The sequence below is a fragment of the Bacillus cereus group sp. BfR-BA-01316 genome (genome assembly GCF_022664195.1).
Lineage (GTDB): Bacteria > Bacillota > Bacilli > Bacillales > Bacillaceae_G > Bacillus_A.
In genome coordinates this window covers 173,015-229,310 of sequence record NZ_JAKUGX010000003.1, presented here as the reverse complement: position 1 = coordinate 229,310, position 56,296 = coordinate 173,015, and the positions used below count along the sequence as shown (strand labels likewise).

Here is a 56,296-nt window from a genome sequence, read left to right as displayed (position 1 = left end):
ATTATTATAAAAAAAGAATATCACCACTGCAACGATAAATAAAATAGTAGATGCTAAACTAAAATATAATTTCGTTCTAATCCCCATTTGGCTTCACTCCTCTATCATTTTACAGTACATAGTAACTCTTCATTTTTCATCTCTATTATGTACTCTCGTAAAACATATTCTTTCCCGCCATGTTTTTCATACCAATCATGTATTCTTTTAACATGCATTTTATCATTTCTAATTTCCGTTTCAATTTCTTCATAATCTTCATAACTATCATATTCCCATATTGCAAATACTTCAGTCGTACCATCATTATTACCTTTCATCCAGCGCCCTATTAAACGAGAACCGTACTTTAATTGATTTGGTAAATTTGTATCATTGAAATGATTATTAAATATTTCAATGAATTCATTTTTCACTATATAGTATTTCCTTCTGTAAAACATACTTCTTCACCTCTTTTATGAAAAGTACCATTCACCCTACCCATTACAACCGTATTGTAATACTTACCGTCCGACAGCATCTTATCATTTTTCAGAACGCCTTCTACTTCGAAGCCTAATCTTTTATAAAGCTGAATTGCTTTTGCATTTGTTTCTAACACTTGTAACGCTATCTTTTTCACTTCATTTGCATCAGCCCAATTGATAGATTCTTGCAAAAGATTTTTGCCAATCCCATATCCCCAAAACTCTTTTAAAATACAAACGCCAAACTCTACTTTATGAGACAATCTCTTTAAATCAGATCCTTCACATCTTAAAAATCCAACGATACGGTTATGAACTTCCGCAACTAAAAAGATATTTCTCGTCTTTTCACTATCCGTTTTTATTATTTGCTGAAATCCTTTCGTATCTATAAATCCCTCACCTTCTTCTCTATCCATATTTTCAGTTTCTCCATCGATTTGTACTCTTATTTTCGATAGCTGCTCTGCATCATGCTTGGCTGCAGATCTAATCGTATACTCTAGTCCTTTTATACAAAACTCTTTCCCTTTTATAATCATAGTAAACTCCTTTTGTTATTCAGTAGATTGGGCAATCACTATTTTTTTACCTTGATTCTCAAACTCTTGAATTATTTCTTTATGAGCTTCTCCATCTGTAATGATAAGATTAATTTCATTAAGAGACTCTCCTTTTATAAAACACTCGACACCAAGTTTATTATGGGATGCTAAACAAATATTTCTTCGAGCAATTTTGCTTACTGCTTTTCCGAAATAAGCAACTTCTGGTGTTGCAGTACTTATACCATATAATGAAACGCCACCACCTGTAGAAAAATAAAGATCAATAGTAAAACTACTAATCGATTCCGAGGCAAGTGTATCCGTCATATTTCCTGATGGTTTCACCTTGCCACCAATTAAGTACGTATCAATGTTCTCATATTCCCGTAACTTACTAGCTATTTCTATAGAATTCGTAATAACTGTAAATGATGTTTTAGGTAAATATTTTAACATTGCATAATGAATTGAAGCCCCACCAATAAAAACAGAATCTCCTTCTTGTATATAAGATGTAGCAACTTTAGCAATTGATTCTTCGTATATTGAACTATCACTATAACGCTTAAATGGTTCAGCAGCTAAGTTTCTCACTCGCGTAAGTTCAATTGCTCCCCCATGTGTCCTTTTTAACAAACCATCCTTCTCCATAATAGAAAAATCTCTTCTTATAGAATCGATAGACATATCAAATATTTCTGCAAGATCTTTTGCGATTACTCTTCCGTCTTTTTTAAGTAGCTCTAAAATTTTCTCTCTACGCTCTTCTGTGAACATGTTCTCACCACCGTTATTGAAGATTCAGAAATTTAATCCTTCTCATTCAATTATATGCATGTTTTTTCTGTTTTACAATATTTTCAATTCTTATTCTTCCAGCTTTATGCAAGTTTTTTCTTCTTTCTATTTAATTAATTTCAATACCAAATACATGCATATTTGCATATTCCACAAAAAGACTTCCATTTATTTTCCTGTTTATGTAAAATTATTCCTATGTTTTACTTTTTAATATAGAAAGGAATTACTATGAAATCTTTAATTAAAGTAACATGTACAGCATTAATATTTACAGGAATAATGGCAGGATGTAATGGTAGTACTACACCAAAACAAGAGAAGAGCGCTCTCGAAAAGAATGCAATGCACTATGGGGAAATAGTTAAAAACGAATACTATAGAGCAACAGTTGAAAATGCAAAATTCGAAAAAATAGACAAAGAGTGGCGTCTTACAGCTCGCGTTACAATTAATAATGCTCGTGTTGACGGACAAACCATAGATCTTTCAGAAATAAAATATTTCATAAAAGATGAAAAAACTGGTGAAAAATACGAAGGTGAATTTATACAAAATGAGAGCGCTGAAAAGGTTCCATCTGAGTTCTCTTTAACTACTGACGTTTTATTTGAAATGAAAACTTCACCTAAAGATTTAAATAATATGTATTTGTATATAGATAGTAAAGTTGCTCCATTAACAAATACATATTGGAAGCTTGATAATTTAGTATCTAAATAAAAATACCAGTCTTAAATGACTGGTATTTTTACATTCAAGCATTCAACTTTCACCAACATTTACACTGATTTTCTAATAACAACTTGAATAACATGAGCTAAACCAGTATGTCCTTTCCCTTCAATTCGCTCTTGTTCTCCATTAAAGAAATGAATTACCTCATGTTCTTCACACCAAGTAAGAATATCAATTGGATCATACAGCATATCAATATCTTTTGGCCCGCCAGTACCATAATTTAATTGCTGTTTCGAGTAAACTTCAATCATTATTAACCCACCAGGCTTTATCGTATGAATCATTTTATTTAATATCATTCTTTGATTATCAGTATGAAAATGTCCAAATACCATAATTGCCGCATCGAATTCATTAGCTGGTAAACTATCAGCTAATGAATTTACCTTTTTTGTATGCACTTTTACGTTATGCTTCGCGGCTAATTTTTTTGTTTTTTCTAATCCACCTTCCGAATAATCAATAGCTGTTACTTCGTGTCCTTGTCTTGCTAGAAAAATAGCATTTCTACCTTCTCCCTCTGCGAAAGCTATTACTTTATTGTGATTTACCAAACGAAATGCTTGTTCTTGAATAAATATATTAGGTTCTTCCCCATAAAAATATTCATCCGATTTAAATCGATCATCCCAAAAATTATTCATCTTCTTCTCCTCCTTCTAAATTCTAGTTAGAACCGCTCATCTGTAATATCGCTATTAATTGCTATCGCTGATTTATTTCCCTGTGATGCAGCAATACTTAATGAAGATGGCCCTTGAGTAATTGTTTCTCCTGCTAAGTAAATATTCTTTTCTGAAGTACGACCAAAATCATCTATTACAAAAGTTTCATTACTTTGCAGTTCACAACCAAGTTGTTCTATAAATCGATTTGGCCTAAAGAAAGAAGGTACTATAAATCCTCCAGATCTTTCGATATGCAAAACTGAACGAAACTCTACTTGGTTTAAATAACCTTCTTCACCATGTAGTGCATGAATAGGCTCTGTAATAACTCTTATATTTTTATTACACAGTTCATCCATAATAGGCTTACTTAACTCATTACCATTTGTTGCGATTACTAAATCTGTAGACCAGTTATAAACTAATTTTGTCATATGCAACGTATAATCTTCGTTTTCAGAAATAATAATGAGAGGTTGATCTTTTAATTCCCATCCATCACAATACGGACAACTAAATAAACTTTTTCCATAGAATTCCCGTACATCAGGGATGGATGGGAATTCTTCCTGTATACCCGTTGCTAATAAAACTCTTTCAGCTACATATTTTGTATGATCCGATGTCACAATCTCAAATAAACCAGTAGATTTCTTCGTTATCGTTGAAACTGTTTTTTTATAATAATGAACCGATGGATACTTCTTCAAATCGTTTAACCCTAATTCCTTAAACTCTTCTGGTTTAATACCATCACGTGTAATAAATCCGTGAGACTTTCGTGTTACACGATTCCTATTCGTTCTATTATCAAATAACGCTATTTGTTTACGAGCTCTCCCTAAAACTAAACTTGCATTAATTCCTGCTGGACCAGCACCTATAACAGCACAATCAATAAATTTCATAAATAAAAACCCTCCAATAATTAACATTTATATTAAAGATATTAAAGAGTGTTATTATCTTTAATATTATTAAAAAATAAAAGCGGATCAAAAATCCACCGTTATTTTCTTCGTAAGATCTGCTATTTTTTGATTTCTTAGCTCTTCTTCCATTTTCCCCTCTGCTTCAAGCATTACTTCATTTATTACACATCCAGGTTCATGATGCAAACAACATTCAAATAATGATGTTTTCCCTTCAATAGCATGTATAATATCTAAAAAAGAGATATCTTCCCAATTACTGCTAAGTGAATAACCACCTTTAGGTCCTGAGGATGAATGAATCATGCCTTCCTTAGTCAACTTTGTTAATATTTTTGACAAGTACGTAGGTGAAACTTTTTGCATTTCTGCTAATTGATGAACACTAACGAGTTTATTTGGTGTAGCCTTTGCAAGAAAAAGCATTGTATGAAGAGCATAATTTGTAGCTTTAGAATATTTCATATTGTAGACTCCTATTGTAGACTTCGTGTATCTACAATAACTTTATTTTTTTATCGTGTCAAACATTTGTAATGCACCAAGGGTTATCCCTTTTCGATTTGTACATCCTCTGCACAAATTATCACCTCTTTAAATGGACAATCAAATAAAACACCCAATTCAAAACCATCTTCAGTAAGCTCTATTTCATGATAAAGCCACCAAGCACCTTCTAAATTTTCCGGCATAAAACATTTCGTCACACCTGTAAAAGTTACTTGAAGTTTATCGAAATCACTAAAAGTGCCACTGCAATCTAATGTTATAGATAAAATATCTTCTAATTTTCTCTCTACAGTTAAAATTTCACTATCATGTAGTGATGCCTCATGTAACTGAACGACATTTGACGGAAGCGTTTTCTTGATGGAATTAAAATGTTCTAAGTATGATTGATCTAATTGAGCCATTCTTTTCTCATAATCTGCTGTCCACTCTATCAAAAGTTTCTTTAATTCATTAGGTGGATATTCTGAATCAATAGTGTTGTTATGGATTTAGTGTATTAGGAAGAAAATTTAATAAATCTTCTTTCCATTATTCTATTGAACCTATGTAATTCACAAATCCTGGAACTTGCATTTCTTTATACCAATCTTTTGTGAAATATTTCAAAAACATCTCTCCTAAAATATATTTATATCCAGAAAAAGTAATTAATCTATTTATTATATCATTCTAATAACTGTTTTTTCTAAAAAGAAAATGTAAAACTGTTAATATTCTGTTTATTGTTTCTAAAACTTCAGAATATTTACAAAAATATAAAACTAGATTACATTTTACTTGTACAAGATTTTCCTGTACAAAAATCTAAACAAAAAGGGATGGTTATATGTTGAAGAAATTAGTAGCAGGGACATTAGTAGCAGGTTTTGCATTAACTGGAGGATTAGGAGTAGTAAGTGCTGCAGAAAAAGATAATACAATTAAATCATTTGATTATTTAAAAGTTGATGAAAAGAATGTTAATTCATTTACAAAATTAAGCGATCAATCAAAAAAAGACATCCAAATTACTATGGTACTACCTAAGCAAAATGAAAATGGAGATTGGTTAGCTTATGGCTTTACTAGCAGAGAAACATTGAATGCTTTTATTGAAAAGGATAAAAAGGCACTTAAAAATCAAATTAACCCTTTAGGTAGTGGTGCTGGTAGTACCGATTTTTATGAGCATCAAAATAAAGGTGGACAGTATATTTATTGGAGCAGCGGCTTTAAAAACCTACCTTCTAGCTGGAACGACAGAATTTCTTCTGTAAGTACAGCTTCACCTTCTGCAAGTTATTCAACAACGCTATGGGAACATTCTTCAACTCAAGGATATGGAAAAGGTGTCTCCTTTAGACACTCTGATTGGTATGGTCAAACTGCTAATTTAGCTGCGGATTGGAACGATATAACTTCAGCAATTGAAATCAAATAGTAACAGGGCATTTCAATTGAATAGGTGGAACTATATTTTTATATAGTTTCACACAAATTGCTACTTAAATATTATTAGATAGTAGAAAGACCAGTCATTTTAGACTGGTCTTTCTACCTTCAAGCGTGCATAGCATGTCCTACCGCCTGAAGTAGTGCTTCATGAATCGCTTCAGATAAAGTGGGATGCGCTGCAATATAATCTCTCATTATATCAGCCGTTACTTCTGTATGAATCATCACCGTTCCTTGTCCGATTAGTTCGGTTGCACGAGGACCGATAATAGAGATCCCTACAATTTCTTGATATTTAGGCTCCACAATGACTTTTACTTTACCCGTTTGTTCTCCTAAAATAAGAGCTTTTCCGTTTGCAGTAAATGCGAATTCTCCGATGAGGATGTCACCATATTGCTCTCTAGCTCCTTTTTCGGTTAAGCCAACACTTGCAATTTCAGGAGCTGTATATATACAACGAGGTACAGCGTGATAATTTACTTTAACACCTTCTCCACTTGCATGCAGTGCTGCTGTCACTCCTTCATGAAAAGCTACGTGAGCAAGCTGAATCCCGCCAATAACATCACCCGCTGCGTAAATATGCGATATATTGGTTTGCATATGTTCATTTACAGTAATTCCTTTATTTGAAAACTGGATTCCAGCCTTCTCTAAACATAATCCTTGTACTCGTGGTTTTCTGCCAACAGAGACAAGAACATACTCAGGAGATACCTCGTAAATACTATCATTATATTCAAACGACGCTCGTTTTTTATGATTATTTAATCCTTTTAAAGCTGCTCCTGTGAAAATTTCTACGCCGTCTTTTTCTAGTTTCTCTCTTAAAATGCTTGCAATATCTTCATCTTCACCAGGTAGTAATTGCGGTGCCATTTCAACAATCGTTACTTTCGTTCCAAAACGACTATATATACTTGCAAACTCACAGCCTATTACACCACCGCCAACGATAAGTAATGAAGCTGGTATGTTTTCAAGAGACATTGCATGACTACTATTTAATATCCATTTTCCATCGAAAGGTGCGAATGGCAGCTCAGTCGGTCCTGATCCCGATGCGATAATGAATTGATTACCATCAACTACTTCTTCTTCCTTATTACCTTGCACAACTTGTAAACGATGATCCGTTACAAATTTTGCTTTTCCCTTTAAAACTTTAATTTTATTTTTCTTCATTAAATAATGTATACCTTGTACGAGCTGTGTAACAATTTGTGATTTTCTCGTCTGTATTTGTTTCCAATCAATTGATACATTCTGCTTATCTACTAATACTCCAAAACGATTCGCATAATTAATAATATCGTATACTTCAGCACTTTCTAACAATGATTTCGTAGGCATACACCCAACATTTAAACACGTTCCACCAAGATCTGCTTCATCAATAAGAACGACTTCTTTACCATTTTGAGCAGCGGTTATCGCCGCTACATAACCAGCTGGGCCGCCTCCAATTACAACTAATTTACTCATTTTCTCACCTTCTCTTTATAAAAGAATTGTTACAGGCTCTTCTAAATACTGTTTAATTGTGCGTAAAAACGCAGCTGCTGGTGCACCGTCTAATACACGATGATCGAATGTTAAACTTAAAGGTAACATACTTCCTTTTTGTAATTCTTCTCCTTTATATATCGGAACATGCTCAATTGCCCCTACACCTAAAATACCAGTCTCAGGTGTATTTAATACCGGTGTGAAGTACTCAATTCCAAAACTTCCTAAATTACTAATTGTAAATGTCGTTCCTTGCATATCATCACTACTTAAACTACCTTCTCTTGCCTTTTGCGCAGCTTTCTTAATTTCTTTAGATAACTCTACTAAAGATAAATTATTTGCAAAGCGAATAGCTGGAACGACTAACCCATTCTCTAACGCTACTGCCATTCCTAAATGAACATGCTCAAATTGATGAATTGTATCATTTATATAAGCACTGTTCATTTCTTTATGCTCACGAAGTGCTAATACAACAGCGCGTGCGACGAAATCTGTAATTGTTAATTTATTTTCATAGCGTCTTTGCACAACTTCAGCCATATTTTTATGTAAAGCAACTAATTCTGTAACATCTACTTTCATTGTTAATGTTAATTGCGCGCTATTTTGTAAACTTGTATGCATGCGAGTTGCGATCGCTTTACGCATACCAGTAATAGGAATTGCTTTACTTTCTTCTTTTCCGTTTACTTCTGGAATAGCTACTTTTTCTTCAAGTGATTGTAATACATCTATCTTCGTAATTCTTCCTCCAGGACCTGTTCCTATTAATGTAGCAATATCAAGTTTTTCAGCTTTCGCAATTTTTTTCGCTACTGGAGAAATTTTTATTCTTTGTTTCGTTCCTTCTTTCGCATACGGTTCTGGATGCTGTACATTTTGAAGAGCTACTTCTTTAGGTACAGATTCCTCTATACTATCTACAGCTCCATGCGCTACTACTTTTTCATTCGGTTTACCTATATAGCAAATAATAGTACCAGGCGGAACTCCCTCATCTTCGCTTACAGCTATATCCAGTACAGTACCATCAGCTGGTGCTTCTATTTCTGTTTCAATTTTTTCTGAGTTAATACTAGCGATTAATTCACCTTTCGCTACATTATCACCCGCCTTAATATTCCAACTCGTAATAATACCTTCTTTCATCGCCATTCCTAACTTCGGCATTACAACTTCAACAGCCATTTTTCTCTCTCCCTTCTCATCGTTTCATCACACATTTAATAACGAACGATCTCCAATCATTTCCGATACAGTTTCAATCACTTTTTCTGGTGTTGGTAAATATAATTTTTCAAGTGGTGGTGAGAACGGAACTGGTGTATGTGGCGCTGTAATTCGTTTAATAGGCGCATCTAATAAATCAAAATCTTTATCCGCTACAATCGCTGCGATGTCAGTCGCAATGCTACATCTTGGATTCGCTTCGTCAATTACGATAAGGCGATTTGTTTTTTCAACAGATGCTAAAATTGTATCTTCATCAAGTCGTGATAAAGAAAGCGGATCAATAACTTCTACTTCAAGTCCTTTTTTTGCTAATTGCTCAGCAGCAGCGAGCGCTGTATGAACTTGCTTTCCAATTGCGACAATTGTTACATCAGATCCTTCTCGTTTTATATCCGCTTTTCCTAATGGAATTGTATAATATCCTTCTGGCACTTCGCCTTTCATATTGTAAAGCGTTTTATCTTCAAAGAAGATTACTGGATCATCATCTTCAATTGCCGCTAATAATAAACCTTTTGCATCATACGGAGTGGACGGAACGACAACTTTAATACCTGGAATGCTCGTAAATAACGCGTATAAACTTTGAGAATGCTGAGCTGCTGCGCTAAATCCAGCACCATGCATCGTACGAATTGTAACTGGTACTTTTGCTTTCCCACCAAACATGTAACGGAATTTTGCACCTTGGTTTAAAACTTGATCAAGACAACTACCAATAAAATCATTAAACATTAATTCAGCTATCGGACGTAATCCAGTTGCCGCCGCTGCCATCGCAGCTCCCATATAACCAGCTTCAGAAATTGGTGTATCTAAAATACGATTTCGGCCAAATTCTTGCACAAGCCCTTTCGTAACACCAAGAACACCGCCCCACGCTTCATCATCTTGCAAATGATCAACTTGCGCACCACCCGCAACATCTTCACCTATTAAAATGACGTTTTCATCACGGCGCATTGATAATTTCATCGCTTCATTTATTGCAGTTGACATACTTACTGTTCTAGTCATTGTTTTTCACCCTCCTCTTATTTGTAAGACACGTATACATCTTTTAATAATTCTTCATCTTCCGGATATGGACTATTTTCACTAAATTCAATTGATTGTTGCACCGCTTCATCTACTGCTTTTTCCATATCAACAAGCTCAGATTCAGTTAATAAACCTTCATGAATTAAATGTTTGCGAAAATGAATAATCGCATCTTTTTCATTTAAATGTTCTTCTTTCTCTTCCGTAGTTTTATATGTTTGTGCTTCCCCTTCAAAATGACCGTAATTACGATATGTCATACATTCAATAATTGTTGGGCCACCGCCATTACGTGCGCGTTCCACTGCTTCTTCTGCTGCTTTATATACGGCTAGAAGATCTTTCCCATCTACTTGAACACCTGGAATGCTATAAGCTTTCGCGCGATCTGCAATAGAATTACAGCTTGATGCATATTCGAATGTTGTCGCTTCGCCATAACCATTATTTTCTGCAATGAAAATAACTGGTAACTTCCAAATCGCCGCTAAGTTAACTCCTTCATGAAATGTTCCTTCATTATTCGCTCCATCACCGAAGAAGCAAACACTCACATCTTTTGTTCTTTTATATTTAGCTGTTAATGCTGAACCACAAGCAAGTGGAAAACCACCGCCTACAATCCCATTCACACCAAGCATTCCTTTATCTAAATCGGCAATATGCATTGACCCGCCTTTACCTTTACATAACCCAGTCGCTTTCCCGAAAAGTTCAGCCATCATACCATTTAAATCACAACCTTTTGCGATACAATGCCCATGACCTCTATGTGTACTTGTAATGCTGTCGCTATCTGTTAAGTGGGCACATACACCAACTGCTACCGCTTCTTCTCCAGCATATAAATGAACGAAACCTGGCAGAGCGCCTTGCGCGAACAATTCATGCACCTTGTCTTCAAACTTACGAATCTCCAACATTTTTTCGTACATCCAACGAGCTTGTTCTTTCGTAATTTCATTCCCTTTACTTTCAGTTGTTTTTAACATGTCCAGCCCTCCTATTTTCTTGTTCGTCTATTATATTGCAAGTACCGTGCCACATATTAATCCTTGATTTAATAGGTTTTCTCTTCCTTTTAAAAGCAAAAAAGTGGACAAAATGAGACAGTTGTCTCGTTTTGTCCACTTTTGTTCACCCTATTAGAGAATCATTACATTATTCACTATCAAAACTTTTCTGTAATTTCCGGATGTAAATAATTTGACCAATATGATACGCATTATGAGTTGTTACATTAGCTAACACTTCCCACCACTTCGCACTTACAGGAAATCCAATTACATCACTTTCAACCTTATCTTCATCGATGAGTTTTTGCCATTGTAACAGTTTCTCTAATAGTTTTTCTCTTAACTCATCAAAGGTTTGATTATCTGACAACATAAAACTTTTGTTATTATCACCAATAGCGGGTACGGCATTAACATTCGATTCTTTGTATCTAGTTTGCCACGTTGAGTTCCAATACAGTAAATGTTGTACAATTTCAGCTATACTATTACTCTCTTCATTCGGTTTCCAGAAGGCTTCTCTCTCTGATAAATCCTTAACTGCATCTGAAAATGGCATATACCAACTGGGATCATTTGCATTCGCTAATAACTGATCTGCTAATACATCTTTCACATGGGCCATTTTTCTTCCCTCATTTCATTAGCTTATATAATACTTACTTCTCTATATACGCTGAGTCCACACAATTCCCTTTTTTAAAACCATTTTCATACTTATGCAAATAAAGAATCCGAAAGCACTTTACCCATAAATAATCTCATAGAATATAGAAATAATACAAATTTCTATCCAAACGAATATATGTATAGAAACTACACGTATGATTAATAGATTTTCTTCCTATAACTCGTTATGATAAAAGAAAAAGAAAGCGAGCGAACAATGAATAAAAAAATTGCAATTATTACAGGGGCATCAAGTGGATTCGGACTATTAACTACACTTGAACTCGCAAAAAAGGACTATTTAGTCATTGCTACAATGCGAAATCTTGAAAAACAAGTAGACTTAATATCTCAAGCTACTAAACTCAACTTACAACAATATATACAAGTACAACAATTAGATGTAACAGATCAAAATTCTATACATAACTTCCAATTATTTTTAAAAGAAATAAACAGAGTAGACCTACTTATAAATAATGCAGGATATGCAAATGGGGGCTTTATAGAAGAAATCCCAATAGAGGAATACCGTAAACAATTTGAAACAAATCTTTTTGGAGCTATATCAATCACTCAACTTGTCTTACCATATATGAGAAAACAGAAAAGCGGAAAAATCATTAATATAAGCAGCATTAGCGGCCAAGTTGGATTTCCTGGTCTATCTCCTTATGTTTCTTCAAAATATGCATTAGAAGGCTGGAGTGAATCCCTTCGCTTAGAAGTAAAACCTTTCGGAATAGACGTTGCATTACTTGAACCTGGTTCTTATAGCACGAACATATGGGAAGTTGGTAAACAACTAGCTGAAAACCAATCTGATACAACCTCTCCTTACAAAGAGTATATGGAAAAAATACAAAAACATATTAATAACGGCAGCGAAACATTTGGTAATCCGATAGATGTCGCTAATAAAATAGTTGAAATTGCGGAAGCAAAGCGTACTACTTTACGATATCCAATTGGAAAAGGTGTAAAATTTATGATCTTTGCGAAGAAACTCCTTCCTTGGAGATTGTGGGAGTATCTTGTTTTGAGGAGTTTTAAGAAGATGTAACTTTCTTTAAATAGTATTTACGAAGGAGACGTTAATCAAATGCTAGGTTTACCTCATGGTAAAGTTTTTTTAGTTCCTTGGACCGGAGAATGGAAATTTGAATTTTTAAAAGAGAAGCAATTAATCGAGGAACAAATTGGCGAATACATAATGGCAATACACCATATCGGAAGTACATCCATTCCACATTTAAGCGCAAAGCCTATTATTGATATTGCAATCGAATTAAATGACTTTGCAAATGGTATAGAATGTATTGAAAAGCTAGAACAATTAAATTATGAATATAGAAAAGATGTATTACCCGAAAGGTATTATTTCAATAGAGGTGAGCCAAGAACTCATCAAATTCATATGTATGAACAAGGGAATAAATATTTAATGGAACAATTAAAATTCAGAGATTACTTAAGAGACAATAAAACTTCTCGTATGCAGTATGAACAGTTAAAGATTCAACTTTCAAAAGTTAATCCTAATGATAAACATAAGTATGCAGAAGATAAAACAAATTTCATTAAATCCATATTGACTAAAATCAATGATTAAATTACGAGAGTCAAACTTCATACACATGATAAGCAACCATTTACACATAGATAAATGGTTGCTTATCAATTAGTTATCGCATTAATCGTACCATCGATACCTATTATTATAAGTGATTGCTCTTCACATTTTTCATGAATCCATTCTAAAATCACGTTTAAATCCAACCTAATCCATCCCCTTATACTTCTTACATCAATAATTATATCGTTATGCAGCAGGTGGAACGAAGTAAAATAGCATCGAAGTCATCAAAATAAATGCAAATAATCCAATTATCGAAAATATATATTCTTTCGATTCTCTATCATACTTCCATTCCATCCATGTCCTTAAGATCCACGTAACCCCTAAATAAGTGAAAATGATAAACCAAATATTAGTGCTTTCGAATTTAAAGATGTAAATAAAACTAGTTATTAAATAAACAAAAAGCAGTCCTATTTCCAATTTTTCATGTAAGCTATTTACATATTTATTATATCCCCAAAAACCTCTCTTTGACATATTCAATTTTTTTCTTAAAAACTTATCAAAAAAATAGACAGCTATACAAAAACCAAAAATTATAATCCAAAACGTATAGGTTCTCATTTCCATTCCTCCTATTACTTCATTGAATTATTTAAAATAAAGTGGACGATATTACAGTTGTTCTCTTCTAAATAACTTACAATCCCTTCAGGGTATGTAGGTTTCTCCTTTAATTCCTCTATACTTTTCCATATTAAAATAATATTCTCATGTTCTTTATGCTTTATTTCATTTATAACCATCTCTTCAACAGTTCCCCAATGTATCAATGTACAGTAATGACCTTTTTCGTTGTTCTACTCAAAAATGTGCTCATTTACAATTGCTAACTCTTGAACATCAACCTTCAAATCGTATTCTTCCATTAACTCTCGAATTATTGCTTCTTTTGACGTTTCACCAAATTCAATAGATCCACCTGGAAAACGATAAAATGATTCGTTCTCGTCACATTGTACTAGTACTTTAGAATGATCTTCATTTAAAATCATTGCTTCTGCACGTAATCGAGGGCTTTTCATTTCTTCTCTCCCTTTAATTGCTCATTATATGACATTGCCATAGGGCTGTAATTAATACGTATTAAATAAGAAAATATAAAATCAGCCCTGTTATCATTAACGATGCAGCCCCACCTAAGGACATCAAGAACTCCCTCGATTCCCTGTCATATTTCCATTCCATATATGCATCAAAACTATATAACGTAATTAAAAACAGAAAAGGTAGACAGCCCATGTATAGGGGGTTTGAAAGAGAAGAACATATAATAATAAACACTATATAAGAAAAAATAATAATTCTGTTTCCCCATTTATGAGACTTGTTCACATATTTATTATTCCATCCTTTTTGTTTCGGTATATTCAGCTTTTTTCTCACTATATTTTCTAAAACAGCTAAGAATAAGATCCATAAAACTAATACAATGACTTTCACATGAAACAGAGAGGTATCCTCCTTTACTTAATCGTTTGGATTTTCTCCGGCTGATCACTAGGATACGTAGCATTTCCTTTATTTTCAACATCCCAACTAATAATTGTCGCACTATCACGTCCCAACTGATGATGCACGTGTTCTAAAACATTGTGAATATTTTCTTTAAGTGTTTTATCATTTCTATTCATAGCATTATACAAATTTACAGGTGTTTCATATCGTCGTTCTCCACATTCCAATACACCATCTGTTACCATTACAATTCGATTGTTACCAGTACGTAATTCACGAATCCCTGATGAATAGCAAGGTACAGGTAAATCAAATGTATTTACATTACCAATCCATTCGTAAAAATGACGTTGATTTAATGTATTTTGCCCTAATTTATGTAACTCTTCATGAAATACATAAACTAGACAATCTCCAATAGATAGCCACCATATGTAATTTTCTTTTCTTACACATATTAAGCAAGCTGTTTCACCTTTTACTCTTTTGCACTTTTCTTTAAATGAGGAGGATTGAAAAATTGTAAGTATATGATTTTCAACAGATCGAAATACTGTTTCAATCGGTTCATTCATAATTACTTTTATATTTTCATATTCTTTGTCGATTGTATGTACTACTAAATCAACACTTTCTGCACTATTATGTCCGTCTAATATAACGGCGAATTCCCAATCACCATTTGACCAAACTAATGCACCGTCTTCATTCTTTTTCGCCCCAGCACTCATATTCCCGCCGTATTTACCAAGTACAATGTCACCATATTGCTTAACTGAGATTTCCCCTAAACACATTTCCGTATTTCCAACCCATGAATATTGTGTATTATTTGTTGTATGCATACTCATTTACCATATACTCTCGTATTCTTTCGCATAGTTTTTTTATTTCCTCCGCGTCACCATATGGTGCGCCAGTCCAATTTGCTACTTCAGTTGGTGACCAAAACTCTTTTGGTGTATTCGGGTAACGCGGTATGATGTGCATATGCATATGTGGTACACCGTTTCCTGAAATAAAGGTGTAAATATGTTCTGCATCTTCGCTTTCTTTTAGCGCTTTACTTACTCTACTTGATATAAGTCCGAATGCTTTTGCCTCATCTTCATTTAATTCAGCAAGACCAGGTACATGTCTCTTTATATCAATCATTATGTAGCCAAGGTAAGTTTCTTCCTTCTCCCAATGGACATGTCCAACGTATATGAGAGCATCTTCATAAATAGCACCGCCTGGAACTATAATGTTTCCTTTATGTTTTTCGCAAATGAAGCAGTTTTTTTCTGCTTGATTGTTTATGGACATATTTATCACCATCCTTTTCATATATAATATCATAAAAAAAGGAAAAACAGGTTTTATATTCCGAAAATTCACTCACTTAACTTTACAATTCTCCCCTTAAAATCATATATACGATTCCATCAAATTTCATACTTAAAATTTACAACTCATTACTTCTTCAAAACTGTAATCCCGATACCAATTACTATTCCAATCGCAATTCCGATTACTAAATTATCAACAAATAAACCAGGAACTACACCGATTACAATGCCTATAGCGACACCGATTGCCATTGCGTCATTTCTTTTTTTATTATTAGCCAAAATAGCATCTCCTCTCATAATTTCTCCCCATATAATATCCATTTACATGAACGTTGCTGTCTCCTAATATATTTCCTATTCCGCTTAAAAATTTCAAAAAATGTACTTTATTACTTTTCCATTTCACCTACATAATCCTCTTCGTTTGAAGGAATTTTCAAGTCACCATTACATATACATAGGCATTTACTATAAGAAAAATCAGTAATTTATTGAAGGAGGAACGATTCAAATGTATCCTCATTGGAATCCAAATATAAATCAACAATATGCTTACTCCCCCCATCCAGTAAGAAATACATTGCATCATGATTCTCAATATATGATGCATCGCATCGCAAGCCTTGAAAGCCAATTAGCTAAGTTAATCTGCTTAATCGAAGAAAACAATCATTTAATAAAATCAATGGAACAACAGCAAAATCAAGTTTGTGCACCAGCTGGCGATTCTGTTATTGTCCGTATGTGATCTTTTCAAACAAAAAAACACACTTTGTATAATAAAGTGTGTTTTCTTTTTATCTTCTTTTTTGATGAAATCCTTGTGTAATGCGGTCTAATATAATCGCAATGACAACAATGGCTAGTCCCGCTTCAAATCCCATTCCAATATTTACTTGTGTAACAGAACGGTAAACATCAACTCCAAGTCCTGGTGCTCCTACGAGTGATGCTGTTACAACCATTGATAACGAAAGCATAATACTTTGGTTCACTCCAGCCATGATCGTTCCGGTTGCGAGTGGTAATTGTACTTTAAATAGTTTTTGTGATGCTGTGGATCCAAATGCATTCGCTGCTTCAATTAAATCTTCTGGAACTTGTCTAATCCCTAGGTCTGTAAAGCGAATTGTCGGCGGCATTGCAAAAATAACGGAAGCAATAATACCAGGAACAACGCCTACACCAAAAAATGTAATGGCTGGTATTAAATAAACGAAGGCCGGCATTGTTTGCATAAAATCTAATGTCGGTTTTAAAAATTTTGAGAAACGCTCATTTTGAGATGCTAAAATACCAATTGGAATTCCGACAATAATTGAAATAATAACGGACGTAAGTACGAGTGCTAATGTTTGCATCGTTTGTGCCCAGTAGTTAATATTTAAAATAAATAATAATCCGATGAGCGTAAAAATGACTAAAGATAATTTCCTCGTTGTGTACCAAATGAGGAAACATAGGATAATAATCATCAATATGGCTGGTATTATTGTTAAAAAATTAGTGAGTAAATCAACGAATCCACCGATAATATATGAGAATCCTCGGAACAGCCCTTCAAAGTGCTCATATAAACTTGCAACAAATGAATCAACCCATTCGCCTAATGGAATACGCGGAATATTATTCATCGTCCTTCACCTCTTCCTCAATGTTTCCTGCAAGAGCTTGAATGACACTTTCACGTTTAATAATTCCTCTTAGCCTTTTCTTCTCATCAATTACGGGTAACGGATATTTCATCTCCGCCATTTTTGCATACGTTTCCTCAAGTAAAGTATCTAAATAAACGTGCGGAATATCGTTAAGTAATAAATCAGCAATTGGCCACTGCTTTTGTACCGCCTTGCTCGCATCGTCTGCTGTTAATATACCTAAGAACTCATACTTTTTGTTTACAACATATACTGTAGAAACACCCGCATTCCTCATAATTTGAAGTGCTACACGCGGTCCACGGTCAATTAATAAAGTCTCCGGTCGTTTTAATATAGATTCCGCCGTAATTACTTTTCCTAAATTCACATCCGCAACGAACTTCTCTACAAATTCATTGGCAGGACTCATCATAATTTCTTCCGGCGTTCCAATTTGAACGATTTCTCCATCTTTCATTAATGCGATACGATCTCCAATTCGAAGCGCTTCATCTAAATCGTGTGTAATAAATATAATTGTTTTTTCCATTTTATCTTGTAGCTCTAACAATTCATCTTGCATTTCTTTTCGAATTAGTGGATCTAATGCACTAAATGACTCGTCCATTAGTAATACATCTGGATTATTCGTTAGTGCCCTTGCGATTCCAACACGCTGCTGCATACCACCACTAAGTTGACTTGGGTAATTATCTTTATGATGATCGAGTCCTACTAACTTCAACGATTCTAACGCCTTATTTTCTCGTTCCTCTACTGGAACTCCTTGGATTTCTAACCCGTACGCAACGTTTTGTATCACTGTACGGTGCGGAAATAAAGCAAACTTCTGAAAAACCATACTCATTTTCGTCCTTCTTACTCTTCGCAATTCTTCTTTTCCCATCGTTGCGATGTCTTCACCATCTATGTATATATGCCCTGCTGTCGGTTTAATTAATTGATTTAGCATTCGAACTAACGTAGATTTTCCACTACCGGATAAACCCATAATGACAAAAATCTCTCCCGTATATACTTCAAACGTCGCCTTTTTCACCCCAACGTTCATTCCTGTTTCTTTTAATATTTCAGATTTACTTTTTCCTTCCTTTAATAAAGCAACTGCCCTTTGAGGGTGTTTCCCAAATACTTTTGTTACGTTTTCAACACGCACCTTTGTATTATCCATGTCACTACTCCTTTTCTACCCATCTATTCATATAGTGTTGCGATTTTACAAAGAAATATTACATAAAAATTACATTCATAAGCTTTCTTTAAAATTCTCATTTCCGTTCATAATAAGAATGCTTACTTATACATTTATTTAAAAAGGCAAACGTTACTTAGGAGGTTTTCGATGCGAAAGAAAATATGGCTTATATGCCTTGCATTATTTATTACTATGATTTTCACTTCATGTAATGCAACAAATGCAAATTCGAAAGGAAAAATTAAACTTGGTGTAACAAGTTGGAAAGAAAATATCGCAACCGCAAATATGTGGAAAGTTTTATTAGAAGAAAAAGGCTATAAAGTTGAACTCATGTATTTAGAAAAAGCTGCGATATGGACTGGCGTCGCCCGTGGTGATGTTGATGCTAATTTAGAAGTATGGCTGCCTGTTACTGATAAACCGCTAAATAATCGTTATAAAGATGACATTGTCTTAAAATCAAAATGGTATGAAGGCACTGGTCTTGGTTTGGTCGTCCCTTCTTATATGAAAAACATAAACAGCATAGAAGATTTAAACGCACATAAAGATGAGCTAGATAATAAAATTGTTGGGATTGAACCGGGTAGTAGCCTTATGAATTTAACGGATAAAGCAATGAAGGCATATGATATAAAATTAAAACTTGTCCAATCTTCAGAAGCTGCAATGATGAGCGAATTAAAAAAGGCATATACGAAAAAGAAACCAATCGCTGTTACGCTTTGGAACCCACATTGGGGCTTTTCAGAATTTGACTTAAAATATTTAGAAGACCCTAAGAAAGTATATGGTGAAAAAGATGACATTTATTACTCCGTTCGCAAAGGTTTCGAAAAAGATCATCCGGATATTGTGAAATACTTTGATCAATGGAAAATGAACGATGAACAACTAGGTACTTTAATGGTCATGCTAAATAAAACGAAAGATCCGGAAGAAGCTGCTCGAAAATGGATAAAAAAGAATCAATCGTTAGTCGATGAATGGGTAAAAGATTAAAAAAGTAGGCTAGAGAATAAAATATAATCTCTAGCCTACTTTATGTTATTTTTTCGTAACGACATCATCTACAATTCCATATTCCTTCGCCTCTTCTGCCGTCATAAAATAATCTCTTTCTGTATCATGTGCTACTCTTTCAATTGGTTGGCCTGTTTTATCTGCAATCATTTTATTAATATCATGCTTTAACTTTAATATTCTTTTTGCTGTTATTTCGATTTCAGTTGCCTGCCCTTGCGCACCACCAAGCGGCTGATGAATCATAATTTCACTGTTTGGCAACGCAAATCGTTTTCCTTTTGCACCTGATAAGAGTAACAATGCACCAAATGATGCTGCAAATCCCATACAAAGTGTTTGCACATCTGGCTTAATAAGATTCATCGTATCTAATATTGCAAAACCTGCTGTCGTTGATCCGCCTGGGCTATTGATGTATAAATATATGTCTTTCTCTGCATCTTCCGCTTCTAAAAATAATAATTGTGCTACTACACTGCTCGCAATTTGATCATTAATTTCTGAGCCAATAATAATAATGCGGTCTTTTAATAACCTCGAATATATATCATAAGAACGCTCTCCTAATTTCGTTTGTTCTACGACGTATGGAATTGTATTCATGTTTAATCCCTCCAATAATTGTTATGCCGCGCAAAGCATACAACTGTAGGAAGAAGGGCTTTTCGCACTGAATAATAAGACTGGCTGTTTAGTTGGTAACTTAGTAAAATCTATTGTTGGAAGAAGCTTAGTTAACAATTCCGGCCTTTCTTCACGAATAGACGTTACTACAATTTCAATATCATCTGTGTATTCGACTATCTCAGTCCCTTCTTCACTAACAGTTTTCAGCCTATTTCTACTCCTAAATAAAGAAGCTTTCACTGCTCCTTCTGATACAGAACATACTTTAGCGATATCAGCGATACTATATTGAAAAACATCCTTTAATAATAAAATTGCGGATTGTTGTACATTTAATGAAGATACTACTTTCCCTACCATTTCATGCAAATCTGCAATTTTTTCATGCGGTTCTTCAAATGTACTTTGCTCTTCCATTTTCTCTTGAACTGATTTTACCTTCACTTGATCTAGCCAACGGTTTCTAGCTATTTTATAGAGAAGCGTTCTACAAATTTCTTTATTACTATATTTTTGAAGAACTTTACACACTGTTTCTTGGGCGAGATCTTCGCCATCCCATTTGTTTTTCGTTAAAAATGTACAATATCTTTTTAACTCCGCATAATTCTCAATTAAAAAATTTATATTTGAATGATTCATATCGATATGATTCTTTAAAATCCGAGTTACTTTTGTGCACAAAATAACCACTCCTTTTCAGCGCTTACTTAATAAACGATTGAATAAATAAAAAAGTTACGGGGCTAATAAAAAAATAATGTTTATGTTCAAGAATTCGCGGTCATAAATATGTTATGTACAATTTTACGTGAGGAGGAACAAATTTGCCAAAATTAACAATTGAAGGTACTGGAACTTTTGATGTAAAGGAAGGTACAAAGTTAGTATTAGCAATTGAAGATAACGGTGTACACATACTTCATCGTTGCGGCGGGAAAGCTCGTTGCACAACTTGTAGAGTAGAAATTATAGCCGGTGATTTTTGTGAAGCAGACACTAATGAAAAAAGCGCGATTACGGAAAAAGGAATTGAAGATCATTTACGCTTATCGTGTCAAATGCGTGTACATAAAGATATAGTCGTTCGTCCGGTACTTACAGTCGAAAATTCAGGCCTTGATGCTGGACCACGTCCGGCGGAGTAAAGCGATGAATTTAAAACAGCTCGCCGGTGAATACGCTGCTGGCTTTGTAAAAGATGGAATGAAGGTTGGGCTTGGTACAGGTTCTACAGTATTTTGGACGATGCAAAAATTAGGAAAACGTGTACAAGAAGGTTTAACCATTCAAGCTGTACCGACATCAAAGGAAACTGAAGCATTAGCAAAGCAACTATCCATCCCATTAATTTCTTTAAACGACATACAAACTCTTGATCTTACAATCGATGGAGCTGATGAGATTGATTCTGATTTACAGCTTATAAAAGGCGGTGGTGGTGCATTACTTCGTGAAAAAATTGTTGCTTCCTCCTCTAAAGAACTAATAATTATTGCTGATGAATCGAAAATCGTTACTCATTTAGGAGGATTTCCACTTCCCATTGAAATCACCCCCTTTTCATGGAAACAAACTGAAAAACGAATTCAAACTTTAAGGTGCAATACACATTTGCGTATGAAAGGTGCTGGACCATTTATAACCGATAACGGTAATTTAATTATTGATTGTATCTTTCCAAATAAAATATTAAATCCAAATGAAACACATAAAGAATTAAAGATGATTACTGGTGTAGTCGAAACAGGATTATTTATAAATATGACGAGCAAAGCAATCATCGGAACAGAAAACGGCATAAAGGAATTTTAAAGGCTGACTTTTGAAAGTCAGTTTTTCTTTTTCCTTTTATAACGATACTGTATGATATACTATGAAAACACATTCATATCACACTAGAAAGGACTGAACAATTTGCAATCCAAACTCATAACAGAACTTACAGATTTAGAAACTGCCTTTCACATTCGAAAAGAAGTATTTGTAAAAGAACTAGGTGTTCCTCTTGAAGACGAATTCGATACATTTGACCAAATTGGTGAAGAATGTAAACATATTTTAGTTTTTCATAATGAGCTTCCTGTAGGAACTGGCCGCATACGATTTGTTGACGGTGTTGGTAAACTAGAAAGAATTTGTATTTTAAAAGACTTCCGTAAATACGGATTAGGTAAAGTAATCATTCAAGCACTAGAAGAAATTGCATGTAACAAAGAAGCAAATAAAGTTAAACTACACGGTCAAACACAAGCTGAAGGATTTTATAAAAAATTAGGCTATCAAACTTCTTCTGATGTATTTATGGAAGATGGCATTCCTCATATTCTTATGACAAAAGTATTGGCGTAATAAAAAGGGTATTATATGAATCTACATTATGGATTCATATAATACCCTTTCTGTATCCTATTCGTTTGTTTCATAAAACTTATCATATTCTTCACCGTAATGGATTTTTAATTTCCTCATTAAACTTGCATCAATTTGTAAATTATTTTATTTCGAATTGCTGTTTAATAACTTTTTGATAATATTCATGATTACTTAATAACTCATCATGAGTTCCAAATCCTGTAATTCTACCATCCTCTAATACAATAATTTGATCAGCATGTATAATAGTAGACAGCCTATGAGCTATTACAAAAGTTGTTTGTTTGTGAATTAATGTATTTATAGCCTTTTGTACTTGTTTTTCTGAATCAGAATCTAGATTTGCTGTAGCCTCATCTAATAACAGGAAATCAGCATCACGCATTAAAGCTCTAGCTATTGCAATACGTTGTTTTTGTCCACCTGAAAGTTGATTACCTCTTTCTCCTACCTGCGTATTATACCCATCCGATAAATCAACAATAAATTCATGTGCATTTGCAAATGTTGCAATTTCTATCAATTTATCATCTGTAACCTTATCATTTTTCCCATATAAAATGTTATCCCTAATTGTACCTGAAAAAATTGGAGTATCTTGCGAAACATAACTAAATTTCTGTCTCCATTCTTCTACATGTATATTTTTATAAGATACATCATCTAATAAAATATCTCCATTAGTTGGATCATAAAATCTTTCTATTAACGAAAATACCGTACTTTTTCCAGAACCACTTGGTCCAACTAGTGCTGTTAAAGAACCTTTCTTAATTTTAAAAGAAATATCCTCAATAACATTCTCTTTTTCATCATATCTAAAATAAACATCTTTAAACTCTAATTGTGTTGGAGATTCAATACATGTTTTAGTAACAACTTGAACTTCCTCTTCTTCTTCTAAAATTTCAAATAATCTTTTCATAGATCCTTTTGCCTCTTGAAAACTCGTTAAAAAATGATTCATTTGTATAAAAGGAGACATAATTTGAAACAAATACAATAAAAATGCTACTAACTCACCAGAACTAATAAAACCTTGATCTACCCTCCAAGCACCAAAACCTATTACACCAATTAAAACTAAAGTAGTAAATGTCCCTAAAACTGGAGTCAATATAGAATTAATTTTAGCCCTCTTTATTCCATTCTTATAAAGAAACTCAAAATGTTTTTTGCCATTTTCCGCTTCTTTCAATTCAGTATTATAAGATTTCACAAGCTTTATTTCAGAAAGAGTTTGTGATAAATAAGCCGTCAACTGAGACATTTTATTTTGTTCTTGAAAAGAAAGATCATATACCTTTTCTCCCAAAGGAATTACAATAAAAAGGGTTATCGGTACTACTAAAATCAACACCAATGTCATTGGAACATCTAACGTAAATAAAATAATTAAAGAAAGTATTAATGTTATACAACTCGTGATTAAATCAACAATTTCAGATGAAATAATATTCACTATTGCAGTAGTATCACTAGTTATTCTACTTACCATCTCACCAGATTTATTATCGTTGTAATATTTTACAGGTAATTTCAAAAACTTCTCCCAAAGTTTATCACGCAAGTTTTTCACTATTTCTTCCCCTACTTTAGATAGTAGATAAAGAGAAAAAGCTGAAAAAATTATTTCCAAAATTAATAAAATAGAAATTTGACTTATTAAACCAAAAGATATACCTTTCGAAAGTTCATCCATTATATCTTTTATTAATAAAGGTATTATCAATGAAATTACACTTGAAACAATAGATAATACTAATCCTGAGATAAAATGAATTTTAGAAGGATTAGTTATCTTCCACATTTTCTTAATTGAAAAATTATTTTCCTCTTCCATATTCTAATTACTCCTTTATATTATTTAATTCAAATAGTGTTTCAATAGGATAATACAATTTTATAACCACAAAATACCATTTTATCATTATAAAGCGTAATACGGAACAATCATAGAAATTTAAGTTTATATCTTAATATTAAGAAATTTCTTCTTTTCATTCGAAAAAGTGGTGCTCCCCATCCATCAACTTAAGGATGGGGAGCACCACTTTATATAACATGAAACTGTTAATATATATTAACAAAAAATGCCTATACCATGTAATATAGACACTTGTTTTTATATAAATTTAAGTTTCGAATTAAATATCGTATTTACTTTTAAACTTTAAAATCTCATCAACAGCTTGCTCATACCCACCTGACTTTCGGAAGGAGTCCTTCACATTCGCAACAGCTTTATGGAAAGATGAATCTTCTAACACATAATCTGCTGTTTCACGTAACTGACTTGCAGTTAATTCTTTCATATGTAACTTAACACCTGCTCCAAGATCTGCTACTTGCTTTGCAATTACTGGCTGATCTGCACTTTGCGGAATTACAACTAGTGGAACCCCGTTATATAATCCTTCATGCGTACTATTCATCCCGCCGTGTGTAATAAATAATTTCGTATATGTTAGAAGTTCAGTTTGTGGTACATAATTTTTCACAATGAAGTTTTTCGGAATATCCCCCAAATCACTTATTTTCGTTTTATTCCCAATAGCCATTACAATTGTATGCTCACTATTTTCGAATGCTTTAAAACAAAGTTTATAAAAATCAATTGCTTCATTAAAAACAGTACCTAATGAAATATAAATCGGGCTATTCTCTTTCATTAAATTAAAATCAAAGCTATCTTTTACTATTGGTGCAGAAATAGATGGTCCTACAAATTTGAAACTTTCATCAAACGTATTACTAAAAGGTTGGAACTCCTTTGTTGTATAAACAATAGCTAATGGTGCTGGGTTACAAAAGATATCATACGGTGTTTTAATTTCAACGTCATATTTATCTTGAATATTTGTTACTAAGTTATGAAAATCATCGTTTATTTTATGGTGAATTTCTGCTGGTATGTTTTGCGAAAGATGTTCTAACATTTTATTAAACGATGTTTCATCCTGTGCAAAAGATGTACACGAATTTATTGCTGGAAGCTTAAGAATTTGAGCAATTAAATGGCCCGAGCCAAACATGGAATCATGAATCATGTAATCAAAGTGTTCTCCTTCTATTTGTTCTAGAACACTAGGTATTACAACATCCGCTGTATGTAATAGACCATTTATTCTTTCATGCAAATAATTTCGGCCACCGGAAAGAAAAGCTTGTAAAAATTTTTGATCATCAATTGTTCGTACCGTAGCACCTGTCTTCTCAATACGCTCCCTGAAAGCTTCTATTGAAAAATAAACGACCTCTTCACCGCGGGAAATCAGTTCCTCTACAACTTTCAATGTTGGGTTTATATGTCCTTCTGATCCAGCGTTAATGAATAAAACACGCGTCATTATAAACACTCCTTAAGTTAAATCATTTCTATGTTGTTATTATGAGTACTCTCCATACCTTTTGCTTTGTTATATGTATCATTTTCCTGCTAAATTGACTTAGCAATCCTAAAACCGAGATCATCTATATGAAATGTAGGATGGCTACGACGGCGACAAGTAGCGCCGCAACCTCTAGCAGCTTCAGCCCAACTACCGCCACGAAAAATTCTGTACGGCCCATACACTTTTTCATCATACAAATCATAGCACCATTCCCAAACGTTCCCTAACATATCGTAAAGTCCCCATGTATTCGGCTCTTTTTTACCGACGTCATGAATTCGTCCACTTGAATTTTCATTATACCATGCTATTTTCTGAAGTTCCCCATACGTATATCCCGTTGTACCTGCTTTACATGCGTATTGCCACTCTGCCTCAGAAGGTAATCGGTAACCGTTGGACTCTACATTACAACTAACTTTTTGGCCGTCATTACTAATAGAATAATACTCTGTTAATCCCGATTTTTTAGAAAGTAAATTACAAAAAGCAATTGCATCATTCCATGAAATATTTACAACTGGTTTATGATTATCTTTATAATCATTTGCTGTACTATTCGTAATAGCATAATATGTTTCCATCGTTACAACATACTTTGCAAGAAGAAATGGTTTAATTTGAACTTGCCATTCTTTTTTTATTCGATCATCTCTTAATACCACCTCTCCTGCTGGAATTTTTACCATATAAGAATCAATCGAGCGAATGATTTCATTCAATGTTATCCCCTCCATTTTAAAATGGAACAAAATTTACTCTTTTAGTGCATAAGTTTATACTTGCTGCACTTCTTTTAAAAATCGCTGAACTTCATTTGGAGATTTTAAAATAATAATTTCTTTATCCTGACTTAATTGATTTAGTCTTTTGAAAATTGAAGGTCTTTTCGTCTTAGGATACTCCCATATCCATTTGAAGAATTGTAAGTCAAACCTTTCTTCACATCCAGCACCCATGTCCGGTCTTGTTTTATTTCGATATTGTACAATTCTTTTAAAAGCACGATAAATACAAATCGTTCTATGAATATCAAGAAAGATGATTGTATCAGCTGCGTTAATTCTTATATCCATTGTCCCGCCGTAATTCCCATCAATAATCCACTTCTCATCTTTAATTAAGTTGTTTTGAACTGTTATTTGTTCGTCTCTCGGAACACCTTGCCAATTCGGTTTCCAAAATAGTGCATCCAGATGATACACCTTAATATTTAGTTTATTTCCTAACTGCTTAGCTAATGTAGATTTTCCTGAACCACCAGAACCAATTAATATTATTTTTTTCATATTAGTATGGTCCTTTCTATAGATTCTTCAATATCTTTCTTATTAGCAAAAATCCAGAAGAACATTTCTTCATTCACCTTTAATAAATCTGGTAACTGAACAAAATAAGTAATAAATATAACTTGAATAGAAAGCATGACATACCAAATGGATTGTAGTTCTGCTCTCGTTAAAATTTTTTGCTTATAATATCCTTCAAAGATTTTGCTTACGATTTGAAACCATTTCCCTCTTAGGCTTTCATTACTATATAACTCACTCAAAATACTCGTACAACAATAGCATAAATCGAATACTCTTACATTGCTTTCTAAAAGCTCAAAATCTATAAACCCTTGAAATTCATTGTCTTGAAAGATAATATTCGATAAGTGCATATCACGATGAATAATTTGTTTCGGTAATAAGTGCGCCGTTTCTTTGAAAGCTGTATGTATTTGATCCATTTTTTGAATTACATCCTGATGAACATGCTCATGCTTTTCTAAAATCGGTAAAGCCCATCCGTATACCACTTTATACAAATCCCTTTTTATTAGCTCGTTAGCACTATCCATTGAATTTAGTGCTTTATGTAGAGTAGCTATTTCTTCTCCAATTGTGCTTGCTAGCCCTGTCAGCTTGTTCGTATCTTTTATTTCTAAAACACTTCCGGCAAAATACTCATATAAGCAATAATATTTTTCTTTATATAATACATACTTTTCGTCATTTTCCGTTTCTACTACTCTTTGTACCTTAATTCCTTTTTCATACAGCTGCTCCAATACATTTAATTCATTTAGAAGCTGCTTGATGGATCCTTTTTCTTTTAAAATATACGTTTTATTATTACAATGAATTTCTGTTACTTTCGGTTGAATTACAGTAGCTGCGAGATTTTCATCTTGAAACCAATACTTTGCAATTTCTAAAATATCCTCCATATACAAATACTCCTTTTTAACTCTCTTATTTCTTCCATAATATAAACTCAAAAAGCATTCCCGCTCCAACACCAATTGTATAAGCCACTAAGTCACTCCACAAAAATCCATAGCCTAATACGAGACCACCTAAAATCGTTGCACGAATATTATCAATCCAAGGTACATGGTACAATTGGCTAATTTCAATCCCGTAGCAAAATATCAAACTAATAAAAGCTAATTTCTTCGTTTCTATTTTAGGAAATAAGAAACCAAATCCCGTGAAAATCATTAGTGCCCATAAAGCATCACCTAAGTAATCATTTAATAAATCAGGTAACACAAAAGCAAACTTTCTTGAACTAAGACCTAAAATAATAACAACTATAGTAAACATTGCATATAGTAATCTATTTCGTTTCGTATTCATTTCAAAATCTCCTAATATATAATGTAAAACTGCAAATAGCTAGTAAAATATAATCATTTTACTAGCTATTTATATACGGTTTCACTTTGTATTCTTCGCTTTTATAATAAGGAAATGCGGGTTAGTGTTTAAATAATAATATGACTTTTCATCTACTTCCTTCATCTTTTCAATCGGTTTCGGCTCGACTAACTCTTCTAATACAAAATTACTCGTTGTTTCATTTATAATATCTTGAAGTGACCTTCTAAAGAAACTTACTTCAATTGTAATGTTGGGTTTCCGCCAAGTATCTACTAGCAATTGCGTTTTAAAATAATCTTCACACGGAAACTTTGTAAAATCCATAAATGGGTGATGAACGGAATACACAAATAAACCACCTGGTTTAAGGACGCGATGAAACTCTTGAAATACATTACTCCAATTTTGCAAGTAATGAAGAGTAAGCGAACTTACAATCATATCAAAAGCATTATCTTCAAATGGTAATGTTTCTTGAAGGTCATGACAAAGAAACGTTGCTTTATCACCTGTACTTTCCTTTGCGGCTTTTACCATTTCAGAACTTACGTCAATTGCTGTAACGTTAGCTCCTCTTCCTACGAATTGAGAAGTATACCATCCAGCTGCACATCCAGCATCTAGTATTCTCTTCCCTTCTAGTTTCTTTGGAATAATCTCCATCATCGCAGGTCTTTCATAATAACTATTATATGGATTTACCAAATCTAGATTTTCTTTATATGTACTCGCTAATTTATCATACGTATCTTTGATCGATTCTTGCATTACATCCACCCCTAATACATATTAATCCAATAACTCTTGCTGCTTTTTCTTTGAAAACGATTGTAGTACTAAATCATACGACCAATCAATCATTTTATTAATTTGTTCTTGTTCTACATCCTTATGTATATACACTGTATTCCAATGTTTTTTATTCATATGATATCCAGGAATAATTGTTTCCGGATAATCTTCTCTTATTCGCAAGGCAAGTTCTGGATCACATTTTAATGTAATCGCAGCTTTTTCACCTTCTTCATGATTCACTATCGCAAATATTTTATTATTGATCCTCATACATGTTGCACTCCAGCCATCTGGAGAATCTTCCGTCGCTTTTCTTTTCGATAAACAATATGCTCTCGTTGCATTCATTCTTACTGGCACCTCTTATTCTTTCACTATTTGATTACGATGCATTACAATCTGCTTTGTCGCTTTAAATTGCTGTTCACCATAAAACTTTATTAGTTTCTCTCCGCAAAATAGACTAACAATATCAATATGAGAAATCTGTTTCAATAACATTGTAAGCATCTTTTCACCAATACCTTTGTTTCTTACATTCTCATGTACGACAACATCTTCAATATATGCTCGAAAAACACCATCAGAAACGACTCTAGCAAATGCAATTAACTCATTTTCTTTCCATACACCAATTACTATACTATTCTTTAACATTTTTTCAATATCGATTTCTTTTCTTTCTGGCCACCAACCGACAGAATCGTAAAGCTTCTTTATTTTTTCTGCACAGATTGGTTGTTCATGTTGTAATTTATACGTGTACATATTCTTTCTCCCATCAACTAGTATACATAATATTATTATAATCTCTTTTCTAAAAAGTGTTGACTATGCCCTTTCGGGTGATCTTCAACGACACCATATTCCCGGTATCCGTGCTTTTTATAAAATTCTGGTGCTTGGAAACTAAATGAATCTAGTAATATGAGTCTACATCCTTTTTCCTTCGCAATTTCTTCGATTTTATGTAACAATTGACTGCCGTATCCATCGTGGCGAACTGATTCATCAACCCATAAAAAATCGATATGTAGGTGATAAAAATACATCGTTCCTGTTACGCCACCGAAAATTTTTCCTTCCTCATCTTTCACTACAAAACTTACTTGTTCCATCGGCTGTTTTACTTCATCTGTTAAGATAGACATGTTATATTGAATTACTTTATTTTTTATGTATTCTCCTTCAATGCGAGTACCATTCTCTATGCGTTTCATATTTATATCGTCCCTTCAACTTAGTAAGCTACAATTAATTTTTATTTCTTCTCTTTAATAGACTAATGAATACAAATCCGCCATATGTAACAAAACATGAAAAACCAATCATTCCTGGTACAGAGACATACCCTGTTCTTACATAACTGATAACTGCAAAACTAACAATTAATAATAAAATAGATGGCCAAAATATAAGAGCAGTTTTTCTTCGTCGCTGTTTCGATGTACTTTCTTTCTCTTCAGAAACACGTGTGCCAAAAAGCAATACAATACAAATAAGAATCGCTGCAAAGTAAATCGTATCTAATGACAAAGTACGATCATATAGTGCGATTCCAACTTCCAAAGCAATAATTGTTACAATTAAAATGATGATCGTTGATGTTTTTAAATTTCTTTTCAACCGCTCACCCCATAGTATGTGCTTTTACTATATTCTTTGTATATGTACTTCAAAGCTGAAGTAATGGTTTCATCAACCTCTTTATTATCAAATCGATTAGGTAAATCATTTCCCCCAATAACATAAAGAAACGGAAATTCATGAAACATTCCTATTATACCAATATTTATTGTAGCTGTGGGTAATCCACCTGTCATATGCGCTAAATGATAATACGGTATTCCTTCATACTCTCCTTGTTGTCTTACCATTCCATTTATAATTGGTTCCCATAATTCTGATTCTGATTTATAACCTTGAAAAACATATACTAAAAGTGAAAGAACTTGATTTAACTCTTCGACATTTTGCTCATCTCTAGGGTTTTCTTGTATATGAATCTTCGAAAAGTATGTTGAAACATATTCTCTGACAGTATCCCATCCTCCGCAATGCATAACAATTGACTGAGCAATATAACTGTCGTGACAAGCTATCATCACTTCTACCGCTTTACTATGTGTTAATGTAGCTCTTCCTTGTAAATGAGGAGATAACTGTGCACTATCTTCATGTGGATTAAATTTAATGTGATGAAGTATATCATTCCAATTACATTTATTTTCCTTCACCATTTGTGCTGCTACAAATCCAATTACTACTTTGGCTGCCGATGCTAAAGGAATATATAATTCACCATTATATGAAGCAACTATACGTTCGTTTTTTGTAGAATAAATAGCTACTCCTACATGACCAAATTGTATCTCTTTCATTTTTTGAATGACAGTTTCCATTTCCATTCCTCTTTTCACATCGTTATATCCCCTTCTAATAATTCAATATATAATATATAAAACCTTTTTTGGCAGATTATATTTGTTATTACAATAAGAAAAAGGTAGCATGAATTACTCCTTGCTACCTAAAAAACATAAAGTGAAACTTTAATCAGTGGGAGTTTTACTGCCCGTTAATGCGGGATAAATTTTCACGAAAAACTTCTATTCTTCTATAGGATTTTCAGGCCCGTTAAGCTCCAATTGATAAAAAGCTAAATCTAGCCATCTATTAAACTTATAACCAGCTTTTTTTATTGTTCCTGCATGAACAAATCCATAATTTTGATGCAAGGCAATACTTATCTTGTTTTCCGCATCAATTCCTGCAATTAAGGTCATATATCCTCTTTTCTTTGCAATTGTGATTAATTCTTCCATTAAAGAGGATCCAATTCCATTTTTTCTATATTCCTTATCAACATACACAGAATGTTCAATTGAATATTTATAGGCAGGCCACGCTCTAAATGGACCAAATGTCGCAAATCCTACTACTTTATTATCTAGTTCGTATACGAAAATTGGATAGCTATCAGCCTTTTTTTGTTCATACCAATCTATTCTATTTTCAAGGGTTACAGGTTTATACGCATATACAGCTGTTGTATAAAGTATCGCATCATTATAAATATCTAAAATATATGCTAAATCTCTTTTAGTTGCTTCCCTTATCATTGTTTTCTTCCTTTCATAATGTTTATCTTCTTTCACTATCTTTTTAACAGTTTTATTTTACCGAAATTTCTGATTTATTTCCACACACGAATACTAGCTTTTCGGAAACCATCAAATATATTTATCGCAGCAGACAACGTGTAAAAGAAAATTCCACCGCCGATTAACCACGTTTTAAATTCCTCTGGAGAAATAGTAAACACATTTGACACATACGCAATAAACCCTTCGTTAAATAAATGCGGATTTAATACAATTACAATGAATACTATTGTTCCGGTTATTTGAAGAATTGCATTCCCAATTGCCAACCTTTTCGTCCATTGTCCCTGTACTAACTTATAAAGAGATATACCTATTTCGAAAACGATCATAATCACAACAATTGGCCAATATTGAAGTAAAACATCTTGATTAAAAGTTGGTGCGACAAACTTCAGCCCATTTGCTGTACCATTATATACGCCAACGAGATGATTCGCATAAAAGTAAAGTGTAGCCCAAACTGCGGTCCACATCAAACCTCCAAAAACTTCAAACTTTGAGATTGCTTTCTTCTTCGGGATATACGAAATATTTTTCAAATCATCTGGCGTCCATTTTCTAAAACTTGTCGTCAACGGTTGGGTATCTTTGTCTTTATCCGTTCTTTCTAAAATAACAAATACAAGTGTCAACCAGAAAAATACATGAAGGCCCACTTCGAAAATTTCTCCAATGCCTTTACCTATCAATTTTAAAATAACATTTAATACCGCTTGATCACCACTATAGCCTATAAGATTTTCTGCAACCATTGAAATGAGTGCAATAACAGCTGCAATTGGTATAATCATTTTTAATAATGTCGTATATCCATCAAAATAACGTGGTCCAATTAAATGCATCGGTCTATCCAAATACCCATTAGCCAATGAAACTGGACTTCCCAATTTTTCAAGAACGCTCTTCACATCATCCTCATTATAATCGTCTGGTAACATATCCTCTATTGTTGACCGTAGTTCAAGTGTAATATCTTCACGATTTTTTTCAGGTAATCTCTTCGCAACTTCATGGACGTAAATATCAATCAAACTCATTCTCGTCCTCCTCCTTTAATAAGTTATAAAGTTCTTTCGAATCCTTTATCCACTCCTTTTTCAATTGTAAAAATATCTCTAATCCATATTCACTTAAAACATAATACTTACGAGGCCTACTCTCCGTTTTATCCCAACTACTCGTCACTAGCTCCTGCTTTTCTAATCGGCGAAGTAGTGGATATAAGGTACTTTGATCTATCATGATTCCTGATTGCTCCAATAATTGGACAAGCGAATATCCATATTGCGGCGTTCTTAGTTGACTTAAAACCGCTAATGTCAATGTCCCTCTCCTTAGCTCAGTAATTAATGAATTTAATAAAGTATCCATTCACCCACCTCATTTCCATTACTATATGTCATACAGTATGTGTTTTATACTATGTATCGTACAGTATTAGTGTGACAAAAACAATGATTTTTCAAAAAAATATACAATAAAAAGCACAAACGATATGATTTGTGCTTTGCTAGCAAATATAAATACCAATAATACTTTTAACTATGTATATCTGGTAATATAAACTCTACTGTTTCTTTAGGAAATGGGACAACATCTACAATTGCATCAACGTTGATTACTCCGTATACATGCGGATATTTTTGCCCGTTAGAAGCAAGTTCATATTTTATTTCTGCTTTTAACAGGGATGAATCAATTGTAAGTAATAAAACATCTTCTTCATGGCTGAAATGTTTTTGAGCAACCTTTAAAGCTTGATCTAATAATGAACAATGAATAAATCCCTCTTCTATAAGAGAGGCTTCATTAATCTCTCCAATGTTTATCGCGATTCCCCAATTTCTTTTTGTTATTACTTTTGTAATCATTCCCATTTTCTCCCCCGTATCTTTATATAGAAAAACAAGAGGTCTTCTGTTCATTACTAGAAAAGCCTCTTGAATTTGTTATATATTTCTATCTCTTAATTAAAGGCGATATTTCCCCACTATAGAAAATCCATAAATCATGCAGCGATCTTGTACATCCGACATACAATAACTTCGCATCATGTTTTGTGTTTTTATAATGTTCTTCATCAACGTCGATTAGAAGTACGGCATCAAATTCTAACCCTTTCGCCAAGTATACAGGTACTACCGAGATACCACCTTCATATTTGCTTTGATCTGCTTCAATGACATTAACAGTCAACCCTGCATTTGTTAACTTCTCATATATATCACGGCATTCATCATCTGTTCTTCCAATTACCGCGATTGTTTTCACATCTTCATTTTGTAAATGCTGCAATGTCTTCAAAATTTCAGCAAATTGATCCTCTGTCCGAATTACTTTCACGTCTTCACCACTACGGAAAACAGGTGTTGCAAGTCCTACTGGAATGTCTGCATTTTTAATTACTTCATTAGCGAATTCAATAATTTCTTTTGTAGAACGGTAACTTCTCGTCAATTCATAATAACCTGTTTCTTGGAATACTTCCTTAAAAGCATTCCAGTCTTCAATTCCTTGATAATCATAAATCGCTTGAGATAAATCACCTAATATAGTGAAAGAATTACCTAGTGTAATTTCTTTTAGTACATAAACTTGGAATGGTGAGAAGTCTTGCGCTTCATCAATAACGACATGATGAAACTTCTGTCCGATTTCAATTCCAGTTATTCGATGATGTATGTAAATTAGAGCTGGTAAATCTTCTACATACACTTCTTTTTTACGACAATTCTTTTCTGTTTCTTGAACAAGTTCTTCAGGTAACACTTCGAGTATTTCTTTACTTTTCAACATTGAACTGTATAGTGAAAGCGGGCTCATTTTCGGCCAAAAATTCATATATGTGTTCAATCTCTTTGTAGCTTCTTTTTTTAGTAACTTTTTCTCATTTGTTTCTCCAAACTTTTTAAGTTCAATTTCAATCCAGCGCTTCATACGGCCGACTAAACGTTCTCTTCTTTTCTTTAATGGATAATGTTTATATTCAACTTGCATCCATTTTTTAACGTCTTCCACTGGAATAACTGCTTTATCCCACGCCTCAAAATCTTTTGTCGGTACTAAATCTTTTTCAAATTGAACCATTCTCTCTTCAATAAACGACTTAAATTCAAGCGTACCCTTTAATTTACCGAGCATAACCTTTTTTTCATCGCGATTAATTGAAAATGCTTCTTTCAATTTTTCTTCTGTCTGCTTTAGTTTCACCGAACCCTCTAACATACGCAATGCCCAATCTGGAAACGTTGTTTGACTAATATTGCCTACACCTAATTCGGGAAGTACACTCGAAATATAGTCTAAAAACAAACTGTTTGGAGCAAATACGATCATTCTCTCCGCTTCTAGCTGTTCACGATATTCATAAATTAAAAAAGCAAGGCGATGTAAAGCGATCGTTGTTTTTCCGCTCCCTGCAACCCCTTGAATTAATAATGGTAAGTTTCTTTCCGCACGAATAATATCATTTTGCTCCGATTGTATAGTCGAAACGATATCTTTTAATTTATTATCTTTATTCTCACCTAATCGATATAGAAGAAAATCATCAGCATGCGAGACATCTTCATTTCCTTTCACATATGTATCAACAACACGTTCTAGTTCTCTCTTTCGAATGGAAATGTTTCGCTTTAAATAAACATCGCCTTCTACTAATCCGTCTGGTGAATGATAAAATGCTAATTCATCACCACCGGTAAATGAATAAAACATACTAGCGACAGGTGCTCGCCAATCAATGACCATCGGTTTCATCGTATCTTTATCTGAAACCCCTACTTTACCGATGTAAATCGGCATAACATCTTCTTTGCCATCCTCCTGGAAGTCTAATCTTCCAAAGTATGGCTCTTGCACACCGATACGTAAGTTTTGTCTATTAGACTCCCTCATACTTTCAAGAATTTGCTCTTTAAAATCTTCTCCATAATAAACTGGGATTTTTTCAAGCTGCTCTAATTGCTCATCCATCGTACATAAAATATCTTTCATTTTCTGTAATTCTTCTTCAAATATGTTACTCATTTGATGATTCCCTCCTGTCCGTTCCAATTTTTTCAGTCGAGATATAATTCTATAAAAAACACAATCATAAAGTCAATAGTTTAAGTGAGAATTTTCCAAAATAAAGAAAAGGTAAGGATAAACCCATACCCATTAAGCTAAGATTTTGAAGTATCCCCAAAATAATTTTTTTCTCTCTATATTTATTTATGAGAATTGCATTCATTTTTTTGTTTTGGGGAACAATCAATTTTTCACTTACATGCAGGAATTACATACTTACCAAATAAATCTAAAGATGAAAGCACTTTATGATGTTCTAATCCACCAAAATTCATTACTGCCATAAAATTCGTAACACCTATTTCACTGTAGGACTGAATTTGTTTAATAACTTCATCAGGACTTCCTATTACTGGATTGAATTTATGTTTAAGATCTTCATATGAAATATTCGTCCCACGCGGAGTATTCATAAATCGTTGATAAGGATCTTTTGCATTGGATTCAGCCTCTGCATATGTTTCACCAACATGAACATGAAATGCAACAGGGATTTCCAACTCTTCTGGATTACCGTGTCCTGACTTTAGATACGTATTCTTGTAAGTATCAATCAGCTTTGCTAATTCCTCTCGTGATTTACTAAACCCAAGCCCCATGAAATTGTTTCCCATACTAGCAACATGACTAACACCTTTTTCACTAGAGGTTGCAATCCAGTGAGGCGGAAACGGAGCTTGTATTGGCTGAACATTAAGCCTAAGGTCTTTGTATTGAAAAAAGTTCCCTTGATGAGAAAAAAGCTTGCCTGACCACGCCTTACGTAACACTACTAGAGACTCGTTGAAGCGTTCAGTTTTGTCCTCCAATGAAATATTATAACCATCAAATTCTTTCTGTGCATATCCACTACCTAACCCCAAATCTAACCTTCCGTTTGATAAAAGATCAACCATCGCATAATCTTCAGCAACTCGTATAGGGTTGTGTAATGGAAGTACTGAAACACCCACACCGAGGCGAATTCTATTCGTTCTTTGAGATACCGCAGCGAGCAAAACTGCTGGAGAAGGATTAATACCAAAATCTGAGAAATGATGTTCTGCAAACCATACCCCATCAAAATTCACTTCTTCAGCCCGAACGGCTTGCTCCAATATCTCATTATAGAATTGTCTCGGAGTTCGAGATAATCGATCGGGGTAATTATCAAATATGGTTAATGTACTGAATTTCATTTGATATCGCTCCTGATAATTTATTTTCATTTCTATATTTCATAGACCTCTTACATAAATCTAAATGGTATTATAAATATTCTAGTTATCCGAATCATTCCACTTACGACTTATTTCTAGGCCATAATCCATATCGTAAACTTCTTTTATAGCTTTAACTTTTTCAAGACTTTCATCGCTAAACACAGGTTTGTTTTCAAAAGAATGAAGAACTATTCTTTCAAGAAGTACGCCTAATGAAATATCATGGTATTCTGCCATCGCTTTCAAAACTTTCACCATTCTTTTTTCCATCCTAATTCCAGTTTGCACACGTTCAACTTTAATTTTTGTATTTTTTTCATTTATTTGTTCATTATGTTGTTTCATAATTTCACATCCTTACCGTAAAAAAACGATACTTTGTTACCTCGGTAACAAGGTATCATTATAACACTGATGTATGTTTTGTCAATTGTGTCATTATATTATTGATTAAACATAATAGATTCTCGCCCTATTATTATCAAGATAATGTAAATTTGTATCCATATAACGAAAAAAACGCTATTCTTTTTATAGAAATATACAAAAAGGATGGCGTTTTTAATATGAATTTATCGATTTCTGATGAACTAAAATTAGTTCATTTAACAATCAAGTGAATAAGGTACACAAGAACTAGTAGCCCTATGTGTTTGATTAAGCCAAAACATAGCTCATACTTCATTAACTCAACCTTGTAGTCGATTAGAAGCTAACACTGATATTTCTATGAATCCAGAAGCGCTCAACCAACGATGTATACCAACTATTTTCGTCGCATTTACTTATTAGATTCTACAAATTTGAAATTCCCCTCACATAAACTTAGCTTGATGTGTATGAGGGATAATCCCTACCTTTTCTTTATTTCTTTTTTACTTTTATACGATAAGATAAGCACTCATGTAGTGAAGCTTGCTCTTTATATCGCAATTTTTCAAAATCAAATGCTCCCCCTGGGAAGAATCCTACAATACTTAAACCTGCTTTAGCACATAAATCACTAATCTCTTCAACTGTATAACAACGTAAAGACTGTGTTACAATCTCATTAGGCTGATTAGGATTCCACCAATGATCTAGCATTCTTTCATTTATACTGTCATATTCATACTTTCGCATCGCTGTACCAAGTGACATTTCTCTCCCATTCACTGCTTTCCAATACAATGGTTGATAGATATCAATTAATGCATAACCATCATCTTTCATCCATTTTTTAATCCTACTTAATAGAAATAATTGTTCTTTATCTGTTCCTACACCAAATCCGTCTAAATAGCTTACTACATCAAATTCTTTTGGAATATCAATTTGATAGAAATCGCCTTGATAAATCGTAATATCGTTACTAGAATGCCTTTTTGCAAATTCAACTAATTCTGATACAAGCTCTACAGTTGTCATTGTTATATCTAGCTTTGACATTGCTCTGGAAAATCCACCATTCCCTGCACCAAGTTCCAACATCGTTTGAAACGGATATCCAACTTGTTCTTGCACCTCTTTAGCAACCTGCTCTATCCAGATTTCTGTATTTACATCATAATTCGACAGTTCAAATTGTTTTTTGTAAAATTCCTTCACATTTAATTCGTTCATTATTATTCTCCTCCTGTAATAGTTTTTTCTACTACAGGTTAGAAACTAAATTTCTGATACCCATTAAAAATCCCCCTTATTTATCGCCTACAATTCTATATTATCAAATTAAACAGAGTATTCAAATGCATTTTATTCTCTATTGATTTGAGAATTTCAACTGAAAACAAAATAAAAAGCAGATAATGAATTATTCCATTATCTGCTTACCAATTTATCCTTAGCTGCTTTTATTATACTTTTTGATACACGAGCCAATCCCCAGAATCAATGATTTTCTTTAATATCTCTTTATCCTGAACAACATACACATATGTATGTATTTCTTTATCAGCAAAATATACTGTTTGCGTTATCCGGTCATATAAATCAGTCTCTGCATTACCTGTATATTCTTCGAGTTCATCTAACTTTTGCAAAACCTCATCATCTACTTCGTAAACTTCCCCGTATACCTTTTCCCCGTTTGAACAAATCATTGCAGGATACCCTTCGTTTGTATCAAATAATTTGCCATACGTCCATGCTCCGTCTGCGATGCATGTTGCACCTTGCATATAATGAGCATTCGTTTGCTCTTTTCTTAACGTGCCATACACGAAAACATGATGCATATGTCCCTATCCCCTTTTTATTGCTCTTTACTTTCTAATTTGTAAATATGCACGAATCATAAAGTAACTCACTTCACCTGGAAGCTGTTCTTTAATAGATTTCAAACCACCTTCTGCATTTTGTACGGCAGTTTCAATAAGAGCTTCATACTCTGTTGGAACAAAGCTTTGCCACTCTACTTCAATACCATCTTCATGGCAACGGATTAAGTGGTTTTCAATCGTTTGTCTTGATAGACCTCTATCTTTCGCAATCTCATTTAAATCAATGCCTTGTTTATACATTTCATATGTTTCTATATGAGAATTCGCTGACGCTTTTCCTGATTTTTTACTCTCTGAAACAACTTCAGTCTTAATTGTTTCCGCATAGTTTGGGTTATCCTCAATAAAGTGCTGAACTGCTTGTAAGAAGTGAGACCCGTACTTCACAAGTTTGTGTTCTCCGATTCCTTTTACAGTTAGGAGTTCGGAGTCACTTTGTGGCATTTTCGCACACATATCTTTTAACGTTTGGTCAGAGAAAATAACGAACGGCGGTACACCTTCTCCTTGCGCAATTTCTTTACGCACTTCACGAAGCACTTCAAATAAAGGATGGTCTTGAACAATTTGTCTCGTTTCTACTCGTTCTTTGCGTAAAACATTCTCTTTACCAAGTAATACTTCTTTTCCTTTTTCCGTTACTTTTAATGTCGGATACGTACCATGTTCAACTGCAATTAACTCATCTGAAATTAAAAACTCAATAAACTCACTGACTTCTTTTACACTACGGTTTGACAAAAGACCGTATGTTGGCAAAGTATGAAAATTAAATTCAATGACTTTCTTATTTTTAGATCCAGTTAATACTTGTGCAATCATTTGTTTTCCGAATCGTTGGTTCGTTCGAATCATACAAGATAGTACCATTTGTGATTCTCTCGTCACATCAATACTTTCACGGTCGTCCGTACAATTACCGCAGCGACCACAATCTTCTTTCGGCTCTTCTCCGAAGTATTGCAAAATAAATGATTGTAAACATTGTTCTGTATGACAGTAATCGGTCATATTTTGGAGTTTTTCAAGTTCGTTTGAAAAACGTGATTCTCCAGTTGATTGATCGATTAAAAAGCGTTGTACTTGCACATCTTGAGAAGAATATAACAAAATACATTCACTATCTAATCCGTCACGACCAGCACGTCCTGCTTCTTGATAGTAACTTTCCATATTTTTTGGAAGTTGATAATGAATAACGTAACGAATATTCGATTTATCAATCCCCATTCCAAACGCTGATGTCGCTACCATAACGCTGATTTCATCTCGTAAAAAGAGTTCTTGCTGTTCATTTCGATCGTGATCGCTCATACCAGCATGATATTTCGATACCGAAACTCCTGCTTTCCCTAAATCTTCATATAACTGATCGACTACTTTTCTTGTAGCTGCATAAATAATCCCAGATTCTTTCTGATTTTGACGAATATAATCTGCTAAATACGCATTACGATCCTGTCCTTTAATTACTGAAAACGATAAGTTCTCGCGCTCGAACGTTGTCATAATTGTATTTTCTTGATTAATTTCAAGCGTATTGCAAATATCATCACGTACTTGTGGTGTTGCTGTTGCTGTTAATGCTAAAACGAGCGGTTTTTCTGGAAGATAATCTAATATGCGATGTATATGTAAATAACTCGGGCGGAAATCATGACCCCACTGCGAAATACAGTGCGCCTCATCAATTGCAATCATCGGGATTTTCATGTCCATAAGTTGATCAACAAACTCCATAGAATCAAGACGCTCAGGCGCCACGTAAAGCAACTTGTAATGCCCTTGTTTCGCCAATTGAATTCGTTGATTCGCTTCTGTAATAGAAATAGAACTATTAATATATGTAGCGGAAATACCGTTTTGTATTAATGTATCTACTTGATCTTTCATAAGTGAAATCAAAGGTGAGATAACTAATGTCGTTCCTTCGAATACTAATGCGGGAATTTGATAACAAATTGACTTACCACCGCCCGTAGGCATAATACAAACTGTATCTTTCCCATCTAATACATTTTTAATTGTTTCATCTTGTCCTCTTCGGAATGACGAATAACCGAAATAAGACGCTAAAAGTTCTTGTGCTTTTGTAAACAAAAAAGAGTCACCTGCGTTTCTATATCTTTCATCTATTCCTATTATATCATCACTTATGCGTCATGAAAGTGCTGAATGAAAGAGTTATATATAATCTATCATCAAACTGATTCTCGCCATCCTTTTGCATGATCCACGAACAATTGTTAATAATTCTTGTAAAGCTGGAGAAATCCACTTGTTTTTGTGATATGCGATTTGTGAAGTTTTCGCTGCATACAAACTATTACCTGGATTCTTTAACAAAGCACTCTCTTTAAGCTTAATAGCATGCTTTTTCATTATTCTAAGTTTCTCTTCGTTATGGATATTAATTAGTATCGGCGTTTTAGTTGCTTTCTACGTTTTACAGCATATAAAACACAAATCTAGTATACATGAAGTTAGAATTTCAATATAAATATTCATTTTATTCGCCTTCCTAGAATACTACTAATCGTATACATGTGCATTTGAGGAGGTTAAATTATGAAACGTAGTTACAATAGTTCCATCAAGCCTAAAGAGTCAAATAAAAAACTCCAATTTTCTAATAATGATGCGTGGAAATATGAATCATTTTATAAGTATCAGCCCTTATTTTCTTATAGCAAGCTTATGAATTTCCTTTCTCAACTTTTTAAACGTTAATACATGTGCCAAATATATATCATTCAAACAAATTTTCTCAACATAAAACTTATAGACTTACTACAATACAGTTGTTACCATATATAATAATCTGTTAGATAAACCCCTTATGTTGACCTGCTTAAATTAGCAGGTCTTTTTTATAATTACATATTGCAATGTATCGTAGTCTGGCTGAAAAGTCTTTTCTCCATTTTAGAACCCTATTCCGCTCTCCACAAATGATTATAATTCCAAAAAGTAAAATATAAATCCGTTACATTCATATAAGTAATTCACTTTTTCTCAATACACAAAGTGAATTTCATTTGTTATTATGAAGGTACTCTAGATGAGTTTTTACTCATCTACATTATCTAGTTAAAGGGGTCTGCCGCGGGAAGCAGATCCCTTTAACTTTATTAAAAAGTACCCTTCTCATTTGGACACATTTACCAGGTTATTTTGAAAGAATTTTGTGCTAATATTACGTAGTCGAGTCCGACATCTCGGCAATACCCTTTTGAGGTCCTGCAATTTCCCTTGCAGGACCTCTATTATTTTAAAATTCTTTTGATTCATATATATCATAAGTATGTTTTTCGTTCCTCTTCAACCTTCAACTTTCTCCTTTTCCAACTCTCAAAAAAACTCTTGGACACGTAACTTAAAAATAACGTTTATCATATTGTGAGATATACATGTTCAAAGGAGTGTAACTATTTATGTATACTTATTGGCAATCGTATTACTCCCCTTATCATATCACTAATGGAAACTTCGATTCATTTGTACGAAATTACCGAGTTAGTAAAAACGAAAACTTTTTAAAAGGATATATGCGTTCTTTATGGGAACAACACGTCACTTGGACGCGATTAGCCATTATAGGCATCATCTTTAACTTGCCAGACGTAAACGTTACTGTTGGACGTCTTCTACAAAATGCAACACACATGGGGATATCACTTGAACCATTCTACGGAGAAAATGCAGTAAAAAAATATAGTGCATTAATTAAAGACCACTTAACAATCGCTGCTGATCTTGTTAAAGCCGCTAAAGCTGGTGATCAAAACGCAGCTACCGCTATAGAAAAGAAGTGGTACGCTAATGGAGATGAAATTGTTGAGTTTCTAACCAGTATCAACCCATATATAGAAAAAGAAGAATTTAGAAAAATGTTTTATGAGCATTTAGCGTTAACGAAAGCGGAAGCACTTGCCTTCCTAAATAAGGATTATGATGCCAGTGTAAAACTATATGATAAAATTGAAAAAGAAGCATTAGAAATGGCTGATACTATAACAGATGCAATCGTAAAACAATTTCCGCAAGTATTTCAATAATAATGGGCCGATTTGTCTTCAAATCGGCTTATTATTGTTTCTATCTAGTTCACATTTTACGCCTCTCCTCTTTACATTTAGCTTATATCGATATATTTTATTAATATCCGTTTTTTATAGGAGGAAATAGTTTGATTAACGCAATTGGTCTCGTATTTATCCTCACAAATAAGCACGAGAAAAAGAAGAAAGTTTATCTGAATGAAAAATTCGCATTAATAGACATTATTGATTCTAAAGAAGTATTTGATGATGAAGGTAACTCATTAGTAGAACTAACATGTAAATACAGCATATACTTAGATGAAAAATACTATTGTAAATCTCTCGATGATTATACTGGACAAGTATTCCCCTTTTTAAGCGCAAAAATAGGAAAAGGACTTCTCAGAAACTTAAATTACTACTTTTCTTACGTTGATGCCTATGATAAAAAACCACCTGTTAAAGAAATAAGACCGCTTATGAAACAAGTAACTAACAGATAACAATAATCATTCAAAAAGAAAGCATCTAATTTTTGATGTTTTCTTTTTTGAATCAAGAACTCGTTACCTTTCATCCTCTTCTAAATGTATGTATCCAGGCATACTTTAAATTAAAAACATTGGAGGATTAGACTGAATGAAATACTCAGAAACAATTGTTAGTAAACGGCTTCGAACACTAAAAATGTCTGGTATATTTTTCATGCTAGTTTTAATCGCATGGCTTGGATATACAAAATTACTTTATGAAAACGGATTTCTTCAAGAAAAGAAAAATTCAGTTGAAGTAATGCATACTAGCATTACAGGAGAAATTGAAAACACTTTTCATGTAAACTTACAAGGTTATCGTAAAACGAGTCTTGATATCGTAATAGATGCAAGTAGAACGGATCCAAGCGAACTGTCCTTAATTGAACTTATCAACGCATCTTGTTCTCAAGATTGCATAGGTGAACCTTCAACTTACGTTAAATCAAACCACGGATATATCTTTTATAAGGAATCTAACGGTACTAATGTAACCTTAAAAATTAAAAAACAAAACATATGGGAAATAGAAAAAAAATCCGTTCAAAATGGAATTTAAAAGGTTCCTATAAAAAAAGAGTACTTTACTTCAAAGTACTCTTTCAAAGAAAATTACCACTTACGGCATTTATCCTCATCATCGTCACGTTTACGATTGCAACGGCAATCATCACAATCACAATCACAATGACGTTTACGTCTACAACAACAATCATCGCAATCTCTACGTCTACATCTTCCAAACATTAAATCATCCCAAAATCTATTACAATCTCGGAAATGTCTACAACGACAATTATTTCCCATGAATATGATTCCCCCTAATATAAAATAGAATTCATCATATTCTATGTTTAAAAGCATAAAAAGGCTTGTTCACTAGTCTATTTTATATCTATCAATGTGGTGTAATTTGAATCTATATTACTATTTCATCCCTATACTTCCTTTCCTTCCTCCACAGCACCCTTCAACCTCTGCAACATATACCCAATCCCTCTACATCCTTCTAACGGATATGTAATGATTTCTTCTGGATATAGCTTCGTCACTACTTTTTTATGCTTCTTCCCCGCAAGTAAGACAATTTCATCAAACTGAAGTAAGTCTTTTTCAATCATCTGTTTTTGTAATTGTTCTATACTAATAATCTCATTACTCTTTGAATCAAATGCAAGATCATAGTTTTCCTGTACAATATCATTTGGTCTTAAAAATCCATGCTTTGCTGATAATATAACCCAGTTCTCGAAAAACTCCGTTGCGTACGCTTGACATGCTTTTCCGAACGGGCTAATATATACATCTTTTGCCGCTGCCTCTCCGTAATCTGGGTACTTATCCCAAATTTTCTTTTTTCCACACGGAATAATGCATAATCTTTTCATCGTTATTTCTTACCTCACTTCTATCTTTCTTATGAAATATCAATTTCCCAGTACATTTTTTTACAGAATACTATATAATAATCTTGAAAGATAAAATTACATTATCTTCTATATTTGGTTTAATTTCTTTTAGAACAGTCGATTAAGTATATATATTATTACATAAACACACCGTACTAAAGTCACTTTCATACAGCATGCATATACCTCATCCTTTAGTGAATTTGTGAAGATTTCGTAAAATCAAGCATACTTAATCTCCCAATCGCTATTCAATAGTACAATATATAAATGTAGTATGAAAAGGAGGTGAACAACTATGAAAAATATACTCCCAGCATTATTAGCTTATATTATTGTTTGTATCATCGCGATTATCATTCCAGCATCTGAGGGCTATAATACTGTAGGTTGGAAATTCTTTGTTGGGCAAGCGTACGCAATACCTATTTTCATTATTGCTGCTATTATTACATTTTATATAAATAAGAAACGATCTTATGAATAAACGATAAGTAGGATAGCTATTGCTATCCTTTTTTATTTCCATCCAATAGGCTCGTCTGTAATTTTATAATAAAAAAAGACAAGCAGCCAATCTGACTACTTGTCCTTCCTGTTTATCCGTACTCAATAATATTAAGCTTGGAATGCTTCTGTTAGTACTGGTACGATTTGTTTTTTACGAGATACAACACCTTTTAAAGTAGCTGTGTTGTTTTCTAATGTTACGTTGTATGCTTTCTCAACAGCGTTTGTTGCTTTACCGATCGCAAGACCAACAGAATCGTTAGTTAAGATATCAGTTACAACGAATAAGAATAGGTCTAAACCTTTTTCTTCTACTACTGCAGAGATAACTTTTTCAAGTTCCGCTTGGTGTACAAGAACGTCGTTTGTATCAACAGCGTTTACTTGTGCGATTTCAACTTTTGCGTTACCCATTTTGAATTCTTTAGCGTCAAGAGAGATTAATTGCTCCATTGTTTTTCCGCTTAAGTCAGCACCAGCTTTTAACATTTCTAAGCCGTAGCTATCTGCATCTACACCAGCGATTTCCGCTAATTCACGAGCTGCTGCTACGTCTTGTTCTGTGCAAGTTGGAGATTTGAATAGTAAAGAATCTGAAATAATTGCAGATAACATTAAACCTGCAACTTCTTTACGAATTGCAACACCATTTTCTTTGTACATTTTGTTTAAGATTGTAGCTGTACAGCCAACTGGCTCACAACGGTAGTATATAGGATCGCTTGTTTCAAAGTTAGCAATACGGTGATGGTCAATAACTTCTAACACACGAACAGATTCGATATCGTTAGCACTTTGTTGACGCTCGTTATGGTCAACTAAAATAACGTTGTCCACTTCGTTTGCTACTGTCTCAACAAAACGCGGTCCTTCTACTTTAAAATAGTCTAACGCAAATTGAGTTTCACCGCTGATTTCGCCTAAACGTACAGGCTCAGCATTCATTCCTAATTCTTTTTTCAATTCTGCATAAGCAATCGCAGAACAAATTGCATCTGTATCTGGGTTTTTATGCCCGAAAACTAGTACTTTTTCCATGTTTTCCACCTCTTCATGAAAAGGATATCTTAAAGAAGCAAATATGACAATATTTAAAGCGTATTTTTTTATAAATTATTGCACTTTCTTCTATATTTTTCATTGTTTTCACAAATAAAGACCCTCTAAAATAATTTAGATGGTCAAAGGTTATCTTTTCGTTAAAATAAAGATGGTACTTGCACTACGTTGTTAAATGCGAAATTGGAGGCTAAACCATTATTCACAAGGTTCACATCAATAATTTGATAAAATGCATTTCCAGTGTCTGCAATCTCCCAAACAGCTACAATAAGATGATATCCACTACGGTCAGTTGGTACATTTGCTTCATGTGTTACTGTTATCCCTGATTTAGCTCCACCATCATCTTTCACATAGAACGGCACTAAATCTAAATCCGATCGTGTTAATGGTTTATTTGGATTCCAATCTTTTTTCGTAATGTAGTATTTCCATTCTTGATCCTTGTGCCATTAAAGCGCCCAATTACGAAATTGGCAAAGGCAGTCTAATTATCAAATAGCCCTCTTCCTCTCAAATTTACGGAAACAGGCTCCTTTCCTATTTCACGTGCCCATATAGATAACTGGCCGATATGGTGGCTTTCGTGGACAATGACATGACGTATTATCTCTCCGTGTGTACATTCAATGACTCTGCGCCTGATTGGTGCGTCTCTAGAGCTAATCGGTTCTTCATTGAAATCAGTTTCTGAAAGTTTCCGAGAATCCATTTCATTTGTCCAAGATGTCACAAATGGCTTCACTTTCTCGTGGTATTGAGCCGAAAGATTTTTCACTTTTTGCAAGCTGGCATATTCTTCAAACAATGGCTCCTCAGGCACTGGTTCACCTCGCAAACCTAAGATCCACATATATTCCACATCTACAATGTGAAATAGAGTATGTAGGATACTGCCGAACCCACCGATCCGTTTCTTTAATAGTTCTTCATCCGACATGTCTTCGCACAATGTAAACCAATCATCACGAACTTGCCAGTTATATTGAAACAGTTTCAACATGACAGCAACCTCCATCTTTTAGATTAACATTTAATATTAACCAAAAGACTTCAAAATCCCTATTTAAATAATAACTCTAAAAAACCTGTTAAAACCTTCCACAAACTGGTCCTTTAATTAAACATTCCAGATGAAGTTAAAGGGTCAAAAGAAAAACCCTATTATACAGGGTTTTATCAATCTTTTTTATAAATTAACACACAGACATAATAACAAATATGTCGTTTGAAAACCTCTCTCTTTTCAAATAAAAAACTAAATCATTTTATAATAAATAACCGTTGCATCTAACTCACCATTCGGAGAAATTGCATACCTCGGTATTCTGCCGGATTCTTGATAATCTAATGACTTGTACAATCTATTTGAAGGGTCTCCTTCTCTAGTATCTAATACTAAAAGAGACCTACTTTCTTGTTTCGCTCTTTCTTCTGCTTTTTGCATAAGTGAGCGTCCAATACCGTTACGTCTAAAGTTTGGATGGGTCATTAACTTGCAAATTTCAGCTCTGTGGATTCCATTTGGCTTTGTAATTAAATGTAGTTGAACACTGCCCGCCACTTTATTGTTTATTTTAGCAACATATAATATCACTTCTGGTGCTAATACAGTGTGCCAATACAGTGTCGCTTCTTCTCGTTCCAGTGGCGGTAGAAATCCTATTGAAGCTCCATCATCTACTACAGTTTTCAACAATTCAGAAAGTGCTTCAATGTCTTCATCAAGTCGTTTAATCTCTTCTATTACTACACTTTGCATTCCTTTTCCCCCTTTTGTTCACTCAATATACACTTGTATATTACCACTAATTATAAGAGAAAAATTAAAGAAGGAATAACTGAATATTAAGTTGAAATTATTTAAGATATGATTTTTTTAGAAAGGATGGCTTTATGAAATATATTTTAGACAGGACATACGCAAAAGAATTACTTGAATGGGCTAATCAACAAAACCCAGGTCCTTGGTTCGAACATTCAATTCATGTTGCCCATGCAACTGAGAACATCATTGTCGAACTTATTAAAAATGGGCATGACCTAGATGTTGACATAGCATACACTGCCGCTCTCTTGCATGATATAGGAAGATATAAAGGTTCTACCAAATCGGTTATTCATTCCTATGATGGTTATATGTATATGAATGATTTAGGGTATACAGGAAACGCCATTATTTGTGTGACACACTCATTCCCTTGCAAAAATGAACATATAGATATTGCAGCGGAGTGGAGTCTTGTTCCCGATTATATGGAAAGCCGGTTAGTTGAAATATTGAACGAACATAGTAACTACGACTTATATAACAAAGTAATTACCCTTTGCGACGCTCTAGCTGACGCAGATGGCTTTACTACTCTTGAAAGAAGGTTGATTTCAGTTGGTTTACGTCACGGAACAACCGCCCATACATCTTTACATTGGAAGGGATTCTATACAATTAAGAAAGAATTAGAATCTTTAATCGGTAAAAGCATATACACACTTCTCCCTGATGTAGAGAAATCAATTTATAAAAATGTTGAATAGTAAGATGTAACCTTTCTTCAATAAGAAAGGTTGAATTATTCATGAAGGAAATAGCCCATCAATAAAAGAATTAAAATGAAAAGTGCAGTTTAAGGAGATGGTGTATATTTTCGGAGAAATTGGAGAACGCGAAATACAAATTCACGTTTGGAATGATAAAAATCTTGATCTACTTCATAAAATAAATACCCCAGAAATGATGGAACATCTAGGAGGCCCTGAAACGAAAGAACAAATTTTAAAACGCCACAAACGATATCTTGAACTTGGTGATGACGGGCAAATGTTTAGCATTACTCAATCTCCTGATTTTGTGGAGATTGGCTCCGTTGGGTATTGGAAAACTACTTGGAATGATGAAAGTGTTTATGAAATTGGATGGAGTGTACTACCACAATTTCAAGGGCAAGGAATAGCCACTCTCGCAATTAAACTAGCAATTGATGCAGCAATGAAAGAAAACAAATATAAATATATACACGCTTTTCCTTCCATTCATAATCCTGCTTCAAATGCGGTTTGTCGGAAGCTTAACTTTGCGTTTATTTCTGACTGCGAATTTGAATACCCACCAGGTAACTTAATGCATTGTAACAACTGGCGTTTAATAGTAGCTACAGATTAAGAACGATAGAGTACATATGTAAGATTCTTATAAACTCTTTCGAAAGTGGAGGGATTACTTATTAGTAAAATGGGATTTGACTTAATAACTCATGAAGGCAACTTTAATTTTGGATATGAAGATATAATGAATACATCTAGGAAATGTAAATTTTCTAACTGCTCACATACAAATGAACCACACTGTGCAGTTAAAAAAGCCATCTCTGACGGCATTCTTTCTGAAGAGGTAGTTAATAGTTATTATAGAGATTTAAACGAATTACACTATGTTACTAAGCAAAAGAATAAAACAAAGGCTATTGACTATATGAAACAATTGAAACTCTTTCAAAAAGATTAGGCTAAAATAAAAAAGTTCTCCTTACAATAATATTCAAAGGAGAACTTTTTTATTTTATAACTTTAATTTTTCAATACCAACATACATTCTTGCATTAAAATCATTGCTTTGCAAATTTATAAGCTTAATCTATTCGGCCCTTTGCTTTAGAAAAAACTTATAAAACCACAAAAAAGATTGAATTTTCAGTTTTTTATTTTTAAAATTTAACACTATCATCCACTGACACTTTTTCTTTAGAGCTTTTCCTTTCCAACTCTTTGCTCCTCTCTTCCCAAAACGGTACACCTTCAATCCCTACTTTTTTAGGGTCAAAAACCGGATCTTTCCCTTCTTTTTTCTGCGTTTCATAATCTTTTAACACTTTTAATGCTGTTTTGCTTAATAGTAGAATCGCTATAAGGTTTAACCATGCCATACTACCTATTCCTAAATCTCCTAGATTCCATAAAAGTGAAGCTGATTCTACACTACCGATGTAAACCATAATTAAAAATCCAATTTTTAAAACTGGTTTTAACCAGCTATATTTTAATTGATGATCTAAATAAGTAAGCGTCGTTTCAGCGATATAATAGTAAGCGAGTAAAGTTGTAAATGCGAAGAAGAAAATTGCGATTGAAATAAATAATGGACCAAATCCTGTCATAACGGTTTCAACTGCTTGTTGTGTATAAATGGGACCAGCTTCAATATTGCCTATGTTCTGTACAATAGCGCTTTTCCCTTCAGGTATAACATTGTACATACCTGTAATTAATATCATAAGTGCTGTCGCTGTACATACAACAATTGTATCAATGTAAACAGAAAATGCTTGAACTAATCCTTGTTTTGCAGGATGAGATACTTCAGCAGCGGCAGAACTATACGTTGCTTCTCCAACACCAGCGACATTTGAAAATACTGCACGCTTTACTCCCCATGCAATAGCTGCCCCAACGATTCCTCCAAACATTTCATTTACACCAAATGCGCTTGAGAAAATTAAAGCAAACATACTTGGAATTTCCGTTACATTCGCAATTAATACGATACATGTAACAATTACATAACCAATTGCCATAAATGGAACTAACATTTGTGAAACGCCTGCAATTCTCTTTACTCCACCAAAAATAATCGCTGCCAATAATACAACTAAAAATATACCAGTTACATATTTACTAATGCCAGAAGAGTTTTCAAATCCAACCGCGATACTACTTGATTGAATTCCTGGTAATAAAACGCCATATGAAAGTGTTACTACCACCGCTACAATGACCGCAAACCATTTCATTTTTAAGCCCTTCTCAATAAAGTATGGCGTACCACCGCGGTATTCATTGCCTACTTTACTTTTGTATACTTGTGCTAATGTCGATTCAACAAATGCACTAGCTGCTCCTAATAGAGCCATCATCCACATCCAAAATACAGCTCCAGGCCCGCCAAAAGCGATAGCTGTCGCTACTCCTGCGATGTTCCCTATTCCAACCCGGCCCGATAGCGCCAAACAAAATGCTTGAAAGGATGATATTCCCGTCTCTGAGCTTTTCCCTTCAAATAATAGTTTAATCATCTCTTTAAAATAACGAATTTGTAAAAAGCGAGTCGCAATTGTGAAATACACTCCTGCTCCTAATGCAAAAATAACTAAGCCGATACTCCATACTTGCCCTACTAACCATTCTACTAATTTCTCCATCCAAATCCCCCTTATAATTCTTTTGAAAAAGCAATTTTATATATAAGAAAACGGACAACCTTTATCCTACCTACCAGTTGTCCGCATCTCTTACTATATTTCATCATTCTTTTATCCCGCTATTTGTGGGTAGTATGATTCCCACCTCATGCGTTGAACACAAAGGAAGTAAGGTGGAAAATCACCTACCGTAAATGCCCTATTGGTTCAAATACTATTCTACAGTGATGAAAAGACTCCACACTGAATATAATTTTACTTGATATTTACCCAAACACTTTTCACTTCTGTATAGTTATCAAGTGCATATGAACCTAATTCACGTCCAACACCAGATTGCTTATATCCACCAAATGGTGCAGCAGCATTTTCTAAGTTATAATCATTAATCCACACTGTTCCTGCCTTTAATTTATTGGCAACTTGATGCCCTGTTTTAATATTTTGTGTCCATAAACCCGCAGCAAGCCCATATGAAGAGCGATTTGCTCTTTCAATTACTTCTTCTGTCGAATCAAATGGAAGTATAACGACAACTGGTCCAAAAATTTCTTCCTTAACAATTGTCATATCGTCAGTAACATTTGTGAATACTGTTGGCTGTACAAAATAACCTTTTTCAAATGCACGTTCACCGCCAGCTGCAACAGTAGCACCTTCAGCTTTTCCTTGTTCAATGTAATTTAGCACACGCTCTTGTTGTTTTTTAGATACGAGCGGTCCCATTTCAGTTTCCGCCTCCATACCTGCCCCTAGCTTCACGTTATTTGCCATTTTCACAAGTTCATTTACGACTGTTTCATAATGTTTCCGATGAACGAAAACTCGAGATCCTGCGCTACAATTTTGACCATGATTATACATAATTCCTTGGAACGCACCGTTAATCGCTTCTTCTAAGTCAGCGTCTTCTAAAATGATGTTTGGTGACTTACCACCAAGTTCTAATGTTACATGTTTAATTGTTTCTGCAGATTGACGCATAATATATTTTCCTGTAACTGTTGAACCTGTGAAAGCTACTTTATCAATATCATGATGGTTTACAATTGCCGATCCTGCTTCAGGACCGAAACCTGGTACAAAGTTTACAACACCGTTTGGAAAACCAGCTTCTTTAAAAAGCTTCGCTGTATATAGTAAAGATAAAGGTGTTTGCTCTGCTGGTTTTAATACAATGGTACAACCTGTCGCAAGAGCGGCTCCCATTTTCCAAGAAGACATAACGAGCGGAAAATTCCACGGAATAATTTGACCTACAACGCCAACCGGTTCATGGCGTGTGTAATTTAAATAATCTTTTGAAATTGGAATTGTTTGTCCGATAATTTTTGTAGCCCATCCCGCGTAATAGCGGTAATTTTCTACAGTCGCTGAAATATCATCATCAAGTGCTACTTGATATGGTTTTCCATTATCTAAAGCTTCCAGCTGTGCTAATTCTTCTCTATGCTCTTCAATTAAGTCTGCTAATTTATAAATAAGATGCGCTCTTTCAGCGGTAGTCATTTCTGCCCAAGGGCCAGATTCAAATGCAAATCTTGCCGCTTTTACTGCGACATCAATATCTTCTTCTTGCGCTTCACATACGACTGCTAGAACATCTTCTGTTGCTGGATTGTATGTTTCAAACGTCTTTCCACTTATTGAAGAAACAAATTCACCATTAATAAACATTTTAATTTCTTCATTTAAAAACGCTTTCACTTTTGGTTTCAGCTCAATGTTTGTTGTTAACATATATGCTCTCCTCCTTATTTAAACAGCTGCATGAGCTGCAATTTCTGATAAAATCGTTTGAAGTTTTTGATCTTCTTCTTCAGTTAATCCTAATCTCGGATAACGTGAAGGTCCTCCGACTTGCCCGTGTAATTCCATTGAGCGTTTAACGATTTGTACATATTTCCCTGATCCTTCAAGAAACTCGCAAAGAGGTAAAATAGCATCGTTCATTTCCCACGCTTTTTCTAATTCACCATTTTGAAAATGCTCATACATTTTCGTAACGAGTCCTGGGACGATATTTCCTGCTACTGAAACCCATCCTGTTGCACCAACTAAATAAGATTCCATAACTAAATCTTCAGATCCGCAGAAGACTTGAAAAGCACCTTCGCCTTGTCTTACTAAATCTCTCGCTTTTCGAATATCTCCACTAGATTCTTTAATATGTGTAACATTTTCACACTCTTTTCCAATTCGAAGCATAAGTTCTGTACTCATATCAACACCGGAAGTAAATGGGTTATTGTATAACATAATTGGTATATTCACAGCGTTTGAGATTTCTTTAAAATGAAAATAGATTTCCTCTTCTTTCGGTTTACAATAATACGAGTTTATGATTAATGCACAATCTGCTCCGTGCGCTTCTGCATGTTTCGTATATTCAATCGTTTCTTTCGTCGTCTCCGCAGCAGTCCCAACAATGACTGGAATACGGCCATCAACTTCTTTTAATACTGTTTCTACCATGTTAAATCGTTCTTCTTTTGATAAACTAACAAATTCTCCCGTACTTCCATTAATAATAATTCCAGCTACTTTTTGCTCAATAAAGTAGTTTACGTTTTGTTTTACACCTTTCCAATCAATTTCTTGAAATTCATCCATCGGTGTTATTAATACTGGAAATGCCCCTTTAATTTTTTGCATCTTTATCTCTCCCTTTAACATTTTATTTTAATAAAAATCCTGTTGGAAACGGATCTGTAGGGTCTAATAGAAACGTCTGCATTCCTGTAATAAACCCTCTACTTTCAAATCGAAAAATGTATCCTAGTTCTTCTTTCTTCACTTGTTCCACTGTTATAAAGCTATTAAAAATACTTTCATTTCTAAAAGGTTTATCCGCTATATAATCATTTTTAAATAATGTATGAACATAAGACACAATAGTAGAAACAAAACCCGGCGAACGTACTATAAAGTTATCTTCATGAAATGTAATCGACTTTATATGGTTCTTTTCTTTTTGCATAGAATCTACTAAAATAAGTCTTTTTATTAATGACTGTTTTTGTATAGCTTGAAGTGTAGCTTCACCCCATTTTTTTAATTTAGAGATGTTTTCAATACTGATTTCTGGCGAATACGTATCCT

General features: G+C 33.8%; 70 protein-coding genes and 4 pseudogenes (2 of these 74 cut by a window edge). 18 read left to right on the top strand and 56 right to left on the bottom strand.

Going from position 1 to position 56,296, the window contains the following annotated elements; genetic code table 11:
- The 4 genes in view from MR071_RS04430 to MR071_RS04415 are tightly spaced (at most 17 nt apart) and all read right to left on the bottom strand, a layout consistent with a single transcriptional unit that may run on beyond the window.
- Positions 1-87: the beginning of a hypothetical protein gene (locus tag MR071_RS04430; protein WP_181149450.1), read on the bottom strand. It extends 87 nt beyond the left edge of the window; only the first 87 of its 174 coding nucleotides appear in the window; its start codon is at positions 85-87; its stop codon lies beyond the left edge, outside the window.
- Between the two features lie 17 nt (positions 88-104).
- Positions 105-443 (bottom strand): NIPSNAP family protein, encoded by a 339-nt coding sequence (locus tag MR071_RS04425; protein ID WP_105584891.1) that lies wholly within the window; start codon positions 441-443, stop codon positions 105-107.
- The gene (locus tag MR071_RS04420) at positions 416-1,012 is read right to left on the bottom strand and encodes a GNAT family N-acetyltransferase (RefSeq protein ID WP_105584892.1); all 597 of its coding nucleotides are present in this window, start codon (positions 1,010-1,012) and stop codon (positions 416-418) included. The genes MR071_RS04425 and MR071_RS04420 overlap by 28 nt, the downstream gene beginning before the upstream one ends.
- 15 nt (positions 1,013-1,027) lie before the next feature.
- Complete coding sequence (locus MR071_RS04415; RefSeq protein ID WP_105584893.1) at positions 1,028-1,795, bottom strand: DeoR/GlpR family DNA-binding transcription regulator; 768 nt, start codon at positions 1,793-1,795, stop codon at positions 1,028-1,030.
- Between the two features lie 252 nt (positions 1,796-2,047).
- Here MR071_RS04415 and MR071_RS04410 point away from each other — a divergent pair, with 252 nt between their 5' ends.
- Complete coding sequence (locus tag MR071_RS04410; RefSeq protein WP_242235172.1) at positions 2,048-2,539, top strand: hypothetical protein; 492 nt, start codon at positions 2,048-2,050, stop codon at positions 2,537-2,539.
- Between the two features lie 59 nt (positions 2,540-2,598).
- Here the strand turns inward: MR071_RS04410 and MR071_RS04405 are convergent, their stop codons facing one another.
- The 4 genes and pseudogenes from MR071_RS04405 to MR071_RS04390 form a co-directional block, all read right to left on the bottom strand.
- Positions 2,599-3,201 (bottom strand): class I SAM-dependent methyltransferase, encoded by a 603-nt coding sequence (locus MR071_RS04405; protein ID WP_242235170.1) that lies wholly within the window; start codon positions 3,199-3,201, stop codon positions 2,599-2,601.
- A 26-nt stretch (positions 3,202-3,227) separates the two neighbouring features.
- Positions 3,228-4,133 carry an NAD(P)/FAD-dependent oxidoreductase gene (locus MR071_RS04400; protein WP_242235169.1) on the bottom strand — a complete coding sequence of 302 codons (906 nt, stop codon included), beginning with the start codon at positions 4,131-4,133 and terminating at the stop codon, positions 3,228-3,230.
- 87 nt (positions 4,134-4,220) lie between these two features.
- On the bottom strand, positions 4,221-4,622 hold the full coding sequence (locus MR071_RS04395) for an Rrf2 family transcriptional regulator (protein WP_002032693.1): 402 nt from the start codon (positions 4,620-4,622) through the stop codon (positions 4,221-4,223).
- Between the two features lie 83 nt (positions 4,623-4,705).
- Positions 4,706-5,276, bottom strand: a pseudogene (locus MR071_RS04390) (DUF4085 family protein).
- Between the two features lie 220 nt (positions 5,277-5,496).
- Between MR071_RS04390 and MR071_RS04385 the strand changes: the two are divergent.
- Complete coding sequence (locus tag MR071_RS04385) at positions 5,497-6,090, top strand: hypothetical protein (RefSeq protein ID WP_000914462.1); 594 nt, start codon at positions 5,497-5,499, stop codon at positions 6,088-6,090.
- 119 nt (positions 6,091-6,209) lie between these two features.
- Here MR071_RS04385 and lpdA read toward each other — a convergent pair whose 3' ends face one another.
- The 5 genes from lpdA to MR071_RS04360 all read right to left on the bottom strand — a co-directional run bounded on the left by lpdA (position 6,210) and on the right by MR071_RS04360 (position 11,537).
- On the bottom strand, positions 6,210-7,592 hold the full coding sequence (lpdA, locus tag MR071_RS04380) for a dihydrolipoyl dehydrogenase (RefSeq protein ID WP_242235167.1): 1,383 nt from the start codon (positions 7,590-7,592) through the stop codon (positions 6,210-6,212).
- Positions 7,593-7,607: 15 nt separating this feature from the next.
- Positions 7,608-8,810 (bottom strand): dihydrolipoamide acetyltransferase family protein, encoded by a 1,203-nt coding sequence (locus MR071_RS04375; protein WP_242235165.1) that lies wholly within the window; start codon positions 8,808-8,810, stop codon positions 7,608-7,610.
- A gap of 27 nt (positions 8,811-8,837) precedes the next feature.
- A complete protein-coding gene (gene acoB / locus MR071_RS04370) occupies positions 8,838-9,872 on the bottom strand; it encodes an acetoin:2,6-dichlorophenolindophenol oxidoreductase subunit beta (RefSeq protein WP_242235164.1) in 1,035 nt (344 codons plus the stop codon).
- 17 nt (positions 9,873-9,889) lie between these two features.
- Positions 9,890-10,888, bottom strand: coding sequence for an acetoin:2,6-dichlorophenolindophenol oxidoreductase subunit alpha (gene acoA / locus MR071_RS04365; RefSeq protein WP_242235162.1), 999 nt, complete (start codon positions 10,886-10,888; stop codon positions 9,890-9,892).
- Between the two features lie 169 nt (positions 10,889-11,057).
- The gene (locus tag MR071_RS04360) at positions 11,058-11,537 is read right to left on the bottom strand and encodes a DinB family protein (protein ID WP_105584904.1); all 480 of its coding nucleotides are present in this window, start codon (positions 11,535-11,537) and stop codon (positions 11,058-11,060) included.
- A gap of 261 nt (positions 11,538-11,798) precedes the next feature.
- Here MR071_RS04360 and MR071_RS04355 point away from each other — a divergent pair, with 261 nt between their 5' ends.
- The gene (locus MR071_RS04355; RefSeq protein WP_242235160.1) at positions 11,799-12,644 is read left to right on the top strand and encodes an oxidoreductase; all 846 of its coding nucleotides are present in this window, start codon (positions 11,799-11,801) and stop codon (positions 12,642-12,644) included.
- 39 nt (positions 12,645-12,683) lie between these two features.
- Positions 12,684-13,193 (top strand): GrpB family protein, encoded by a 510-nt coding sequence (locus MR071_RS04350; RefSeq protein WP_242235158.1) that lies wholly within the window; start codon positions 12,684-12,686, stop codon positions 13,191-13,193.
- Between the two features lie 210 nt (positions 13,194-13,403).
- Here the strand turns inward: MR071_RS04350 and MR071_RS04345 are convergent, their stop codons facing one another.
- The 6 genes and pseudogenes from MR071_RS04345 to MR071_RS04320 form a co-directional block, all read right to left on the bottom strand.
- On the bottom strand, positions 13,404-13,787 hold the full coding sequence (locus MR071_RS04345) for a DUF4181 domain-containing protein (protein ID WP_242235157.1): 384 nt from the start codon (positions 13,785-13,787) through the stop codon (positions 13,404-13,406).
- 14 nt (positions 13,788-13,801) lie between these two features.
- Positions 13,802-14,248, bottom strand: a pseudogene (locus tag MR071_RS04340) (NUDIX domain-containing protein).
- Between the two features lie 61 nt (positions 14,249-14,309).
- Positions 14,310-14,666, bottom strand: coding sequence for a DUF4181 domain-containing protein (locus MR071_RS04335; protein ID WP_242235155.1), 357 nt, complete (start codon positions 14,664-14,666; stop codon positions 14,310-14,312).
- Positions 14,667-14,689: 23 nt separating this feature from the next.
- Positions 14,690-15,532 (bottom strand): PP2C family serine/threonine-protein phosphatase, encoded by an 843-nt coding sequence (locus tag MR071_RS04330; protein WP_242235152.1) that lies wholly within the window; start codon positions 15,530-15,532, stop codon positions 14,690-14,692.
- Positions 15,510-16,010, bottom strand: a complete 501-nt coding sequence (locus tag MR071_RS04325; RefSeq protein WP_242235150.1) for an HIT family protein — start codon at positions 16,008-16,010, stop codon at positions 15,510-15,512. Before MR071_RS04325 ends, MR071_RS04330 begins: the two co-directional genes overlap by 23 nt.
- 128 nt (positions 16,011-16,138) lie before the next feature.
- Positions 16,139-16,312: a glycine zipper domain-containing protein gene (locus MR071_RS04320; protein ID WP_105585138.1), complete on the bottom strand. Its 174-nt coding sequence runs from the start codon at positions 16,310-16,312 to the stop codon at positions 16,139-16,141.
- Positions 16,313-16,526: 214 nt separating this feature from the next.
- On the opposite strand from MR071_RS04320, the gene MR071_RS04315 reads away from it, so the two are divergent.
- Positions 16,527-16,763, top strand: coding sequence for a hypothetical protein (locus MR071_RS04315; protein WP_242235148.1), 237 nt, complete (start codon positions 16,527-16,529; stop codon positions 16,761-16,763).
- 49 nt (positions 16,764-16,812) lie between these two features.
- Here the strand turns inward: MR071_RS04315 and MR071_RS04310 are convergent, their stop codons facing one another.
- Both MR071_RS04310 and MR071_RS04305 read right to left on the bottom strand, forming a co-directional pair.
- Entirely contained in the window at positions 16,813-17,649 is an 837-nt protein-coding gene (locus tag MR071_RS04310) for an ABC transporter permease (RefSeq protein WP_098266583.1), read from the bottom strand.
- On the bottom strand, positions 17,642-18,847 hold the full coding sequence (locus MR071_RS04305; protein ID WP_105584911.1) for a quaternary amine ABC transporter ATP-binding protein: 1,206 nt from the start codon (positions 18,845-18,847) through the stop codon (positions 17,642-17,644). Before MR071_RS04305 ends, MR071_RS04310 begins: the two co-directional genes overlap by 8 nt.
- A 171-nt stretch (positions 18,848-19,018) precedes the next feature.
- On the opposite strand from MR071_RS04305, the gene MR071_RS04300 reads away from it, so the two are divergent.
- Positions 19,019-19,876, top strand: a complete 858-nt coding sequence (locus MR071_RS04300; RefSeq protein ID WP_242235145.1) for a glycine betaine ABC transporter substrate-binding protein — start codon at positions 19,019-19,021, stop codon at positions 19,874-19,876.
- Between the two features lie 45 nt (positions 19,877-19,921).
- Here the strand turns inward: MR071_RS04300 and clpP are convergent, their stop codons facing one another.
- Together clpP and MR071_RS04290 are read right to left on the bottom strand one after the other, a co-directional pair.
- Entirely contained in the window at positions 19,922-20,503 is a 582-nt protein-coding gene (gene clpP, locus MR071_RS04295) for an ATP-dependent Clp endopeptidase proteolytic subunit ClpP (protein WP_242235143.1), read from the bottom strand.
- Between the two features lie 21 nt (positions 20,504-20,524).
- A complete protein-coding gene (locus tag MR071_RS04290; protein ID WP_242235141.1) occupies positions 20,525-21,211 on the bottom strand; it encodes an RNA polymerase subunit sigma-70 in 687 nt (228 codons plus the stop codon).
- A gap of 143 nt (positions 21,212-21,354) precedes the next feature.
- Between MR071_RS04290 and MR071_RS04285 the strand changes: the two genes are divergently transcribed.
- The 3 genes from MR071_RS04285 (at position 21,355) to MR071_RS04275 (ending at position 22,879) form a co-directional block, all read left to right on the top strand.
- Entirely contained in the window at positions 21,355-21,675 is a 321-nt protein-coding gene (locus MR071_RS04285) for a 2Fe-2S iron-sulfur cluster-binding protein (protein WP_105584915.1), read from the top strand.
- A 4-nt stretch (positions 21,676-21,679) separates the two neighbouring features.
- Positions 21,680-22,342, top strand: a complete 663-nt coding sequence (rpiA, locus tag MR071_RS04280) for a ribose 5-phosphate isomerase A (RefSeq protein ID WP_105584916.1) — start codon at positions 21,680-21,682, stop codon at positions 22,340-22,342.
- Between the two features lie 102 nt (positions 22,343-22,444).
- Positions 22,445-22,879 carry a GNAT family N-acetyltransferase gene (locus MR071_RS04275; RefSeq protein WP_242235139.1) on the top strand — a complete coding sequence of 145 codons (435 nt, stop codon included), beginning with the start codon at positions 22,445-22,447 and terminating at the stop codon, positions 22,877-22,879.
- Positions 22,880-23,021: 142 nt separating this feature from the next.
- On the opposite strand, the gene MR071_RS04270 is transcribed toward MR071_RS04275, so the two are convergent.
- The 19 genes from MR071_RS04270 to MR071_RS04180 form a co-directional block, all read right to left on the bottom strand.
- Complete coding sequence (locus MR071_RS04270; RefSeq protein ID WP_242235137.1) at positions 23,022-24,746, bottom strand: ABC transporter ATP-binding protein; 1,725 nt, start codon at positions 24,744-24,746, stop codon at positions 23,022-23,024.
- 304 nt (positions 24,747-25,050) lie between these two features.
- A complete protein-coding gene (locus MR071_RS04265) occupies positions 25,051-26,253 on the bottom strand; it encodes a macrolide family glycosyltransferase (RefSeq protein ID WP_242235135.1) in 1,203 nt (400 codons plus the stop codon).
- An 89-nt stretch (positions 26,254-26,342) separates the two neighbouring features.
- Positions 26,343-27,020, bottom strand: a complete 678-nt coding sequence (locus MR071_RS04260) for a formylglycine-generating enzyme family protein (RefSeq protein ID WP_242235134.1) — start codon at positions 27,018-27,020, stop codon at positions 26,343-26,345.
- A gap of 54 nt (positions 27,021-27,074) precedes the next feature.
- The gene (locus MR071_RS04255; RefSeq protein WP_105584921.1) at positions 27,075-27,587 is read right to left on the bottom strand and encodes a DNA topology modulation protein; all 513 of its coding nucleotides are present in this window, start codon (positions 27,585-27,587) and stop codon (positions 27,075-27,077) included.
- Positions 27,584-28,513 carry a phosphotransferase enzyme family protein gene (locus tag MR071_RS04250; protein WP_242235132.1) on the bottom strand — a complete coding sequence of 310 codons (930 nt, stop codon included), beginning with the start codon at positions 28,511-28,513 and terminating at the stop codon, positions 27,584-27,586. The genes MR071_RS04255 and MR071_RS04250 overlap by 4 nt, the downstream gene beginning before the upstream one ends.
- Before the next feature lie 25 nt (positions 28,514-28,538).
- Positions 28,539-28,925: a ribosomal maturation YjgA family protein gene (locus MR071_RS04245; protein ID WP_242235130.1), complete on the bottom strand. Its 387-nt coding sequence runs from the start codon at positions 28,923-28,925 to the stop codon at positions 28,539-28,541.
- An 81-nt stretch (positions 28,926-29,006) separates the two neighbouring features.
- Positions 29,007-29,717, bottom strand: coding sequence for a class I SAM-dependent methyltransferase (locus MR071_RS04240; RefSeq protein ID WP_242235129.1), 711 nt, complete (start codon positions 29,715-29,717; stop codon positions 29,007-29,009).
- A 21-nt stretch (positions 29,718-29,738) separates the two neighbouring features.
- Positions 29,739-30,092 (bottom strand): MmcQ/YjbR family DNA-binding protein, encoded by a 354-nt coding sequence (locus MR071_RS04235; protein WP_113770865.1) that lies wholly within the window; start codon positions 30,090-30,092, stop codon positions 29,739-29,741.
- Positions 30,093-30,107: 15 nt separating this feature from the next.
- On the bottom strand, positions 30,108-30,512 hold the full coding sequence (locus tag MR071_RS04230; RefSeq protein WP_242235127.1) for a GNAT family N-acetyltransferase: 405 nt from the start codon (positions 30,510-30,512) through the stop codon (positions 30,108-30,110).
- A 35-nt stretch (positions 30,513-30,547) separates the two neighbouring features.
- On the bottom strand, positions 30,548-30,964 hold the full coding sequence (locus MR071_RS04225) for a GNAT family N-acetyltransferase (RefSeq protein WP_242235124.1): 417 nt from the start codon (positions 30,962-30,964) through the stop codon (positions 30,548-30,550).
- 34 nt (positions 30,965-30,998) lie between these two features.
- The gene (locus MR071_RS04220; RefSeq protein WP_242235122.1) at positions 30,999-31,370 is read right to left on the bottom strand and encodes a hypothetical protein; all 372 of its coding nucleotides are present in this window, start codon (positions 31,368-31,370) and stop codon (positions 30,999-31,001) included.
- The gene (locus tag MR071_RS04215; protein ID WP_242235188.1) at positions 31,367-32,146 is read right to left on the bottom strand and encodes a serine hydrolase; all 780 of its coding nucleotides are present in this window, start codon (positions 32,144-32,146) and stop codon (positions 31,367-31,369) included. Before MR071_RS04215 ends, MR071_RS04220 begins: the two co-directional genes overlap by 4 nt.
- A 207-nt stretch (positions 32,147-32,353) precedes the next feature.
- Positions 32,354-32,866, bottom strand: coding sequence for a GNAT family N-acetyltransferase (locus MR071_RS04210; RefSeq protein ID WP_242235120.1), 513 nt, complete (start codon positions 32,864-32,866; stop codon positions 32,354-32,356).
- 74 nt (positions 32,867-32,940) lie between these two features.
- Complete coding sequence (locus MR071_RS04205; protein ID WP_242235118.1) at positions 32,941-33,948, bottom strand: HAAS signaling domain-containing protein; 1,008 nt, start codon at positions 33,946-33,948, stop codon at positions 32,941-32,943.
- Positions 33,935-34,282: a PadR family transcriptional regulator gene (locus MR071_RS04200; RefSeq protein WP_002085093.1), complete on the bottom strand. Its 348-nt coding sequence runs from the start codon at positions 34,280-34,282 to the stop codon at positions 33,935-33,937. The genes MR071_RS04205 and MR071_RS04200 overlap by 14 nt, the downstream gene beginning before the upstream one ends.
- Positions 34,283-34,449: 167 nt before the next feature.
- Entirely contained in the window at positions 34,450-34,782 is a 333-nt protein-coding gene (locus MR071_RS04195; protein WP_242235116.1) for a DUF952 domain-containing protein, read from the bottom strand.
- 88 nt (positions 34,783-34,870) lie between these two features.
- A complete protein-coding gene (locus tag MR071_RS04190) occupies positions 34,871-36,940 on the bottom strand; it encodes a HelD family protein (RefSeq protein ID WP_242235114.1) in 2,070 nt (689 codons plus the stop codon).
- Positions 36,941-37,173: 233 nt separating this feature from the next.
- Positions 37,174-38,160 (bottom strand): LLM class flavin-dependent oxidoreductase, encoded by a 987-nt coding sequence (locus MR071_RS04185; protein WP_242235113.1) that lies wholly within the window; start codon positions 38,158-38,160, stop codon positions 37,174-37,176.
- Positions 38,161-38,241: 81 nt separating this feature from the next.
- Positions 38,242-38,529: a hypothetical protein gene (locus MR071_RS04180; RefSeq protein ID WP_242235111.1), complete on the bottom strand. Its 288-nt coding sequence runs from the start codon at positions 38,527-38,529 to the stop codon at positions 38,242-38,244.
- 285 nt (positions 38,530-38,814) lie between these two features.
- Between MR071_RS04180 and MR071_RS04175 the strand changes: the two are divergent.
- Positions 38,815-38,999 (top strand): annotated as a pseudogene (locus MR071_RS04175) (IS4 family transposase); the annotation flags it as partial.
- Positions 39,000-39,048: 49 nt separating this feature from the next.
- Here MR071_RS04175 and MR071_RS04170 read toward each other — a convergent pair.
- The 4 genes from MR071_RS04170 to MR071_RS04155 all read right to left on the bottom strand — a co-directional run bounded on the left by MR071_RS04170 (position 39,049) and on the right by MR071_RS04155 (position 42,827).
- On the bottom strand, positions 39,049-39,786 hold the full coding sequence (locus MR071_RS04170) for a class I SAM-dependent methyltransferase (RefSeq protein ID WP_242235110.1): 738 nt from the start codon (positions 39,784-39,786) through the stop codon (positions 39,049-39,051).
- Between the two features lie 233 nt (positions 39,787-40,019).
- Positions 40,020-40,400: a gamma-glutamylcyclotransferase family protein gene (locus MR071_RS04165; protein WP_242235107.1), complete on the bottom strand. Its 381-nt coding sequence runs from the start codon at positions 40,398-40,400 to the stop codon at positions 40,020-40,022.
- Positions 40,401-40,427: 27 nt separating this feature from the next.
- Complete coding sequence (gene recQ, locus MR071_RS04160; protein ID WP_242235104.1) at positions 40,428-42,545, bottom strand: DNA helicase RecQ; 2,118 nt, start codon at positions 42,543-42,545, stop codon at positions 40,428-40,430.
- Positions 42,546-42,629: 84 nt separating this feature from the next.
- Complete coding sequence (locus MR071_RS04155) at positions 42,630-42,827, bottom strand: hypothetical protein (protein ID WP_105584935.1); 198 nt, start codon at positions 42,825-42,827, stop codon at positions 42,630-42,632.
- 186 nt (positions 42,828-43,013) lie between these two features.
- On the opposite strand from MR071_RS04155, the gene MR071_RS04150 reads away from it, so the two are divergent.
- The 4 genes from MR071_RS04150 to MR071_RS04135 all read left to right on the top strand — a co-directional run bounded on the left by MR071_RS04150 (position 43,014) and on the right by MR071_RS04135 (position 45,580).
- Entirely contained in the window at positions 43,014-43,175 is a 162-nt protein-coding gene (locus MR071_RS04150) for a hypothetical protein (RefSeq protein WP_242235102.1), read from the top strand.
- A 704-nt stretch (positions 43,176-43,879) separates the two neighbouring features.
- Positions 43,880-44,503, top strand: coding sequence for an acetylglutamate kinase (locus tag MR071_RS04145; RefSeq protein ID WP_242235100.1), 624 nt, complete (start codon positions 43,880-43,882; stop codon positions 44,501-44,503).
- A 131-nt stretch (positions 44,504-44,634) separates the two neighbouring features.
- Positions 44,635-44,991: a hypothetical protein gene (locus tag MR071_RS04140; RefSeq protein WP_000606233.1), complete on the top strand. Its 357-nt coding sequence runs from the start codon at positions 44,635-44,637 to the stop codon at positions 44,989-44,991.
- Positions 44,992-45,127: 136 nt separating this feature from the next.
- Positions 45,128-45,580: a hypothetical protein gene (locus tag MR071_RS04135; protein ID WP_242235098.1), complete on the top strand. Its 453-nt coding sequence runs from the start codon at positions 45,128-45,130 to the stop codon at positions 45,578-45,580.
- Between the two features lie 53 nt (positions 45,581-45,633).
- Here the strand turns inward: MR071_RS04135 and MR071_RS04130 are convergent, their stop codons facing one another.
- Both MR071_RS04130 and MR071_RS04125 read right to left on the bottom strand, forming a co-directional pair.
- Positions 45,634-45,828 carry a hypothetical protein gene (locus MR071_RS04130; protein ID WP_242235096.1) on the bottom strand — a complete coding sequence of 65 codons (195 nt, stop codon included), beginning with the start codon at positions 45,826-45,828 and terminating at the stop codon, positions 45,634-45,636.
- A 131-nt stretch (positions 45,829-45,959) separates the two neighbouring features.
- Positions 45,960-46,409, bottom strand: coding sequence for a DUF6884 domain-containing protein (locus tag MR071_RS04125; RefSeq protein WP_242235094.1), 450 nt, complete (start codon positions 46,407-46,409; stop codon positions 45,960-45,962).
- A 319-nt stretch (positions 46,410-46,728) separates the two neighbouring features.
- Between MR071_RS04125 and MR071_RS04120 the strand changes: the two genes are divergently transcribed.
- The gene (locus MR071_RS04120; RefSeq protein ID WP_002012993.1) at positions 46,729-46,917 is read left to right on the top strand and encodes a DUF4017 family protein; all 189 of its coding nucleotides are present in this window, start codon (positions 46,729-46,731) and stop codon (positions 46,915-46,917) included.
- Between the two features lie 131 nt (positions 46,918-47,048).
- On the opposite strand, the gene ppaC is transcribed toward MR071_RS04120, so the two are convergent.
- The 4 genes and pseudogenes from ppaC to MR071_RS04100 all read right to left on the bottom strand — a co-directional run bounded on the left by ppaC (position 47,049) and on the right by MR071_RS04100 (position 49,764).
- Complete coding sequence (ppaC, locus tag MR071_RS04115) at positions 47,049-47,978, bottom strand: manganese-dependent inorganic pyrophosphatase (protein WP_105584940.1); 930 nt, start codon at positions 47,976-47,978, stop codon at positions 47,049-47,051.
- A 161-nt stretch (positions 47,979-48,139) separates the two neighbouring features.
- A pseudogene (locus MR071_RS04110) lies at positions 48,140-48,451 on the bottom strand (lytic polysaccharide monooxygenase); the annotation flags it as partial.
- Positions 48,452-48,489: 38 nt separating this feature from the next.
- Positions 48,490-49,005: a DinB family protein gene (locus tag MR071_RS04105; protein WP_242235092.1), complete on the bottom strand. Its 516-nt coding sequence runs from the start codon at positions 49,003-49,005 to the stop codon at positions 48,490-48,492.
- A gap of 255 nt (positions 49,006-49,260) precedes the next feature.
- On the bottom strand, positions 49,261-49,764 hold the full coding sequence (locus MR071_RS04100; protein WP_242235090.1) for a GNAT family N-acetyltransferase: 504 nt from the start codon (positions 49,762-49,764) through the stop codon (positions 49,261-49,263).
- 134 nt (positions 49,765-49,898) lie between these two features.
- Here MR071_RS04100 and MR071_RS04095 point away from each other — a divergent pair, with 134 nt between their 5' ends.
- From MR071_RS04095 to MR071_RS04085, 3 genes are all read left to right on the top strand, one after another.
- Entirely contained in the window at positions 49,899-50,537 is a 639-nt protein-coding gene (locus tag MR071_RS04095; protein WP_242235085.1) for an HD domain-containing protein, read from the top strand.
- Positions 50,538-50,634: 97 nt separating this feature from the next.
- On the top strand, positions 50,635-51,162 hold the full coding sequence (locus MR071_RS04090; RefSeq protein WP_181149454.1) for a GNAT family N-acetyltransferase: 528 nt from the start codon (positions 50,635-50,637) through the stop codon (positions 51,160-51,162).
- 69 nt (positions 51,163-51,231) lie between these two features.
- The gene (locus tag MR071_RS04085) at positions 51,232-51,504 is read left to right on the top strand and encodes a ribosome small subunit-dependent GTPase A (protein WP_242235083.1); all 273 of its coding nucleotides are present in this window, start codon (positions 51,232-51,234) and stop codon (positions 51,502-51,504) included.
- Positions 51,505-51,703: 199 nt separating this feature from the next.
- Here the strand turns inward: MR071_RS04085 and MR071_RS04080 are convergent, their stop codons facing one another.
- The 4 genes from MR071_RS04080 to MR071_RS04065 form a co-directional block, all read right to left on the bottom strand.
- Complete coding sequence (locus MR071_RS04080) at positions 51,704-53,194, bottom strand: alanine/glycine:cation symporter family protein (protein WP_242235081.1); 1,491 nt, start codon at positions 53,192-53,194, stop codon at positions 51,704-51,706.
- Positions 53,195-53,449: 255 nt separating this feature from the next.
- Positions 53,450-54,934, bottom strand: coding sequence for an aldehyde dehydrogenase family protein (locus MR071_RS04075; RefSeq protein WP_242235079.1), 1,485 nt, complete (start codon positions 54,932-54,934; stop codon positions 53,450-53,452).
- An 18-nt stretch (positions 54,935-54,952) separates the two neighbouring features.
- Positions 54,953-55,849, bottom strand: a complete 897-nt coding sequence (gene dapA, locus MR071_RS04070) for a 4-hydroxy-tetrahydrodipicolinate synthase (RefSeq protein WP_242235077.1) — start codon at positions 55,847-55,849, stop codon at positions 54,953-54,955.
- 22 nt (positions 55,850-55,871) lie between these two features.
- A protein-coding gene (locus tag MR071_RS04065) for a proline racemase family protein (RefSeq protein WP_242235075.1) crosses the window boundary here: on the bottom strand, positions 55,872-56,296 show its 3' end. It continues 517 nt past the right edge of the window; 425 of the gene's 942 nt are visible here — the last part of the coding sequence; the start codon falls outside the window, past its right edge; its stop codon occupies positions 55,872-55,874.

Excerpts from the sequence above, each read along its gene's own strand:
- MR071_RS04325 (WP_242235150.1), bottom strand. The coding sequence starts at position 16,010 with ATGAAAAGGATGGTGATAAATATGTCCATAAACAATCAAGCAGAAAAA.
- MR071_RS04230 (WP_242235127.1), bottom strand. The coding sequence starts at position 30,512 with ATGTACACGTATAAATTACAACATGAACAACCAATCTGTGCAGAAAAA.
- MR071_RS04375 (WP_242235165.1), bottom strand. The coding sequence starts at position 8,810 with ATGGCTGTTGAAGTTGTAATGCCGAAGTTAGGAATGGCGATGAAAGAA.
- MR071_RS04300 (WP_242235145.1), top strand. The coding sequence starts at position 19,019 with ATGCGAAAGAAAATATGGCTTATATGCCTTGCATTATTTATTACTATG.
- MR071_RS04190 (WP_242235114.1), bottom strand. The coding sequence starts at position 36,940 with ATGAGTAACATATTTGAAGAAGAATTACAGAAAATGAAAGATATTTTA.
- MR071_RS04265 (WP_242235135.1), bottom strand. The coding sequence starts at position 26,253 with ATGACGCGTGTTTTATTCATTAACGCTGGATCAGAAGGACATATAAAC.
- MR071_RS04180 (WP_242235111.1), bottom strand. The coding sequence starts at position 38,529 with ATGAAACAACATAATGAACAAATAAATGAAAAAAATACAAAAATTAAA.
- MR071_RS04100 (WP_242235090.1), bottom strand. The coding sequence starts at position 49,764 with ATGCAAAGTGTAGTAATAGAAGAGATTAAACGACTTGATGAAGACATT.
- MR071_RS04215 (WP_242235188.1), bottom strand. The coding sequence starts at position 32,146 with ATGGAAACTGTCATTCAAAAAATGAAAGAGATACAATTTGGTCATGTA.
- acoB (WP_242235164.1), bottom strand. The coding sequence starts at position 9,872 with ATGACTAGAACAGTAAGTATGTCAACTGCAATAAATGAAGCGATGAAA.
- MR071_RS04305 (WP_105584911.1), bottom strand. The coding sequence starts at position 18,847 with ATGGATAATACAAAGGTGCGTGTTGAAAACGTAACAAAAGTATTTGGG.
- MR071_RS04075 (WP_242235079.1), bottom strand. The coding sequence starts at position 54,934 with ATGTTAACAACAAACATTGAGCTGAAACCAAAAGTGAAAGCGTTTTTA.
- MR071_RS04090 (WP_181149454.1), top strand. The coding sequence starts at position 50,635 with ATGGTGTATATTTTCGGAGAAATTGGAGAACGCGAAATACAAATTCAC.
- MR071_RS04205 (WP_242235118.1), bottom strand. The coding sequence starts at position 33,948 with ATGAGTTTGATTGATATTTACGTCCATGAAGTTGCGAAGAGATTACCT.
- MR071_RS04350 (WP_242235158.1), top strand. The coding sequence starts at position 12,684 with ATGCTAGGTTTACCTCATGGTAAAGTTTTTTTAGTTCCTTGGACCGGA.
- MR071_RS04165 (WP_242235107.1), bottom strand. The coding sequence starts at position 40,400 with ATGCATCATGTTTTCGTGTATGGCACGTTAAGAAAAGAGCAAACGAAT.
- MR071_RS04420 (WP_105584892.1), bottom strand. The coding sequence starts at position 1,012 with ATGATTATAAAAGGGAAAGAGTTTTGTATAAAAGGACTAGAGTATACG.
- MR071_RS04105 (WP_242235092.1), bottom strand. The coding sequence starts at position 49,005 with ATGTTGAAACTGTTTCAATATAACTGGCAAGTTCGTGATGATTGGTTT.
- MR071_RS04320 (WP_105585138.1), bottom strand. The coding sequence starts at position 16,312 with ATGAGAGGAGATGCTATTTTGGCTAATAATAAAAAAAGAAATGACGCA.
- MR071_RS04355 (WP_242235160.1), top strand. The coding sequence starts at position 11,799 with ATGAATAAAAAAATTGCAATTATTACAGGGGCATCAAGTGGATTCGGA.
- MR071_RS04095 (WP_242235085.1), top strand. The coding sequence starts at position 49,899 with ATGAAATATATTTTAGACAGGACATACGCAAAAGAATTACTTGAATGG.
- MR071_RS04235 (WP_113770865.1), bottom strand. The coding sequence starts at position 30,092 with ATGAATGCAACGAGAGCATATTGTTTATCGAAAAGAAAAGCGACGGAA.
- MR071_RS04125 (WP_242235094.1), bottom strand. The coding sequence starts at position 46,409 with ATGAAAAGATTATGCATTATTCCGTGTGGAAAAAAGAAAATTTGGGAT.
- MR071_RS04145 (WP_242235100.1), top strand. The coding sequence starts at position 43,880 with ATGTATACTTATTGGCAATCGTATTACTCCCCTTATCATATCACTAAT.
- MR071_RS04195 (WP_242235116.1), bottom strand. The coding sequence starts at position 34,782 with ATGATTACAAAAGTAATAACAAAAAGAAATTGGGGAATCGCGATAAAC.
- MR071_RS04410 (WP_242235172.1), top strand. The coding sequence starts at position 2,048 with ATGAAATCTTTAATTAAAGTAACATGTACAGCATTAATATTTACAGGA.
- MR071_RS04315 (WP_242235148.1), top strand. The coding sequence starts at position 16,527 with ATGTATCCTCATTGGAATCCAAATATAAATCAACAATATGCTTACTCC.
- MR071_RS04250 (WP_242235132.1), bottom strand. The coding sequence starts at position 28,513 with ATGGAGGATATTTTAGAAATTGCAAAGTATTGGTTTCAAGATGAAAAT.
- MR071_RS04310 (WP_098266583.1), bottom strand. The coding sequence starts at position 17,649 with ATGAATAATATTCCGCGTATTCCATTAGGCGAATGGGTTGATTCATTT.
- MR071_RS04155 (WP_105584935.1), bottom strand. The coding sequence starts at position 42,827 with ATGAAAAAGCATGCTATTAAGCTTAAAGAGAGTGCTTTGTTAAAGAAT.
- MR071_RS04245 (WP_242235130.1), bottom strand. The coding sequence starts at position 28,925 with ATGAATACGAAACGAAATAGATTACTATATGCAATGTTTACTATAGTT.
- MR071_RS04255 (WP_105584921.1), bottom strand. The coding sequence starts at position 27,587 with ATGAAAAAAATAATATTAATTGGTTCTGGTGGTTCAGGAAAATCTACA.
- MR071_RS04210 (WP_242235120.1), bottom strand. The coding sequence starts at position 32,866 with ATGATAAGGGAAGCAACTAAAAGAGATTTAGCATATATTTTAGATATT.
- MR071_RS04415 (WP_105584893.1), bottom strand. The coding sequence starts at position 1,795 with ATGTTCACAGAAGAGCGTAGAGAGAAAATTTTAGAGCTACTTAAAAAA.
- MR071_RS04360 (WP_105584904.1), bottom strand. The coding sequence starts at position 11,537 with ATGGCCCATGTGAAAGATGTATTAGCAGATCAGTTATTAGCGAATGCA.
- MR071_RS04130 (WP_242235096.1), bottom strand. The coding sequence starts at position 45,828 with ATGGGAAATAATTGTCGTTGTAGACATTTCCGAGATTGTAATAGATTT.
- MR071_RS04270 (WP_242235137.1), bottom strand. The coding sequence starts at position 24,746 with ATGGAAGAGGAAAATAATTTTTCAATTAAGAAAATGTGGAAGATAACT.
- MR071_RS04150 (WP_242235102.1), top strand. The coding sequence starts at position 43,014 with ATGAAACGTAGTTACAATAGTTCCATCAAGCCTAAAGAGTCAAATAAA.
- acoA (WP_242235162.1), bottom strand. The coding sequence starts at position 10,888 with ATGTTAAAAACAACTGAAAGTAAAGGGAATGAAATTACGAAAGAACAA.
- MR071_RS04225 (WP_242235124.1), bottom strand. The coding sequence starts at position 30,964 with ATGAAACGCATAGAGAATGGTACTCGCATTGAAGGAGAATACATAAAA.
- MR071_RS04120 (WP_002012993.1), top strand. The coding sequence starts at position 46,729 with ATGAAAAATATACTCCCAGCATTATTAGCTTATATTATTGTTTGTATC.
- rpiA (WP_105584916.1), top strand. The coding sequence starts at position 21,680 with ATGAATTTAAAACAGCTCGCCGGTGAATACGCTGCTGGCTTTGTAAAA.
- MR071_RS04185 (WP_242235113.1), bottom strand. The coding sequence starts at position 38,160 with ATGAAATTCAGTACATTAACCATATTTGATAATTACCCCGATCGATTA.
- clpP (WP_242235143.1), bottom strand. The coding sequence starts at position 20,503 with ATGAATACAATTCCATACGTCGTAGAACAAACGAAATTAGGAGAGCGT.
- MR071_RS04080 (WP_242235081.1), bottom strand. The coding sequence starts at position 53,194 with ATGGAGAAATTAGTAGAATGGTTAGTAGGGCAAGTATGGAGTATCGGC.
- MR071_RS04330 (WP_242235152.1), bottom strand. The coding sequence starts at position 15,532 with ATGAGTATGCATACAACAAATAATACACAATATTCATGGGTTGGAAAT.
- MR071_RS04135 (WP_242235098.1), top strand. The coding sequence starts at position 45,128 with ATGAAATACTCAGAAACAATTGTTAGTAAACGGCTTCGAACACTAAAA.
- MR071_RS04400 (WP_242235169.1), bottom strand. The coding sequence starts at position 4,133 with ATGAAATTTATTGATTGTGCTGTTATAGGTGCTGGTCCAGCAGGAATT.
- MR071_RS04405 (WP_242235170.1), bottom strand. The coding sequence starts at position 3,201 with ATGAATAATTTTTGGGATGATCGATTTAAATCGGATGAATATTTTTAT.
- MR071_RS04385 (WP_000914462.1), top strand. The coding sequence starts at position 5,497 with ATGTTGAAGAAATTAGTAGCAGGGACATTAGTAGCAGGTTTTGCATTA.
- MR071_RS04085 (WP_242235083.1), top strand. The coding sequence starts at position 51,232 with ATGGGATTTGACTTAATAACTCATGAAGGCAACTTTAATTTTGGATAT.
- dapA (WP_242235077.1), bottom strand. The coding sequence starts at position 55,849 with ATGCAAAAAATTAAAGGGGCATTTCCAGTATTAATAACACCGATGGAT.
- MR071_RS04395 (WP_002032693.1), bottom strand. The coding sequence starts at position 4,622 with ATGAAATATTCTAAAGCTACAAATTATGCTCTTCATACAATGCTTTTT.
- MR071_RS04345 (WP_242235157.1), bottom strand. The coding sequence starts at position 13,787 with ATGAGAACCTATACGTTTTGGATTATAATTTTTGGTTTTTGTATAGCT.
- MR071_RS04425 (WP_105584891.1), bottom strand. The coding sequence starts at position 443 with ATGTTTTACAGAAGGAAATACTATATAGTGAAAAATGAATTCATTGAA.
- lpdA (WP_242235167.1), bottom strand. The coding sequence starts at position 7,592 with ATGAGTAAATTAGTTGTAATTGGAGGCGGCCCAGCTGGTTATGTAGCG.
- ppaC (WP_105584940.1), bottom strand. The coding sequence starts at position 47,978 with ATGGAAAAAGTACTAGTTTTCGGGCATAAAAACCCAGATACAGATGCA.
- MR071_RS04170 (WP_242235110.1), bottom strand. The coding sequence starts at position 39,786 with ATGAACGAATTAAATGTGAAGGAATTTTACAAAAAACAATTTGAACTG.
- MR071_RS04200 (WP_002085093.1), bottom strand. The coding sequence starts at position 34,282 with ATGGATACTTTATTAAATTCATTAATTACTGAGCTAAGGAGAGGGACA.
- MR071_RS04240 (WP_242235129.1), bottom strand. The coding sequence starts at position 29,717 with ATGCAAGAATCGATCAAAGATACGTATGATAAATTAGCGAGTACATAT.